This is a genomic window from Clavibacter zhangzhiyongii, from assembly GCF_014775655.1.
GTDB classification, from domain to species: Bacteria; Actinomycetota; Actinomycetes; order Actinomycetales; family Microbacteriaceae; genus Clavibacter; species Clavibacter zhangzhiyongii.
Window position 1 is genome coordinate 57,672 of record NZ_CP061274.1, and the last position, 54,217, is coordinate 111,888.

General features: G+C 75.2%; 57 protein-coding genes (2 of these 57 only partly in view). 27 read left to right on the forward strand and 30 right to left on the reverse strand.

Annotated features, from left to right (window positions below):
• Positions 1-1,544, reverse strand: the start of a protein-coding gene (locus H9X71_RS00265; protein WP_244961671.1) for a thioester reductase domain-containing protein. It extends 1,867 nt beyond the left edge of the window; only the first 1,544 of its 3,411 coding nucleotides appear in the window; the start codon lies at positions 1,542-1,544; its stop codon lies beyond the left edge, outside the window.
• A 17-nt stretch (positions 1,545-1,561) separates the two neighbouring features.
• Positions 1,562-2,245, reverse strand: coding sequence for a 4'-phosphopantetheinyl transferase family protein (locus tag H9X71_RS00270; protein WP_244961672.1), 684 nt, complete (start codon positions 2,243-2,245; stop codon positions 1,562-1,564).
• Positions 2,246-2,502: 257 nt separating this feature from the next.
• Between H9X71_RS00270 and budC the strand changes: the two genes are divergently transcribed.
• Positions 2,503-3,270, forward strand: coding sequence for a meso-2,3-butanediol dehydrogenase (gene budC, locus H9X71_RS00275; RefSeq protein ID WP_191147790.1), 768 nt, complete (start codon positions 2,503-2,505; stop codon positions 3,268-3,270).
• Between the two features lie 42 nt (positions 3,271-3,312).
• Here budC and H9X71_RS00280 read toward each other — a convergent pair whose 3' ends face one another.
• A complete protein-coding gene (locus H9X71_RS00280) occupies positions 3,313-4,119 on the reverse strand; it encodes a hypothetical protein (protein ID WP_191147791.1) in 807 nt (268 codons plus the stop codon).
• Positions 4,116-4,619, reverse strand: a complete 504-nt coding sequence (locus H9X71_RS00285; RefSeq protein WP_244961673.1) for a sigma-70 family RNA polymerase sigma factor — start codon at positions 4,617-4,619, stop codon at positions 4,116-4,118. Before H9X71_RS00285 ends, H9X71_RS00280 begins: the two co-directional genes overlap by 4 nt.
• Positions 4,620-4,908: 289 nt before the next feature.
• Here H9X71_RS00285 and H9X71_RS00290 point away from each other — a divergent pair, with 289 nt between their 5' ends.
• Both H9X71_RS00290 and H9X71_RS00295 read left to right on the forward strand, forming a co-directional pair.
• Positions 4,909-5,619: a CHRD domain-containing protein gene (locus tag H9X71_RS00290; protein ID WP_191147793.1), complete on the forward strand. Its 711-nt coding sequence runs from the start codon at positions 4,909-4,911 to the stop codon at positions 5,617-5,619.
• Positions 5,620-5,624: 5 nt separating this feature from the next.
• Positions 5,625-6,275: a class F sortase gene (locus H9X71_RS00295; RefSeq protein WP_191147794.1), complete on the forward strand. Its 651-nt coding sequence runs from the start codon at positions 5,625-5,627 to the stop codon at positions 6,273-6,275.
• A 17-nt stretch (positions 6,276-6,292) separates the two neighbouring features.
• Here H9X71_RS00295 and H9X71_RS00300 read toward each other — a convergent pair whose 3' ends face one another.
• From H9X71_RS00300 to H9X71_RS00310, 3 genes are all read right to left on the reverse strand, one after another.
• Complete coding sequence (locus tag H9X71_RS00300) at positions 6,293-6,550, reverse strand: hypothetical protein (protein ID WP_191147795.1); 258 nt, start codon at positions 6,548-6,550, stop codon at positions 6,293-6,295.
• Between the two features lie 2 nt (positions 6,551-6,552).
• Entirely contained in the window at positions 6,553-6,816 is a 264-nt protein-coding gene (locus H9X71_RS00305; RefSeq protein ID WP_191147796.1) for a hypothetical protein, read from the reverse strand.
• 116 nt (positions 6,817-6,932) lie between these two features.
• Positions 6,933-8,210 (reverse strand): hypothetical protein, encoded by a 1,278-nt coding sequence (locus H9X71_RS00310; protein ID WP_191147797.1) that lies wholly within the window; start codon positions 8,208-8,210, stop codon positions 6,933-6,935.
• 144 nt (positions 8,211-8,354) lie between these two features.
• Between H9X71_RS00310 and pcp the strand changes: the two genes are divergently transcribed.
• A complete protein-coding gene (gene pcp, locus H9X71_RS00315) occupies positions 8,355-8,996 on the forward strand; it encodes a pyroglutamyl-peptidase I (RefSeq protein WP_191147798.1) in 642 nt (213 codons plus the stop codon).
• A 12-nt stretch (positions 8,997-9,008) separates the two neighbouring features.
• Here pcp and H9X71_RS00320 read toward each other — a convergent pair whose 3' ends face one another.
• Entirely contained in the window at positions 9,009-10,394 is a 1,386-nt protein-coding gene (locus H9X71_RS00320) for an MFS transporter (RefSeq protein WP_191147799.1), read from the reverse strand.
• Between the two features lie 71 nt (positions 10,395-10,465).
• Between H9X71_RS00320 and H9X71_RS00325 the strand changes: the two genes are divergently transcribed.
• Positions 10,466-11,206, forward strand: a complete 741-nt coding sequence (locus tag H9X71_RS00325; RefSeq protein WP_191147800.1) for a phosphotransferase — start codon at positions 10,466-10,468, stop codon at positions 11,204-11,206.
• Positions 11,207-11,216: 10 nt separating this feature from the next.
• On the opposite strand, the gene H9X71_RS00330 is transcribed toward H9X71_RS00325, so the two are convergent.
• Together H9X71_RS00330 and H9X71_RS00335 are read right to left on the reverse strand one after the other, a co-directional pair.
• Positions 11,217-11,636, reverse strand: a complete 420-nt coding sequence (locus tag H9X71_RS00330; RefSeq protein ID WP_244961674.1) for an NUDIX hydrolase — start codon at positions 11,634-11,636, stop codon at positions 11,217-11,219.
• Entirely contained in the window at positions 11,633-12,136 is a 504-nt protein-coding gene (locus tag H9X71_RS00335; protein WP_191147801.1) for a MarR family winged helix-turn-helix transcriptional regulator, read from the reverse strand. The genes H9X71_RS00330 and H9X71_RS00335 overlap by 4 nt, the downstream gene beginning before the upstream one ends.
• 227 nt (positions 12,137-12,363) lie before the next feature.
• Between H9X71_RS00335 and H9X71_RS00340 the strand changes: the two genes are divergently transcribed.
• From H9X71_RS00340 to H9X71_RS00350, 3 genes are all read left to right on the forward strand, one after another.
• A complete protein-coding gene (locus H9X71_RS00340; protein ID WP_191147802.1) occupies positions 12,364-13,026 on the forward strand; it encodes a hypothetical protein in 663 nt (220 codons plus the stop codon).
• Between the two features lie 88 nt (positions 13,027-13,114).
• Positions 13,115-14,203 carry a S26 family signal peptidase gene (locus H9X71_RS00345; protein ID WP_191147803.1) on the forward strand — a complete coding sequence of 363 codons (1,089 nt, stop codon included), beginning with the start codon at positions 13,115-13,117 and terminating at the stop codon, positions 14,201-14,203.
• On the forward strand, positions 14,200-15,096 hold the full coding sequence (locus tag H9X71_RS00350) for a LamG domain-containing protein (RefSeq protein WP_191147804.1): 897 nt from the start codon (positions 14,200-14,202) through the stop codon (positions 15,094-15,096). Before H9X71_RS00345 ends, H9X71_RS00350 begins: the two co-directional genes overlap by 4 nt.
• A 67-nt stretch (positions 15,097-15,163) precedes the next feature.
• Here H9X71_RS00350 and H9X71_RS00355 read toward each other — a convergent pair whose 3' ends face one another.
• The 7 genes from H9X71_RS00355 to H9X71_RS00385 all read right to left on the reverse strand — a co-directional run bounded on the left by H9X71_RS00355 (position 15,164) and on the right by H9X71_RS00385 (position 23,779).
• Complete coding sequence (locus H9X71_RS00355) at positions 15,164-16,141, reverse strand: nuclear transport factor 2 family protein (protein WP_191147805.1); 978 nt, start codon at positions 16,139-16,141, stop codon at positions 15,164-15,166.
• A gap of 412 nt (positions 16,142-16,553) precedes the next feature.
• Positions 16,554-17,246: a hypothetical protein gene (locus H9X71_RS00360; RefSeq protein WP_191147243.1), complete on the reverse strand. Its 693-nt coding sequence runs from the start codon at positions 17,244-17,246 to the stop codon at positions 16,554-16,556.
• A 159-nt stretch (positions 17,247-17,405) separates the two neighbouring features.
• Complete coding sequence (locus tag H9X71_RS00365) at positions 17,406-18,074, reverse strand: TasA family protein (protein WP_191147806.1); 669 nt, start codon at positions 18,072-18,074, stop codon at positions 17,406-17,408.
• Positions 18,074-18,694: a signal peptidase I gene (locus tag H9X71_RS00370; protein ID WP_191147807.1), complete on the reverse strand. Its 621-nt coding sequence runs from the start codon at positions 18,692-18,694 to the stop codon at positions 18,074-18,076. The genes H9X71_RS00365 and H9X71_RS00370 overlap by 1 nt, the downstream gene beginning before the upstream one ends.
• Positions 18,691-19,476 (reverse strand): sortase, encoded by a 786-nt coding sequence (locus H9X71_RS00375; protein ID WP_191147808.1) that lies wholly within the window; start codon positions 19,474-19,476, stop codon positions 18,691-18,693. The genes H9X71_RS00370 and H9X71_RS00375 overlap by 4 nt, the downstream gene beginning before the upstream one ends.
• 119 nt (positions 19,477-19,595) lie before the next feature.
• The gene (locus tag H9X71_RS00380; protein WP_191147809.1) at positions 19,596-20,297 is read right to left on the reverse strand and encodes a TasA family protein; all 702 of its coding nucleotides are present in this window, start codon (positions 20,295-20,297) and stop codon (positions 19,596-19,598) included.
• Between the two features lie 152 nt (positions 20,298-20,449).
• Positions 20,450-23,779 (reverse strand): DUF7507 domain-containing protein, encoded by a 3,330-nt coding sequence (locus H9X71_RS00385; RefSeq protein WP_244961675.1) that lies wholly within the window; start codon positions 23,777-23,779, stop codon positions 20,450-20,452.
• Between the two features lie 460 nt (positions 23,780-24,239).
• On the opposite strand from H9X71_RS00385, the gene dnaK reads away from it, so the two are divergent.
• The 6 genes from dnaK to H9X71_RS00415 all read left to right on the forward strand — a co-directional run bounded on the left by dnaK (position 24,240) and on the right by H9X71_RS00415 (position 30,102).
• Positions 24,240-26,111: a molecular chaperone DnaK gene (gene dnaK / locus H9X71_RS00390; RefSeq protein ID WP_191147811.1), complete on the forward strand. Its 1,872-nt coding sequence runs from the start codon at positions 24,240-24,242 to the stop codon at positions 26,109-26,111.
• Positions 26,108-26,761, forward strand: coding sequence for a nucleotide exchange factor GrpE (locus H9X71_RS00395; RefSeq protein ID WP_191147812.1), 654 nt, complete (start codon positions 26,108-26,110; stop codon positions 26,759-26,761). The genes dnaK and H9X71_RS00395 overlap by 4 nt, the downstream gene beginning before the upstream one ends.
• A gap of 117 nt (positions 26,762-26,878) precedes the next feature.
• Positions 26,879-27,889, forward strand: a complete 1,011-nt coding sequence (locus H9X71_RS00400) for a DnaJ C-terminal domain-containing protein (protein ID WP_191147813.1) — start codon at positions 26,879-26,881, stop codon at positions 27,887-27,889.
• Between the two features lie 19 nt (positions 27,890-27,908).
• Positions 27,909-28,394: a heat shock protein transcriptional repressor HspR gene (locus tag H9X71_RS00405; protein WP_244961957.1), complete on the forward strand. Its 486-nt coding sequence runs from the start codon at positions 27,909-27,911 to the stop codon at positions 28,392-28,394.
• Positions 28,391-29,611, forward strand: a complete 1,221-nt coding sequence (locus tag H9X71_RS00410) for a class I SAM-dependent methyltransferase (protein ID WP_191147814.1) — start codon at positions 28,391-28,393, stop codon at positions 29,609-29,611. Before H9X71_RS00405 ends, H9X71_RS00410 begins: the two co-directional genes overlap by 4 nt.
• A gap of 50 nt (positions 29,612-29,661) precedes the next feature.
• A complete protein-coding gene (locus H9X71_RS00415) occupies positions 29,662-30,102 on the forward strand; it encodes a YdeI/OmpD-associated family protein (RefSeq protein ID WP_191147815.1) in 441 nt (146 codons plus the stop codon).
• Positions 30,103-30,127: 25 nt separating this feature from the next.
• On the opposite strand, the gene H9X71_RS00420 is transcribed toward H9X71_RS00415, so the two are convergent.
• The 6 genes from H9X71_RS00420 to H9X71_RS00445 form a co-directional block, all read right to left on the reverse strand.
• Positions 30,128-30,379: a helix-turn-helix domain-containing protein gene (locus H9X71_RS00420; RefSeq protein WP_191147816.1), complete on the reverse strand. Its 252-nt coding sequence runs from the start codon at positions 30,377-30,379 to the stop codon at positions 30,128-30,130.
• Entirely contained in the window at positions 30,379-31,017 is a 639-nt protein-coding gene (locus H9X71_RS00425) for a hypothetical protein (RefSeq protein WP_191147817.1), read from the reverse strand. Before H9X71_RS00425 ends, H9X71_RS00420 begins: the two co-directional genes overlap by 1 nt.
• A 78-nt stretch (positions 31,018-31,095) precedes the next feature.
• Positions 31,096-31,515: a BLUF domain-containing protein gene (locus tag H9X71_RS00430; protein WP_191147818.1), complete on the reverse strand. Its 420-nt coding sequence runs from the start codon at positions 31,513-31,515 to the stop codon at positions 31,096-31,098.
• 438 nt (positions 31,516-31,953) lie between these two features.
• A complete protein-coding gene (locus H9X71_RS00435; protein WP_191147819.1) occupies positions 31,954-33,474 on the reverse strand; it encodes a SulP family inorganic anion transporter in 1,521 nt (506 codons plus the stop codon).
• 197 nt (positions 33,475-33,671) lie between these two features.
• On the reverse strand, positions 33,672-34,406 hold the full coding sequence (locus H9X71_RS00440; RefSeq protein ID WP_191147820.1) for a 2'-5' RNA ligase family protein: 735 nt from the start codon (positions 34,404-34,406) through the stop codon (positions 33,672-33,674).
• A gap of 181 nt (positions 34,407-34,587) precedes the next feature.
• Positions 34,588-35,988: a LacI family DNA-binding transcriptional regulator gene (locus H9X71_RS00445; protein WP_244961676.1), complete on the reverse strand. Its 1,401-nt coding sequence runs from the start codon at positions 35,986-35,988 to the stop codon at positions 34,588-34,590.
• Positions 35,989-36,243: 255 nt separating this feature from the next.
• Here H9X71_RS00445 and H9X71_RS00450 point away from each other — a divergent pair, with 255 nt between their 5' ends.
• From H9X71_RS00450 to H9X71_RS00485, 8 genes are all read left to right on the forward strand, one after another.
• The gene (locus H9X71_RS00450; protein WP_191147821.1) at positions 36,244-37,254 is read left to right on the forward strand and encodes a glycosyl hydrolase family 18 protein; all 1,011 of its coding nucleotides are present in this window, start codon (positions 36,244-36,246) and stop codon (positions 37,252-37,254) included.
• Entirely contained in the window at positions 37,251-38,303 is a 1,053-nt protein-coding gene (locus H9X71_RS00455) for an amidohydrolase family protein (RefSeq protein WP_191147822.1), read from the forward strand. The genes H9X71_RS00450 and H9X71_RS00455 overlap by 4 nt, the downstream gene beginning before the upstream one ends.
• Positions 38,304-38,551: 248 nt before the next feature.
• Positions 38,552-39,292, forward strand: coding sequence for an SGNH/GDSL hydrolase family protein (locus H9X71_RS00460; protein WP_191147823.1), 741 nt, complete (start codon positions 38,552-38,554; stop codon positions 39,290-39,292).
• 69 nt (positions 39,293-39,361) lie between these two features.
• Entirely contained in the window at positions 39,362-40,270 is a 909-nt protein-coding gene (locus H9X71_RS00465) for an ABC transporter ATP-binding protein (protein WP_191147824.1), read from the forward strand.
• Positions 40,267-41,256: an ABC transporter substrate-binding protein gene (locus H9X71_RS00470; RefSeq protein WP_280527978.1), complete on the forward strand. Its 990-nt coding sequence runs from the start codon at positions 40,267-40,269 to the stop codon at positions 41,254-41,256. Before H9X71_RS00465 ends, H9X71_RS00470 begins: the two co-directional genes overlap by 4 nt.
• A 22-nt stretch (positions 41,257-41,278) precedes the next feature.
• Positions 41,279-43,435 carry an iron ABC transporter permease gene (locus H9X71_RS00475; RefSeq protein ID WP_191147826.1) on the forward strand — a complete coding sequence of 719 codons (2,157 nt, stop codon included), beginning with the start codon at positions 41,279-41,281 and terminating at the stop codon, positions 43,433-43,435.
• 28 nt (positions 43,436-43,463) lie between these two features.
• Complete coding sequence (locus tag H9X71_RS00480) at positions 43,464-44,108, forward strand: uracil-DNA glycosylase (RefSeq protein WP_191147827.1); 645 nt, start codon at positions 43,464-43,466, stop codon at positions 44,106-44,108.
• Between the two features lie 40 nt (positions 44,109-44,148).
• Positions 44,149-44,532, forward strand: a complete 384-nt coding sequence (locus H9X71_RS00485; protein ID WP_191147828.1) for a cupin domain-containing protein — start codon at positions 44,149-44,151, stop codon at positions 44,530-44,532.
• 37 nt (positions 44,533-44,569) lie between these two features.
• Here the strand turns inward: H9X71_RS00485 and H9X71_RS00490 are convergent, their stop codons facing one another.
• Complete coding sequence (locus H9X71_RS00490; RefSeq protein WP_191147829.1) at positions 44,570-45,082, reverse strand: GNAT family N-acetyltransferase; 513 nt, start codon at positions 45,080-45,082, stop codon at positions 44,570-44,572.
• A gap of 43 nt (positions 45,083-45,125) precedes the next feature.
• Positions 45,126-46,208, reverse strand: a complete 1,083-nt coding sequence (locus H9X71_RS00495) for a phosphotransferase (RefSeq protein ID WP_191147830.1) — start codon at positions 46,206-46,208, stop codon at positions 45,126-45,128.
• 78 nt (positions 46,209-46,286) lie between these two features.
• Here H9X71_RS00495 and H9X71_RS00500 point away from each other — a divergent pair, with 78 nt between their 5' ends.
• On the forward strand, positions 46,287-46,742 hold the full coding sequence (locus H9X71_RS00500) for a hypothetical protein (protein ID WP_191147831.1): 456 nt from the start codon (positions 46,287-46,289) through the stop codon (positions 46,740-46,742).
• Positions 46,743-46,809: 67 nt separating this feature from the next.
• On the forward strand, positions 46,810-47,103 hold the full coding sequence (locus H9X71_RS00505) for a hypothetical protein (RefSeq protein ID WP_191147832.1): 294 nt from the start codon (positions 46,810-46,812) through the stop codon (positions 47,101-47,103).
• A 4-nt stretch (positions 47,104-47,107) separates the two neighbouring features.
• Here H9X71_RS00505 and H9X71_RS00510 read toward each other — a convergent pair whose 3' ends face one another.
• A complete protein-coding gene (locus H9X71_RS00510; RefSeq protein ID WP_191147833.1) occupies positions 47,108-47,449 on the reverse strand; it encodes a YciI family protein in 342 nt (113 codons plus the stop codon).
• A 192-nt stretch (positions 47,450-47,641) separates the two neighbouring features.
• Between H9X71_RS00510 and H9X71_RS00515 the strand changes: the two genes are divergently transcribed.
• A complete protein-coding gene (locus tag H9X71_RS00515; RefSeq protein WP_191147834.1) occupies positions 47,642-49,021 on the forward strand; it encodes an NAD-dependent succinate-semialdehyde dehydrogenase in 1,380 nt (459 codons plus the stop codon).
• Between the two features lie 86 nt (positions 49,022-49,107).
• Complete coding sequence (locus H9X71_RS00520) at positions 49,108-49,461, forward strand: hypothetical protein (protein ID WP_191147835.1); 354 nt, start codon at positions 49,108-49,110, stop codon at positions 49,459-49,461.
• 41 nt (positions 49,462-49,502) lie between these two features.
• Here H9X71_RS00520 and H9X71_RS00525 read toward each other — a convergent pair whose 3' ends face one another.
• The 3 genes from H9X71_RS00525 to H9X71_RS00535 all read right to left on the reverse strand — a co-directional run bounded on the left by H9X71_RS00525 (position 49,503) and on the right by H9X71_RS00535 (position 52,011).
• Complete coding sequence (locus H9X71_RS00525; RefSeq protein ID WP_191147836.1) at positions 49,503-50,843, reverse strand: glycosyltransferase; 1,341 nt, start codon at positions 50,841-50,843, stop codon at positions 49,503-49,505.
• Positions 50,844-50,910: 67 nt separating this feature from the next.
• The gene (locus tag H9X71_RS00530) at positions 50,911-51,084 is read right to left on the reverse strand and encodes a hypothetical protein (RefSeq protein WP_191147837.1); all 174 of its coding nucleotides are present in this window, start codon (positions 51,082-51,084) and stop codon (positions 50,911-50,913) included.
• A gap of 234 nt (positions 51,085-51,318) precedes the next feature.
• A complete protein-coding gene (locus H9X71_RS00535; RefSeq protein ID WP_244961677.1) occupies positions 51,319-52,011 on the reverse strand; it encodes a TetR/AcrR family transcriptional regulator in 693 nt (230 codons plus the stop codon).
• A 167-nt stretch (positions 52,012-52,178) separates the two neighbouring features.
• Between H9X71_RS00535 and H9X71_RS00540 the strand changes: the two genes are divergently transcribed.
• Positions 52,179-53,717 carry an MDR family MFS transporter gene (locus H9X71_RS00540; protein WP_191147838.1) on the forward strand — a complete coding sequence of 513 codons (1,539 nt, stop codon included), beginning with the start codon at positions 52,179-52,181 and terminating at the stop codon, positions 53,715-53,717.
• 25 nt (positions 53,718-53,742) lie between these two features.
• On the opposite strand, the gene H9X71_RS00545 is transcribed toward H9X71_RS00540, so the two are convergent.
• Positions 53,743-54,217, reverse strand: partial view of a TetR/AcrR family transcriptional regulator gene (locus tag H9X71_RS00545; RefSeq protein WP_244961678.1) — the 3' portion only. Its footprint extends 275 nt past the window's final position; the window shows 475 of its 750 coding nt (coding positions 276-750); its start codon lies off the right edge, out of view — the gene reads right to left on this strand; its stop codon occupies positions 53,743-53,745.

Below are 54,217 nucleotides of genomic sequence, written 5' to 3' on the forward strand. Positions count from 1 at the left end.
AGGACGTCGCGCTCGGACGCCCCGGCCTCGGTCGGCACGACGACCGCCACGAGGAACGCGTGCCGGCTGTCGCCGTGCAGCGCGATCTGGTGCACCTCGGGCGTCCCGCCGTACGTCGCCTCGAGGGACGCCACCGCGACGAACTCGCCCTGCGACAGCTTGAGCACGTTGTTGCGGCGGTCGAGGTACTCGTACGTGCCGGGTCCCGTCCGCGCCATGACGTCGCCGGTCCGGTAGAAGCCGTCCTCGTCGAACACGGCGGCGGTGACGTCCGGCCGGCGGAAGTACCCGGCGATCACGGCGGCGCTCTTGACGAGCAGCTCGCCGCGCGGGTGCGGGAGGTCGGTGGTGCGGTACCCGAGCTCCGGGACGTCGACGAGCTTGTGCTCGGTGACGGGAGGCTGCTGGACGACCCCGTCCCGGAGGATCCCGCCGGCCTCGGTCGACCCGTACATGTCGTGCAGCGTGATCCCGAGGCACTCCTCGACGTACGCGCGGAGCTCGGGGGTCAGCGGGGCGCTGGTGCAGATCGCCTGGCTGATCCGGCCGCCGAACGCGCGGACGCGGAGGTCGGCCCGCACCGCGGCGCGGACCGCGTCCGGGTCCGCGCCGCCGGCGGCGAGCCGCCGCTGCTCCTCGCGGTCGCCCTCCTGCCGGACCATCTCGGCGACGCGGGGCACGAAGACGAACTCGGTCGGGGCGAAGGCGCGGAGGTCGTCGAAGAGCGTCGACAGGTCGGTCGAGGTCGCGAGCGCGACCGTGCCGCCGCGGCCGAGCGTGGCGAGGAGGGCGGCGCGGCCGGTGAGGTGGCTCAGGGGGAGGTACGCGTATCCGACGATGGCGTCGGCCGCGCCGGCGCCCGTGGCGGCGTCGGGCCCGACGGCGTGCCACAGCCGCTCGACCATCGAGCGCGTGTACATCGCGCCCTTCGGCGTGCCGGTGCTGCCCGACGTGTAGAGCAGGAGCGCGAGCGGATCCTCGCCCGGTGCGGGGTGCCACGGGCCGACGCGCGGCAGGCCGGCGCCGCGGGCGACCAGCCCGTCGAGCGTGAGGTCGGTGTCAGCGTCGGTGCTGGTGCTGGTGCTGGTGCCGGTGTCGAGCAGCATCGTGCGGATGCCGTCGCCCGACGCCTCCGCGACCGCCCGGGCCGTCGCCGACTGCTCGGCGGTGGCCGCGATCCAGACCGGCGCCGTCTCCTCCACGATCGCGTCCAGGGCCGCGACGGGCGCGCTCGCCTGCAGGGGCACGCTCACCGCGCCGAGGATCCACGTGGCGAGGTCGAGGGTGACGGCGTCCGCGGTCGCGGACCCGAGCACCGCGATCCGGTCGCCGGCGGACACGGTCCCGCCGAGCGCCGCGGCCAGCGCGCTGGCCCGCTCCCACAGCTCCCGGAAGCTCGTGTCGGTGATCTCCGCCCCGGAGCGCTGCCGCAGCGCCGTCCGCTCCGCGTGCCGCTCGAAGATCGCCCCGATCGACGCGTCGTCGTGCTCGGTCCCCGTCTGCTCGATCCCCACCTGCTCGGTCCCCGTCTGCTCTATCCCCATGCTGTCCGTCCTCTCCTCTATCCGTCCCGGCGCGCGCCTGCGCTCCGGCTTCCGTGCGCGTCGAGCGCGATGCCCGCCAGCGCCATCCCCCCGGCCACCGCCCACCTCCCGGTCGCGGCGAAGGACGGCCCCCGGCGCGCGCGGACGGCGAAGGAGCCGTCCGGGCGGAGCGCCACGTGCGCGCCGTCGATGCCGTGCCACCCGCCGTGCGCCGAGGTCCGGGCCTTCGCGACGGCCTCGGCCGCGGCGAGGAGCACGCTGTCCGGGCTCCCGACCCCGGCTGCCCGGAGCGCGTCGAGGCCCGCGGCGACGGGCGCGCTGCCGAGATCCGCGACGCGCGCCAGCACGCCTCCGGGGAGGGTCCGTGCGGGCGTGGCGTCGATGCCGATCCCGGCGTGCTCGTCGCGTCGTCCCACGGCGCACGCGCGGAGCCCGACGCAGTGCGTGAGGCTGCCGACGACCCCGGGCGGCCACACCGGCGCACCGCTCCGCGCGGCGGGGATCGACGCGGGCCGGATGCCCAGGGCGTGGAGCGCCCGCCGCGCGAGCACGCGGCCGGTCGTGAACTCGGCGCGGCGGGCGGGGAGCGCCGTCATGACGGCGTCGCGCTCGTCCTCGACGAGGGTCCCGTCCACGTCGTCGTCCGCGGTCGCCACGACCACGGATCCCGGCAGGAGGGCCTCCCACGGGACCAGTGTCATTAGTTGCATTGACACAACTAAACGACCGCTTCCTCCGAGGTTCCCGGGTCCCGGACCGAGCGCTACACTCCGCCGCCGGACCGGCGAGGGGACCTGGCGGCCGCCCGCCCGCCCGGAGCCGCCCGGCGCCTCCGAGTCGCCTCCACGGACCTTGACGGTGACGCCCGTCAGGAGTCGGCTGGATGCTCCCGACGGCGGTGCGCGCGCCTCGCGGCGACGCTGCCCGTCGTCCCCGCGAACCCCTCAGGAGGATCACCATGGCTGGACGCTTCGACGGCAAGGTCGTCATCATCACGGGCGCTGGATCCGGCATCGGCGAGGCCACCGCCCGCCGCTTCGTCGCCGAGGGCGCGAAGGTCGTGATCACCGACAGCGTGGAGGACAAGATCCGCGCGGTCGCCGACTCGCTCCCCGCGGGCACCGCCACCGCGCTCGTCGCGGACGCCGCCGTCTCGGCCGACGCCGACCGCACGGTCGCCACCGCCCTCGAGGCGCACGGCCGGCTCGACGTGCTGGTCAACAACGCCGGCACCTTCCAGGCCGGTCCGATCACGGGCATCACCGACGAGGAGTGGCACCGCGTGATCGACACCGACCTCTCGGGCGTCTTCTACGGCACCCGTGCCGCGCTGCCGCACCTCGTCGCGACGCGCGGATCCATCGTCAACGTCTCGTCGGTGTCGGGCATGGCGGCCGACCACCACATGAGCGCCTACAACGCGGCCAAGGGCGGCGTGAGCAACTTCACGCGGGCGTCCGCGCTCGACCACGGCGTCGACGGCGTGCGCGTGAACGCGGTCGCGCCCGGCCTGATCTGGACGGAGCTGGTCGCCGGCAAGGAGGACGACGAGGAGCTGAAGGCGGAGTTCGCGAAGCGCATCTCGCTCGGCCGCGGCGGCGAGGCCCACGAGGTGGCGGCCGCCATCGCGTTCCTCGCGAGCGATGACGCGTCCTTCATCACGGGCGCGATCCTGCCCGTCGACGGCGGCACCACGGCGAGCAACGGGCAGCCCTCGCAGGCGTAGCGCGTCGCGCGTCGCGCCAGTCGTCCGGGCGCGCGGGTCGGGTCAGGCCGTGACGGGCGGCAGCTCGGCCACCGCGACCCGCTCGCCCGCGGCGTCGCGGATCTCGACGGAGGCCGCGTCCCGGCGCATCACGTCGGCGTTGAGGCGGCAGTCGATGCGCACGGCGGAGCCGAGCATCGTGCCCGACGCGTGCTCGTCGCCGTCGGCGTCGATCACGACCACCGAGAACGAGTCGCCCACGGGCAGGCCGTCGACCGACAGCAGGGTCTCGGTGCCCCAGGTGTGCGCGACGACGTCGCCCTCCACGTCGACGCCCGCGGGGGCGCCCGCGAACGACACGTCCTCGAGCGCGCCGAGGGTGCCGGCCGGGCCGGTCGCGACGTCGGCGCGCGGGGTCGCGAGGATCGCGCCGCCGGCCGCGCCGAGCGCGAGGCACGCGGCGGCGCCGGCGAGGAGCAGCGCGGTGCGGCGGGGGCGGGATCCGCGGCGCGCGCGGTGCCCGTCGAGGTCGGCGGGCCGTGCCGTGATCTCCGGCAGCCCGGCGTCCGCCGTCGCCGCAGCAGGGGCCGTCGCCGCGCCCTCCCCGCGCCCGTCCGCGATCAGCCCGATCCGCCGCGCCAGCTCCGCGCTCGGCTCCGCCTCCTGCCACGCGCCCACCCCGCGGATCGCGGACGGCAGCCCGCCGAGCAGCGCGATCTCGTCGTCGATCGTCGGGTCGGCCGCGCGCATCGCCTCCAGCTCCGCGGCCTCGGCGGGGGAGAGGTCGTCGGCGAGGGCGGCGGCGATGAGCTCGCCGCGGCGGTCGTCGGGTCCTGCGGCGTCGGATCCGGGTGTGCGGTCGTCGGTCATGCGGGATCCACTTCGTCGAGATGCGTGCGGAGGGCGCGGAGCGCGTGGAAGACGCGCGTGCGCAGGGTGGCGACGGGGACGCCCGTGGCCGTGGAGAGCTCCTGGTAGCTGAGCCCGGTGAGGTGGACGGCGACGACGGCCTCGCGGTGCGCGTCGCTGAGGCGCGCGAGGCCCTCGACGATGCCGAGCCGGTCGAGCGGATCCGCCTCCCGCGCCGCCTGCTCGGGCGCCTCCTCCTCGGCGACGATCCGCGGGGTGCGGGCCCGGGCGCGGTGCACGTCGAGGATCACCCGCCGCTCGATCGCGAACAGCCAGGTGCGCGCGCTGCCGCGCTCGCCGTCGAAGGAGTCGCGGGCGCGCCAGGCGCGGAGGAACGTCTCCTGCACGCAGTCCTCGGCGAGCTGGCGGTCCTGCAGGGCGTTGACCGCGAAGCCGAGCAGCGCGCTCCCGTGCTCCGCGAACGCCCGGCGCACGTCGAGGCCGGGCGGGGATGCGCTCATCGTGCTCCGCTCGGGTGCAGGTGCCGGACGCGTCAGGACGAGCGCCATCGTGATCCCCAGCCTAGGCGGCGGGTGCGCGCCCTCACCGGGGGATACGTCGGCGGAGGCGCCGGCGTTCATCGCGGGGCCGGGAGGGACCCCCGCCCGCACGGGATCGTCCGCACGAGATCGCCCGCACGAGATCGCCCGGATCGATCCCGGCACCCGATGAACGCCCGCCGCCCGCCGTGCGTATGCCCTGTCAGAAGCGGTGCCCGCTCGGGCGCCCCACCACGAGAGGCTGCACGCGATGACGCACACGAGACTCGTCCGGAACACGACCATCGGGGGCGCCGCCGCGGTCGCCCTCACCCTCCTCGCCGCGACGCCCGCGTCCGCCGAGACGACCGTCCCCGAGCCCGACCGCTTCACGAGCGCGTTCACCGTGATGGCGACGCCCGACCAGGTCCTCAACGCCGACGGCGTCGCGACCCCCGGCGAGCCCGGCGCGACCGGCCGGTTCGACCTGCGCCTCGACTCGACGTCGAACACGATCTGCTACGACATCACCCTCACGGGCGTCACCGGCGAGTACAAGAGCCCGGCGAAGACGGCCACGCACATCCACCAGGCCGCCGCGGGCAAGGCCGGCCCGCCCCGGATCGCCTTCCCGAACCCCGCGGACGCCGGCACCGGCACCCGCACCAGCTCCGGCTGCATGCAGGGGCCCTTCACCACGGGCATCGCCCCGGACGGCAAGGACACCGGCGAGGGCTTCACGGTCGCGCAGATCGAGGCCGACCCGTCCGCGTTCGCGGCCGACAGCCACACCGCGTCGTTCGCGGCGGGCGCCGTGCGCGGCCAGCTGACCCAGGTGCCGGTCGGCGGCGTCGACACGGGCGCCGGCGGATCCGCCGCCTCCCCCTCGGCCGCCCTCCCGCTCGTCGCGGGCGGCGGTGCCGTCGCGCTCGCCGCGGCCGGCGTCGTGCTGATGCGCCGCCACCGCGCCCAGGAGTCCTGATCCCCGTGCACCGCGGTCCGGCGGATGCGTCGCCCGCGCGGCGCGCCCGTCGGGCCACGGTGCTCGCGGCCGCGCTGATCCCGCTCGCCGTGCTGGCGGGATGCGCGCCCGCGGATCCGGCACCCGCTCCGGCGGCCCCTCCCGCGTCCGCGCCCCCGAACGCCGCGCCGAGCGCCCAGCCCACGACCGACCCCCAGGTCGTGCAGGGCCTCGGCGCGGTCCCGACCCGCGTCGCCATCCCCGCCATCGAGCTCGACGAGCCGCTCATCGACCTCGGCATCGCGCCCGACGGCCGGATGGAGGTGCCCGTCGACTTCGACGACGTCGGCTGGTTCACGGGCGGCGGTCGCCCCGGCGGACGCGGACCCACCGTGATCGCCGCGCACGTCGACTCGCGCGTGGGGCCCGCGGCGTTCGCCCGGCTCGCCGAGCTCGGCGTCGGCGACGAGGTGTCCGTGCAGGACGTCGACGGCGGCGCGACGCGCTACGCCGTGACCGAGGTCGCGGACTTCGCCAAGGCCGACTTCCCGACCGCGCGCGTCTTCGGCGCCCAGCCCACGGATCAGCTGCGCCTCATCACCTGCGGCGGGATCTTCGACCGCAGCGTCGGCCACTACGAGGACAACCGCGTCGTGTTCGCGGAGCCGGTCGGCTGATCCGGGACGCGATGCCGTCAGGCGGCCGGATCCTCCGACCCCGGACCCCCGACGTCCGGCAGCCCCGCGCGCAACCGAGCCGTGCGGTCGCGCACCAGCTCGAGCCGGGCCTCGTCGAGCGCCGCGGATGCGACCCGTGCTCGGTGGCCGGCGCGCAGGGATCGGCTGAGCGCCACCAGCGCGATCACGATCGCGACGAGGACGACGACCGTGACGATCGACCAGACCACGTCGTAGCCGGTCGGCAGCACGATGCTGTCGTACGTGTCGTCCACGCTCAGGCGACCGGTCCGACGGGCCCCGCGCCGGGCGCGTACGGCCCGCCCGGCTGATCCCCGTCGTCGGCCTGCAGCCGAGCCGTCTGCTCGCGGATCAGCTCGAGCCGCGCCTCCTGCAGCGTCGTCGTGACGAGCAGCGTCCGCCGGGCCGCGAGCGCGAGCCGGATGAGCACGACGGCCAGCACGACGGAGAGCACGACGACCGCGAGCGTGACGAACAGGTACCACGTGAGGCCGAAGCCGATGCCGGGGGAGGAGATCATGCCCCGAAGCTATCGGCCGCGGGCGCACCAGGGCGAGGCCCCGTCGCACGTGGTGCGGACGCCGACGGGCCCGGCCCCGTGGAGGAGCCGGGCCCGTCGGGCGGTGGATGCGCGGGTCAGCGCACCTTCACGCCCGCGCTCGCCACGGCGGCGCGGTCGTAGAGGTAGATGACCCCGCTCACGACCACGTGGACGGTGTGCCCGCGGTCGGCCTCCGTCAGCGTGTACGTCTTCGCGGTCGCGCCGGGGATGACCTTCCCGTCGCGCTTCCACTGGTAGCCGAGCTCCAGCGTCGACGGCTTCCAGACGCCGGGCTGCGCGGTGAGCGTGCGGCCGACGACCGGGTTGCCGGTGACGCGGGGCGTGCCCGCGGTGACGACGGGCTCCGCGACCTTCTTGGTCGGACCCGAGGTGCGGGTCTGCGCGATGTAGCCGTCACGCGATCCGCGCACAGAGACCGTGATGCGGTGCCCGATGTCGGCGCCGCGCACCTCGTAGGTCGGCGTCTGGACGCCGGTCCGCACGCCGTCGCGGTACCACTGGTACTCGAGCGTCACGGGTGCGGGCTGCCATGCGCCCGTGCGCACCGAGAGCGTCTGGCCGAAGTCGGCGGAGCCGACGATCGACGGCAGGGGCGCGGCGGTCAGGCGCTTCGCACCCGGGGCGTCGGCCGTGACACCGTCGACGTGGACGGTCAGGTAGGTGTCGGCGATGAAGCCGTAGGTGAGGTCGAAGCCGACGCGCTTGCCGTAGCCGGGGCTGACCGTGACCGATCCCACGCCGCCGACCTCCACGAACGCGCCGTCGTCGAGCTGGTAGAAGATGCGGCTCTCCTCGGGGGTGACCCCGTTGAGGGCCTCGCGGACGTCCCAGCGGAAGGTGACGGACGGCCCGTCCACGACGACCTCGGGCGTGGTCTCGAGCGTCCCGCCGACGAAGCGGGCCTCCTGGGGCGCGGATGCGGCGCCGGTGACCGGGACGCCGTCCACCGTCCCGACCACGCGCACGCTGAGCAGGTGCGTCCCGGAGGCCCCGGGGAGGTAGACCTCGTCGTCGTCGAACCCGGACACGCTGGTGTATCCGGCGGAGCGCCAGGTCCCCGTGCCGTCGACCTGGTACTCGTAGCGGAGGTCGCGGTCGGCGCCGTCGGGGAGGCCCGACAGGTCGGCGGTGACGAAGCCGTGGAACACCGGCGTGGAGCCGAACTCGAACGAGCTCGGCCTCACCTGGGGGGCCGGGATGGGGATCGCGGCGGCGGCCGCGTCAGCGGCGGGAGCGGGCGTCGGCGCGGTCGCGGCCTGCGCGGGCGCGACGCCCGCGAACGCGGTGCCGGCGGCGACCACGACGGCCAGTGCGGTGAGCGGGAGTCGTCGTCCCCCGGTGATGCGGATCATGTGGTTCCTTCCCTGTGGGGCGTCCTCGTCCCCGCGTCGATGCTCCTCCGTGCCCCCGCTCGCCGCATCCCCCCGTAGGGGTCCGCCTCGAGAGGGGGCGTAGCGTGGCATCCGCCCCCACCCCCGCACGTCAGGAGCCCCCGCATGCCCACCGTCCTCCTCACCGGATTCGAGCCCTTCGACGGCGACACCAGCAACCCCTCGTGGACGGCCGTGCAGGAGGTGCGCGACCGCTGGGACGGCGACGCGGAGATCCAGGTGCGCCAGCTGCCCGTCGACTTCGCGAAGGTCGACGACGCGCTGCGGGCGGCGCTCGCCGAGGTGCAGCCGGACGTCGTGATCTCCGTGGGCCTCGCCGGCGGCATCGAGACGCTCGAGGTGGAGCGCGTCGCGATCAACGTCGACGACGCCCGCATCCCGGACAACACCGGCTTCCAGCCCATCGACGAGCCGGTGGTCGACGGCGGCCCGGCGGCCTACTTCAGCACCCTGCCGATCAAGGCGGCAGTCCAGGCCGTGCGCACGAAGGGGATCCCCGCGATCGTCTCGCAGACCGCGGGCACCTACACCTGCAACCACGTCTTCTACCTGCTGATGCACGAGCTGCGCGAGCGCCCGGGCACCCGCGGCGGCTTCGTCCACATCCCGTACTCGACGGAGGAGGCGATCGGCACCGACCGCCCCTACATGCGCATGGACCAGCTCGCGACGGCCCTCACTGCCGTGGTGCGCGCGACGCTCGCCAACGCGACCGACGTGAAGGTGGGCGGCGGGTCGCTCGACTGATCCGCGGCGGGGTCAGACCCGCGCGTCCGCCCCGCGCACCCGCAGCATGAGCAGCAGCCCCGCGAGCAGCACGATCACGATGCCGATGATCCCGAAGCGCGTGTCGCCCGTGATCGCCACGGCGATGCCGAAGAGGCCGGGCGCGAGGAACGAGACCGCGCGGCCGGTGGTCGTGTAGAGGCCGAACATCTCGCCCTCGCGGCCGGCGGGGGAGATGCGCGCGAGGAACGTGCGGCTCGACGACTGCACGGGCCCCACGAAGAGGCAGAGGAAGAGGCCGGTCGCCCAGAAGCCGGCCTTGGCGTCGCCGACGGCGAGCACGGCGGATCCGCCGACGATGAGGCACGCGAGCGACACCAGGATGACGGGCTTCGCGCCGAACCGGTCGTCGAACCAGCCGGCCGCGAAGGTCCCGATGCCGGCCACCACGTTGGCCGCGACGCCGAACAGCAGCACCTCCGTGGTCGTGAAGCCGAAGACCTGGGCCGCGATGATCGCCCCGAACGTGAAGACCGCCGCGAGCCCGTCGCGGAACACCGCGCTCGCGAGCAGGAACACGAGCACGCGCGGCGACTCCCGGTACAGCTCGGCGATCCGGCGGAACAGCGTGCGGTACGACGCGACGATGCCCTGGCGCGCGCGCCCCGGCGTCGCGGGGATCTCGGGCACGCCCACGAGCACGGGGATCGAGAACACGGCGCACCAGATCGCGGCCACGAGGATCGCGATGCGCACGTCGAGCGCGCCGCCCTCGGCGCCCGAGGGCAGGCCGAGGAGACCCGATGCGCCGGGCGTCCCGAAGTCGAAGAGGAAGAGCGCGAGCAGCAGCGCGAGCAGCACGATGCCGCCGACGTAGCCCATGCCCCAGCCGAGCCCGGAGACGCGGCCGACCGTGCGCGGCGTGCTCACCTGCACGAGCATCGCGTTGTAGTTCACGCTCGCGAACTCGAAGAACACGTTGCCGGTGGCGAGCAGCACGGCGCCGAGCCACAGGTAGGAGGGCACGGGCTCCACGAGCACCATGCCGAGCATCGCGAGCACGACGACGCCCGTGTTGATCCCGAGCCACAGCCGCCGGCGCCCGGAGCCGTCGGAGCGCTGCCCCAGCACGGGGGCGAGCACGGCGATGAGGAGGCCCGCGACGGTGAGCGCGAGCGAGATCACGCCGGACGTGTCGGCCTTCGCCGCGACGAGCGCCGGGTTCCGGTCGTCGTCGCCCGCGGCCGCGACGATCGCGGGATCCACGAACAGGCTGCTGGCGAGGTAGGTGCTGAACACGAAGGTGGTGACGACCGCGTTGAAGGCGGCGGATCCCCAGTCCCAGAGCGCCCACGCGGCGACGCGTCGGCGGGGCGGGGCGGCGGGCTCGTCGGTGCGTCCGGGCGCGGTGGTGCTCATGCTCGCAACCTAGCGGGTGGGTGTGTCGCGCCGGGGTCGTGCGGCCGCCCGCCCCGCCCTACGCTGGCCCGATGGACGGACCCCTCGCAGGCGGCAACATGAACCGCGTCGAGCGCGAGGGCGACACCGTCCTCCGCGACGCCGGCCCCTGGACCCCGACCGTGCACCGCTACCTCCGTCACCTGGCGCTCGCGGGCGTCGAGGGGATCCCGGAGCCGCTCGGCATCGAGGGCGACCGCGAGCGCCTCTCCTTCCTCCCCGGCGACGTGCCCGTGTACCCGCTGCCCGACTGGATCTGGGCCGACGACGTGCTCGTCCAGGCGGGCCGCCGCCTCCGCGAGCTGCACGACGCGAGCGTGGGCTTCGCGCTCGACGGCGCGATCTGGCAGTCGAACACGAAGGTGCCGAGCGAGGTGATCTGCCACAACGACTTCGCGCCGCACAACCTGGTCTTCGCGGGCGGCCGCCTCACGGGCGTGATCGACGTGGACATGTGCTCGCCCGGCCCGCGCATCTGGGATCTCGCGTACCTGGCCACCCGCGCGGTGCCGCTCACGGGATCCACGCCGGAGGGCGCGCCCCGGATGGACGACGCGCGTCGTCGCGTGCGGCTGCTCCTCGACGCGTACGGGTCCGACGCGACGTGGGCCGACGTGATCCGCGTCGCCATGCTGCGCCTCCACGACCTCGCCGCCATGTCGGACGAGAAGGCCGACGAGCTCGGCAAGCCGCACCTCCGCGACGAGGCCGTGCTCTACGAGGCGGACGCGGCCGTCCTCCGACGGATCCTCGAGGCCGAGCGCGCCCGCTGAGTCCCGCGCCTCATCCGCGCGGCAGCCGCCCCGCGACCTCCCGCAGCACGTCCGCGTCCTCGTACGCCAGCTCCATCGCGACGGCCTCGTCGAGCGCGAACCACGCGACGCGCTGCCCCTCGGTGAGGCGGATCTCCTCCGCCGGCACGTCGAGCCGCGCCGCGAAGGTGTGCTCGATCCCGTAGGAGCGCGTGCGCGTGAGGAGGTGCGTCACCTCCTCGGCCGGGATCCGCGCGCCCAGCTCCTCCTCCACCTCGCGCACGACGCACGCGAGCGGCGTCTCGCCCGGCTCGAGCATCCCGCCGGGGACGGCCCACATCCCGGGGAAGGGGATGGTGGGGATGTCGTCGCGCAGCTGCAGCAGGATCCGCCCGGCCCGGTCGACGAGCACCACCTGGCATCCCTCGGCGGGGTCGGGCCCGTCGCTCACGACCCCGCCGCCGCGTCCGGCCCGTCGATGGTGTGCGCCGTCATGGCGACGGCGGCGCGCGCGATGTCCTCCGCCGTCTCCTCCGTGCCGAGCGCGGGCGACGCGTGCAGCGCCACCGCCGCGGCGGCCCGGTAGTCGTCGGTCATCCGCGCGAGCGTCCTCCGTCCCGCGTCCGTGAGCTCGAGGAAGACGCTCCGGCGGTCCCGCGGGTTGGGCACGCGGCCGAGGTGGCCGGCGCCGACCAGCCGGTCGATCACGGCGGTCACCGCGCCCGTGCCCATGGAGATCTCGGAGGCCAGCATCTTGGGCGTCATCCGGCCGAGGTCGCCGACGACGCTGATCACCGTGAGGTCGGTCACGTTCACGCCGATGTCCTGCGCGATGCGGGTGCGGAGGTGCCGCTGGGCCGTCTCGACCATGTGCAGCGCGTTCGCGAGGGCCTCCACGGCCGTGGCGTCGTCGTCGCGGCGGCGGCGGGGAGCGGTTCTCTCCGGGGTCATCGGGCGTCCCTGCGTCGGGGGCTCCGGGCGGGGTCCCGGATGCGGTCCAGCGACTGTAACGCGACACCGGCCGTCCCGTCCCCTGCGGCGGACGCATGCCCCCCGGAGTGGGGACTTCGCACGATCCTGGAGTAGCTATACATTCGAGTTACTTGCAAAGCGAGTCACCAACTTCTCGTCGGGGGCTCACCCAGCCCCTTCCCCCTCTACGCACCCGGAGTCAGATCATGTCGAACCACATCGCCCCCGCCGCCAAGACCAAGCGCGTCCGCTTCGCCCCCCTCGCCATCGCGACCGGCGTCGCCGCCGCCGTCCTCCTCTCCGTCTCGATGTCCGGCACGCTGTCGGGCTTCGTGGCCTCGATCACCAACGACACCAACACCGCGGCCTCCGGCTCGCTCGTCATGCAGGAGTCGCAGGCCGGCGCCAACGGCGCCCCCACCGTCACCTGCCTCAGCACGAGCGCCGCGACCGGCGTCGACTCCAACGCCGCGACCTGCTCCACCATCAACAAGTTCGGCGGCTCGACCACGATGATCCCCGGCCAGACGGTCACGAGCGTCGTCAACATCAAGAACGTCGGCACCTCCAAGGCCTCGACCTTCACGCTGACCCCCGGCGCGGCCTGCACGCAGACCAAGAGCGGCACCGTCAACGGCACCGCCACGGACTTCTGCTCCAAGCTCAGCGTCGTCATCACCTCCGGCGGCGTCAACGTCTTCACCGGCACCGCCGCGACCCTCGCCGGCTCCTCCGCCAAGACGCTGACCGCCCTCGCCGCGAACGCGAGCAGCGACTTCACCTTCGCCGTCACGCTCGACTCCTCCGCCGGCAACACGTACCAGGGCCTCGCCGCCTCGCTGCCCCTCACCTGGACCTTCGCGGCCTAGCACCCGCTCGACCCGGCGGGGCCGCCTCGGCGGCCCCGCCCACCCGCACGACCATCCCCTCTGAAGCCCCTGACCCGGGAGGTGCCCCATGACCGACATCCAGGACCGCTCCACCGGCCCCGCGACCGACTCCGGCCGCACGGACGCCTCCGGCCGCACGGACGCCTCCGCGATCGACGCCCTCGAGCTCGACCTCCTCGAGCTGGACCTCCTCGAGCTCGACGTCGTCGAGCTGGAGCCCGTCGACCGGGATGCCGTCGCCCTGGACGTCGTCACGGAGGAGGCGGACCACGACCCCGCCTCCTCCGCCCTCCCCGCGCGCGGCGCCGCCCGTCGCGCCGCGCGCACCTCCCGCTCCTTCCGCCGCCGCACCGTCGTGATGTGGACGGCCACCGTCCTCCTCACGCTCCTCGTCGCGGCGACGCTCCTCTTCCAGGCCTCCGGCGGCCGCTGGTTCGTCGTCCAGACCCCCTCGATGGGCACCACGGCCCCCGTCGGCACGCTGCTGCTCACCACCCCCGTGCTCGTCGAGGACGTCCAGCCCGGCGACGTCGTGAGCTTCCACCCCTCCACGACCCCCGACGAGACCTACACGCACCGCGTCATCGCGGTCGACGCCGACGGCCTCACCACGCAGGGCGACATCAACGGCGCGGTGGATCCGTGGAAGACCGACCAGCACCACCTCATCGGCCAGGCCACCACGATCCTCCCCGGCTTCGGCTGGCTCGCGAAGGGCCTGCCGCTGATGCTCGCGGGCCTCGTCATCGTGACGATCCTCACCCGCCTCATCGCCTCGCCCACGCACCGCGCCTCGATGCGCATGCTCGGCGGATCCCTCGTCGCGGCCCTCACCGTCTTCGTCCTGAAGCCCTTCGTCGGCCTCGTCGTCCTCGACGCCGTCACCGCCGGCACCGACGTGCGCGCCACCATCGTCAACACCGGCCTCCTGCCCATCCGGGTCGCGGCCGAGGGCGGCACCGCCACCTCCGTCGTCTCCGGCGCGGTCAGCACGATCACGGCCCCTGCGGGCGAGGCCGGCCAGTTCCACGACATCTCCTCCACCCTCGACCTGCCGCTCTGGGGCTGGGTCGTCTTCTACGGCCTCTGCGCCGTCCCCCTCCTCTACACGCTCGTCGTCGGCCTCCCCGCCGAGAAGGAGGGGCGCCGCGCATGAGCGTCGTCGCCCGCCTCCTCCGCCGCACCGCCGCATCCGACGCGCCCGCCGGCCCCCGCCGCGCCTCGCGCCTCGCCGGCATCGCCGCGGCCGTCTCCGCCGCCGCCCTCGGCGCCGTGCTGCTCCTCGCGCCCGGCACGAACGGCGCGTACACCGCCTCCATCAGGAACACGAACAACACGGCCGCGTCGTCCGCCGCCTTCTTCACCTGCTCGAGCGCCTTCGCGGCCGACCGGGCCGACGCGCTGTTCGCCTACCCGCTCAACGAGGCGACGGGATCCACGACCGCCGTCGACGCGGCGACCGGCGCCTACCCCGGCACCTACCGCGGTGCCATGGCGAGCGACACGACCAGCACGCGGGCCTGCCCCCGCGACACCGGCGGCGCGTACGTGCTCGACGGCTCCGACTTCGTCACCAACGCCCTGCAGGCCCGCGGCCCGGCCGTGTTCAGCACCGAGGTGTGGTTCAAGACGACCGTCAAGGGCGGCAAGCTCATCGGCTTCGGCAACTCGCAGTCCGGCTCGTCGTCGGCCTACGACCGCCACACCTACATCTCCACGACGGGCCAGCTGGCGTTCGGCACCTACAACGGCGGGTACCAGACGATCGTGAGCCCCGCCAGCGTCGCCGACGGCGCCTGGCACCACGTCGTGGCCACGATGTCGTCCGCGGGCATGGTGCTCTACCTCGACGGCGCGCGCGTCGCCGGCAACGCCGCCTTCACGGCGCCCGAGAGCAACAGCGGCTACTGGCGGATCGGCTACGACAACACGTCGGGCTGGCCGAACGCGGGATCCGCCTACTTCGTCGGCAGCATGCGCTTCGCCGCGGTCTACAAGACGGCGCTCACGCCGGCGCAGGTGCAGGCCCACTACACCGCCGGCCGCTGACGCGACGACGGACGGTCGTCGGACCGTCCCGTCGTGGTGCGTCGTCTGTCGTCTGTCGTGCGTCGGATCAGCTCGCGGGCACCACGTCCCAGTGCTCGCGGATGAGGCCGCCGTCGACGCGGAAGATGTCCGCGGCGAGGAACGGGTCGTCCGCCTTCGCGCCCACGGGCTGCGAGAAGGTCCAGACGAGGTCGCCGTCCGCGATCGAGATGACGGACTGCTGCGCCGGGAACTGCGCGCCGCCCGAGAAGAACGCCTTCAGCGCCGCCGTGCCGTTCGCCGCGACGGCGTTGTGCTGGAGGTAGGCCGGGTCGAACGAGCGGTCGAGCACGCTCGCGTCGTGATCCCGGAACAGGGTGTCGTAGGCGCCCACGGCCAGCTGCCGGTCCGCCTCCTCCTGCTGCTCGGTGGGCGGGGCCTGGTCGTCGGATCCCCGGTAGAGGTCGCTGAACATCGTGTTGGTGTTGCCGCTCGCGGGGGTGCCCTGCGCGATGGGCTGGTCGAAGGACCAGGTCTCGGTGACCTTGCCGTCGGCGAGGCGGAAGAGGTCGACCGCGGCCTCGCCGGTGCGCTCGTCGTCCGGGTTCGAGGCGACCTGCCAGTGCACGGCGACGAGGTCGCCGTCGGCCGCAATGTGCTTGATGACGGCCTGGGCGCCGGGGACGCGCTGGTGCGCGGCGTCGAACCCGGCGAGGACGCCGCCGGGGCCGGCCTTCGCGCCCGTGCCGTGCGCCGTGGCGTCGGGGGCGACGGCCGCGAGGGCGGCGGCCTGCGCGGCGTCGGATCCGGGGTCGGGGAACGCCGTCTCGAAGAGCGTCGAGATGACCTCGGCGTTCGCGTCCTCCGTGGCGGAGTCGGCGCGGTCGGCCGTGGTGCCGCCGTCGCCCGCGGAGGCGGATGCCGCGACGGCGGAGGTCGCGTCGGGGGCGGACCCGGGCGAGGCGGACGCCAGCCCGGGGGCCTGGCAGCCGGCGAGGACCACCACTCCGGCGAGGGCGGCCGTGCCGCGGAGGAGCAGGGATGCGGGGGTTCGTTGAACGTTCATGCACGTACCCTGCGACCCGCGGCTGGGAGGGTCCGATGTGCATGGATGCCGCGTCCATCGGGGCTTCCTGGTACGGCGTGGCCGCCGGGGATCGCACCGGTCCCGCGCGCCCGCCCGAACGCACGTCGGCTCCGAAGGCCACGCACCGGGACCCGAGTCGCCCGGCAGGGGCCCTCTCGCTGCGCATGCGAGGGGGCTTCCCTGCGTCAGGGGCGCGCGTCGTCGGCGGCCGCGTGCGAGGGGCTTGCCTGCGTCGGGGCGCGCGCGTCGTCGGCGCCGCATGCGAGGGGGCTTCCCTGCGTGCGGGGGGGGGCGCCGTCGGTCTGCGACGACGCCGGACGCACGACGAACGGCCCGGCGTCGAGGGCCGGGCCGTGCGTCGTGCTGTCCGGGGCGTGCCCGGGTCGGGGTGCTACTTGGTGTTGACGGTGATCTTGGCGATGCCGACGACGAGCTCGTCGGTGACGGCGTCGGTGCCGAAGGTGCTGTTCAGCAGGGCGGCGGCGTCGGGGCTGACCTTGACCGTGGTGCCCTCGAGGACGGCGTTGTCGCCCTCCATGGCGAGGGGCTTCAGGGTCGTGCCGTCGAGGTTGAAGATGTAGACGTCGTTCATGATCTCGCCCTCGCCGACCTGGACCGAGCCCGTGAGGCGGCTGGTGCCGGGGTCGATGACGAAGTCGGTGAGCTTCACGACGGTGTCGCCGGCGGTGAGGCTGATGCCGGAGCCGTCGTGGTCGATCTCGCCCTGGACGTAGGGGCGGTAGTCCATCTCGGGGTCGAAGTACTTCACGTTGCCGCCGGTGATGGGGAACGCGAGGGTGCCGGTGGCGCCGTCGAGGGTCGCGCCGCCGATGACGCCGGGGGTCAGGCCCAGGGTCGTGAGGGCGCCGGTGAAGCCGGAGTCGAGGGTGACCTTGGTGTCGACGCCGGTGAGGGTCGGGATCGTCGCGAGCGGCGTGGGGTTCGCCTCGGTCGTGGCCGACGCGGACGGCGCGGCGGACGAGGAGGACGACGGGCTCTCGGCGGGGGTCGAGCAGGCCGCGAGGCCGACGACGAGGAAGCCCGCGGTGGCGAGGCCGAAGACGGACTTGGTGAGGTTGCGCATGGTGTTTCCTTATGGTCAGGGCGGCCGACGTGGTCGCCGGTTGGAGTCGCAAGGTCCTTCGGCGCCCCTCGCCGGACGGTTGGGTCCCGTGATGCTTTCGTGACCTGCGCGGCCCGTCGACCGGCGTCACGGCCCCGTCACGGGCGACCGCGGGAGGGTTCAGCGCTGCGTGCCCGGGCGCTGCTCGCCGTCGACCCGGAGCGTCACGGATCCGCCGACGCCCTGCGCGGCCGGCGGCGCGGAGGTCGCGAGCCGGACCGTGAGGCGCAGGTGGTCGCGGCCGCCGACCGCGCGCGCGGGCGAGTCCGCCAGCGCGACGCGGCCCTGCGCCGGGCGGTCGGCGGCCACGGCGGTGATCGTGCCCGCGCAGGTGGCGGTGCCCGGGGCGCCGGTCCAGGCGACGGAGCAGCGGTCGAGCGCGACCTGCAGGCCGTCGGAGGTGCTCGCGACCGGGGTGCCGCCGAGGGTCAGCATCAGCTGCGGGGCGGCGACCGTGCCCGTGTTGGCGAGGTCGACCAGCCGCACCTGCGCGTCGCCGGGGCGGAGGCCCGTCACCGGCACGGCGAGCTGATCCGCGCCGCCGCCGCCCCAGTCGAGCTCGACGGCGCCGGCGCCCACGGTCGTGGAGGTGGTCGCGCGGTCGGCGAGCACGGCGTAGGCGGTGCCGGAACCCGCGATCGCGAGGGCGACGGCGATCGCGGGGACGAGCAGCGGGCGGAGGCGGCGGGCGGAGCCGGCCGGGCGCGCGGCGGCGCGGCGGCCGTGGGGGAGGGGGGTCGCGGGATCCGCGGCGGGCGCGGGTGCGGCGCGGTGCCGGGCGCCGGCCATCAGGCGGATCCGCCCGTCGTGCGGGCGGCCGCGGATGCGGCCTCGACGGGTGCTGCTTCGACCCCGGCGTCCGCGGGCGCCGCGGGGCGCCGCCAGATCGCGGCCAGCGCCCACGCGGTGGCGCCCGCGCCCACGACGGCGAAGGCGATCATCCGCACGAGCGGGTCGCCGAGCCACACGAAGGGCCAGCCGAGGAACGGGACCACCGAGGTGCGCTCCCAGACGGCGTCGTCGCCGATGGTGACGATCCACGGATCGCCCGAGGGGTTGTTGTCGCCCTTCGTCTCGATGGCCAGCCGGTCGGCCGACCAGCCCTCGAGCCGCTCGGCGTCCTCGGGCCCGAAGACGCGGGTGACCCGGTGGATGACGCGCACCCGCGGGCCGACCGGGGCCGTGAACACGACGACGTCGCCGACCGCGACGTCCGCGCGCGGGACCGGGGCGGTGACCGCCATCGAGCCCACCGGCATGCCGGGCGCCATCGAGTCCGAGAGCACGGGGACGAAGCGGGTGATCCCGAGCGCGGAGAGGCCGATGACCGCGATGACGGCCAGGGCGACCGCGGCGGTGGCGAGGCCGCCGAGCACGCCGAGCGCGCGGCGGGCCGGGGAGCGGGTCACGAGGCGGTCCCGGGGTCGCGGCGGCGCCGGCGCGAGGCGAGGAGGAGGATCCCGCCGCCGAGGAGCGCGAGCAGGGCGCCGACGACGGCCGAGGCGACGTCGCGGCCGGTGACGGGGAGCAGGTCGTGCGGCGCGTCGGCGGACGGCGCGGACGCGGCGGGCGCGAGGGGGCCGCCGCCGGGCGCGTCGACGCCGGGGACCGGCACGGCGCCCGCGTCGTCGGCCAGCGCGAAGGAGATGCGGAGGCGGCCGTCGGTGGACTCCATCCGGTTGTCCGCCTCGGCGGGGAAGCGGACGCGCACGGCGACGCCGACGGTCTCGCCCGGCTCGAGCGGGGTGCTCGTGACGATGCCGTCGAGGGTGGCGGCGGGACCGGATCCGAGCGGCTCGACGGCGCCGCGGCAGCGCATGGGTGCGGAGAGGGAGGTGAAGCCGCCCTCGCAGAGCCGGACGGCGAGCTGGAGGCCGCCGCCGGGATCGCCGGTGAGGGCCATCGACGTGGCCGCGTCGATGCGGACGGCGAGCGGCGAGCCGTCGCCGGAGACGTTGGTGACCTGGGCGGCCCAGTCGACCGTGTCGCCGGGCGCGAGGTCGTCGAGGGGGATCTCGGGGCCGGTCAGCTCCTGCACCTCGAGGGCGGGCGCGGCAGCGGCGGGCGCGGCGACGGAGGCGCGGGCGACGGCCTCGGCGGGGGCGACGGCGGCGACGGCCGGCGTCGCGGCGACCAGCGCCAGGCACAGCGCGGCGGCGGCGATGGTGCCGGGGCCGCGGTGGGGGCGCATGTTGGGATCCTCGGGGTGGGGCGTGCGGGACGGACGGGGCGGGTCGTGCGAGGTCGAGCGGGTCGTGCGGGTGGGACCCGCCCGGGCCCCGGCGCGTGCCGGGGCCCGGACGGACGGGATCAGCGCTGCAGGCCGTCGCGCTGGATCGCGGCTGCCGTGAACGTCAGCTGGGCCGAGGCGTTCTCGTAGTCGTTGTCCGCGGTGTCCGGCAGCTGCAGGACCATCAGGGTGTCGAGCTCGAGGGCCGCGCCGTCGCTCGGGAAGGTGCCGTCGGCCGTCGGCGTGACGCCGAAGTCGGCGGGCGCGAGGGTGGTGGAGTTGCCCGCGCCGGTGATGGACGCGAGCGTGCCGGTGCCCGTCTCCTCCACGGTGCCCGAGCACGTGTAGGCGCCGACCGGGTCGGTGGCCGAGGTCCAGTCGCCGCCGACGCAGGTCTGCAGCGAGTAGGTGAGGCCGTCGACCCCGGTGACGAGGGACTCGCCGCCGCCCGGGAGCGCCGCGTCGTCCGTCCCGAGCGTCTCCGCCGTGACCGCGTAGGACAGCTCCACGGCTGCCACGAGGTCCCCGTCGTTGGTCGCGTCCGGCAGCGCCAGGAGGATCTCCCGCTGCACGGTGTCCCCGGGCGCGATGTCGGCGACCGTGTACGAGCCGGTGGCGACGATGTCGAGCTGGCCCGCGTCGGCCTGCAGGGTGGCCGTGTCGGAGTCGGTGAAGATGGCGAACGCCCCGCCGGTGACGATCGCGCCGACGGCGACGACCGCGCCGGTGGCGACGATCTTGTTCCACGGGCGGCGGCGCGCGGGGGCTGTGGTGGTGCTCATGGTGGTTCCTCTCGATGGGTGTCGCGGTGCGCGGTGTGCGCGGGTCGTGCTGCTGGTGCTGGTGCTGGTGCTGGTGCGGTGATGGGCTGCCCCGGCGGGGCGTGTCGCCGCATCCGGGGGCGGATGCGGCACGGGGGGTCGAGGGGCGGGCATCAGCAGCCCGCCGCGGAGACGGCCGCCGGCTGGGCGACCGCGGAGGAGGGGGCGCTCGGGATGCCGACCCAGCGCTGCAGGTCGGGACGCACGCGCCACTGGTAGGAGCGGGACTCGCCGAGCCGGTCGTCCGAGAACGTCGTCGCGGCACCGGCGAGGCGGGCGACCGTGATCCAGGCGCCCGGGGCGGTGCCCGCGACGCGGCGCTCGACGAGGAGGTCGGTCGCGCCGGGGATCGCGGCCCACGCGACGGCGGTGACGGGCCGGCCGGCGACGCAGCTCGCGGCCGCCGAGGTCACGGTGGTCGTCGAGGTCCAGCTGCCGGTGGAGGCGCCGAGCGTCGCGTCATCCCGGTGCGTGAACCCGCGGGGCACGAGCGGCGCGGGATCCAGGAACACCGTGATCGTGGATGACGCGACGATCCCGGTGGCGGGCGCCGCCGGCCGGTCGGTGATCGAGTACGCGACCGCGAAGGACCCCGCGGCCCCCGACGTCGGCGCCCGGTACGTGCACAGGTCGGCCGCGCAGGAGAAGGACCCGGGGATCCCGCCGGGCGGCACGGCGCCGGTGACCGCGAGCGCGTCGCCGTCCGCGTCGGTGTCGTTCGCGCGCGGGTCGAGGGTGACCGCGGGGCCGCCGATCGTCGCCACGAGGCGGTCGGCGCGCGCCACGGGGGCGCCGTTCAACGGCGTGACCGTGATGGTGACGCGCACGTTCCACGTGCCCGCCGCGCCCTGCAGCGCGTAGTCGAAGACGTCGACGCCCGTGAACCCGACGGCGGACCGGTAGGTGCAGCGCCCGCGCTCCGTGCCGCTCGCGACGCACGTGGCGCTGCCGGCGGTCGGCGACGCGGGCACGGGACCCGCGGCGCCGCCGACGAGGATCGGGGTCGCCGAGAGCTGCGCGCGGCTGAGGGTCGCGCCCGTGGCCGCGCGGCCGTCGTTCGCGAGGACGTCGATCACGACGGGGACGCCCTGCGGAGTGGTCGCGGAGTCGGGCAGCGGATCCGGCACGGCCTGCACGGTCGCCGTCGCGGTGGCCTGCACCGGCCCGGTCGGCGCGGTCGCCGTGGCCGTCGCGGTGTTGACGATGGATCCCGCCTGCACGTCGGCCGCCGTGGCCGTGTACGTGGCGGTCGCCGTGACGACCTGGCCGGGCGCGAGGGTCCCCGCGGTGCCGGGCCAGGTGTACGCCAGGGCGGAGACGCCGGTGCGCGGATCCGCGATGGCGACGTTCGTCAGCGTGGTGGAACCGGTGTTCCGCAGCCGGAACGCGTAGGTCACCACGCCGCCTGCGGCCGGCACGTTCTGCGTCGACGCCGTCTTCTGGAGGTCCATGGTCGCGGTGCGGGTGAGCGGCACCGTGGCGCTGGCCGTCGACTGCACCGCGACGCCGCCCGCGCTGGCGCCGCGCGCGGTGGCCGTGTTCGCGACCTGCCCGGCGTCGACGTCGGCCTGCCGCACGGTGTAGCCCGCGGTCGCCGTGACGGACTGGCCGACGGCGAGGGTCCCCGCGGTGCCGGGCCAGGCGTACGTCACGCTCGAGAGCCCGGGCAGCGGATCCGTGAGCGCCACCCCGGTGAGCGGCACGGAGCCGCTGTTGCGGAGGACGAAGGAGTACGCGACGGTCGCGCCCGGCCCGCTGCCCGTGAGCGTCGCGGTCTTGGTGAGCGCGATCGCCGCGGCGCCGGCGACGGGCGTGCTGGTGCTCGAGGTCGCCGTCGGCGCGGCCTGCCCGGCGAAGGTGCGCCCGGAGACGGTGGCGGTGTTGACGATCGGCGTCGCGGCGTCCACGTCGGCCTGGGTCACGACGTACGCGGTCGACGTGAAGGCCTGCGTGGCGCCCGGCGCGAGGGTGACGCTGGCCGGGCTGATGCCCGTGACGCGCGGATCGGCCACCGCCACCTGGTACAGCGACACGTTCCCGGAGTTCCGCGCCTGGAACGCGTACGCGATCCGCTCGCCGACGTCCGCCCGCCCGTTGCCGTTCGCGTCGGCGAGCGTGCCCGTCTTGGTGAGCGTCAGCCCCGGGGCGGGCGCGACGATCGGCACGGTCACGGAGCTCGTGTTGCTCGTGACGCCGAAGAGCAGCGTGTTGACGCCGCGCGCGCTCGCGGTGTTGACGAGGGTGCCGGACATCGCCTCCGCCGGCGTCACGACGTGACCGCCCACGCAGGTCGTCGAGGCCCCGATGAGGAGCAGGCCCAGCCCCAGCAGCATCCCGGGGCACGTGACGGACGGCACCAGGGGATCGGTCACCGTCAGGTTCGAGAGGACGACCCCGCCCGTGTTGCTGAGCACGAACTGGTACGGGACCGTCTGCCCCTCGGCGTACGCCGCCGGCTGCGGGTTCGTGCGGTCCACCTGCTTCACGAGGTTGAGCGGGCTGAGGTCATCGATGCTCGAGACGCTCACCTCGCGGATCAGGTGCGTGTCGGTGAACGAGCCCGTGGAGGCGAGGTAGCCGAGCTTGTAGGAGGAGGGGGCGGCCGTGGTCATCGTGTACTGCAGCACCCGCGTGAGCGAGGCGGCCGACGCCCCCGCGGTGGCGCCCGCGTAGACCGTGACGACCGGGAAGCGCGCGGGCGAGACGGTGATCCGGATCCTGCGCCCGAGGTCGGCGGTGGGCGTGCTCAGCGTCGTGGTCGCGCGGAGCGACGTCGACGGCCGTGCGCCGGCGAGGTAGCAGTACCCGCTCGTGCCCGTGCCGGGGCCGCGCAGCGCGATGGTGTCGGGGCTGGCGAGGACGCCGGCGGTGACGCAGCCGGTGCCGCGGCCCTCGGTGCCGCTGGAGAAGTTGCCGTACGCGTCGAGGCCGACGCCGAGGTAGCCGCCGGCCACGCCCGGGACGTTCGTGGTCTGGGCGTAGCCGAGGGATCCGCCGGCGGCGCCCGCCGAGGTGAGCGGCACGGATCCGTCCGTGAGGAAGAAGCCGATGCCGTCCGCGCCACCCGAGGAGGTGCCGTACTGGTACTGGTCGAACGTGATGTCGAGGCCGCCGCTCGCGGGGATGGCCGAGTCGTAGACCACGCCGCCCACGGCGCTCGGGCGGTTGTCGGTGAGCTGCAGGGCGCCCGGGTTCGCGCTGGCGGGAGGCGCCTGGGTGCGGCTGCCGCACACGCCCAGCGTCGAGCTGCCGCTGGCCGGGGCGGAGGTCGCGCGGGTCAGGCAGGCGCTGCCGAGCGGCTTCCACGCGGGATCGGTGACGCTCGCGCCGGCGAACGACTCGCGGATCAGCTGCGACGCGGCCGTGGCGGTCTGCGCCGGCAGGCTCACGAGGAGGGCGGCGCCCACGGCGGCCGCCACGAGCGCGGCGACGCGGCGGAGCACCGGGCGCGATCGCGGTCCGCGGACGGTGCGGGACGGCTCGGCGGCATGGCGCGCACGCGCTCGATCCACCTCGACCACCCCCTGGACGTCGCCCTCCCGGAGGAGCGGCGCGAGGCCCCCCGGCCTCGCCTCGGCAACGGTAGATCGGCCGATCACCAGGGGAAAAGGGACCCAGTGGCGATCTAGGTGAACCAGTAGCCCCCGTTCCGGGACCCAGGCCCCCCGACCGAGGCGCACCCAGCGGCGCATCCCGGTGGATCCTGTGAGTTGAGCCGACATCGCTCAACTCCTGCTCCCGCGACTTGACGCTCCGCGGCGCGCGAGTAGAGTTGAGTCATCGCGGCTCAAGTAGCACGCCGCTGACGAAGCGGCACCGCGAGCGAGACTCCGCGGGACACCCGCGTCACCCACGAAGCGACCCCGTGATCCGGGGCCTGCGGCAACAGAAGGAGAACACCCCATGGCTCGTGCAGTAGGAATCGACCTGGGTACCACCAACTCGGTGGTCTCGGTCCTGGAGGGCGGGGAGCCCACCGTCATCGCCAACGCCGAGGGCGCGCGCACCACGCCGTCCGTCGTCGCGTTCACCAAGGACGGCGAGGTGCTGGTCGGCGAGACCGCCAAGCGCCAGAACGTCACCAACGTCGACCGCACCATCTCGTCGGTCAAGCGCCACATGGGCACCGACTGGACCGTCGGCATCGACGCCAAGAAGTACACGTCGCAGGAGCTGTCGGCCCGCATCCTCGGCAAGCTCAAGCGCGACGCCGAGCAGTACCTGGGCGACACGGTGACCGACGCGGTCATCACCGTCCCCGCGTACTTCAACGACGCCGAGCGCCAGGCCACGAAGGAGGCCGGCGAGATCGCGGGCCTCAACGTGCTGCGCATCATCAACGAGCCCACCGCGGCGGCGCTCGCCTACGGCCTCGACCGGGGCAAGGAGGACGAGCTCATCCTCGTCTTCGACCTCGGCGGCGGCACGTTCGACGTCTCCCTCCTCGAGGTGGGCAAGGACGACGACTTCAGCACCATCCAGGTCCGCTCCACCGCGGGCGACAACCGCCTCGGCGGCGACGACTGGGACCAGCGCATCGTCGACCACCTCGTCAAGCGCTTCAAGGAGTCGACGGGCGTCGACGTCTCGAACGACAAGATCGCCAAGCAGCGCCTCAAGGAGGCCGCGGAGCAGGCGAAGAAGGAGCTCAGCTCCTCCACCAGCACGAGCATCCAGCTGCCCTACCTCTCCCTCACGGAGAACGGCCCGGCCAACCTCGACGAGACGCTGACCCGCGCCAAGTTCGAGGAGCTCACGAACGACCTGCTCGAGCGCACCCGCAAGCCCTTCGAGGACGTCATCCGCGAGGCCGGCGTCTCGGTCGGCGACGTGGCCCACGTGGTCCTCGTCGGCGGATCCACCCGCATGCCCGCCGTCGTCGAGCTCGTCAAGAAGCTCACGGGCGGCAAGGAGCCCAACAAGGGCGTCAACCCGGACGAGGTCGTCGCCGTCGGCGCCGCGCTCCAGGCCGGCGTGCTGAAGGGCGAGCGCAAGGACGTCCTGCTCATCGACGTCACCCCCCTGAGCCTCGGCATCGAGACCAAGGGCGGCATCATGACCAAGCTCATCGAGCGCAACACGGCCATCCCGACCAAGCGCAGCGAGACCTTCACCACGGCCGACGACAACCAGCCGTCCGTGGCGATCCAGGTCTTCCAGGGCGAGCGCGAGTTCACCCGCGACAACAAGAACCTCGGCACCTTCGAGCTCACCGGCATCGCGCCGGCGCCCCGCGGGATCCCGCAGGTCGAGGTCACCTTCGACATCGACGCCAACGGCATCGTGCACGTGTCCGCCAAGGACAAGGGCACCGGCAAGGAGCAGTCGATGACCATCACGGGCGGATCCTCGCTCGGCAAGGAGGACATCGAGCGCATGGTCCGCGAGGCCGAGGAGCACGCGGCGGAGGACAAGACGCGCCGCGAGCAGGCCGAGGTCCGCAACAACGCGGAGCAGCTCGCCTACTCGATCGACAAGCTCATCAAGGAGAACGACGACAAGCTCCCCGAGGACGTCAAGTCCGAGGTCCAGGGCGACGTCGACGGCCTGAAGAGCGCCCTCGCCGGAGACGACGAGACCGCCGTGAAGACCGCGTTCGACAAGCTCTCCGCCAGCCAGACCAAGCTCGGCGAGGCCATCTACGCGCAGGGCCAGCAGGAGCAGGCCGCCGGTGAGGCGTCCGAGGGCGCGCCCGAGGCGAAGAAGGACGACGAGGACATCGTCGACGCCGAGGTCGTGGACGAGGACGAGCAGGACAAGAAGACCGACCGATGACCGAGGACACCGCGAACGGCGAGGGCCGCGTGCCCGAGGACGAGGGAGCCGAGCAGTCGGCCTCCTCGGCCCCGGCCGGGCCTGACGCCACGGCGGACGCCGCGGCCGACGCGGCCTCGGTCCCGGGCGAGGACGGCGCGTTCGTCGAGGCCGAGGGCCCCGACGTCGAGACGACCGACCCCATGGACGAGGAGCTGCAGGACCTCATCGAGAAGACCCGGAACGAGCCCGTCGAGGGCGACTCCGAGCACCTCGCGGACCTGAAGCGCGTCACCGCCGAGTACGCCAACTACCGCAAGCGCACCGAGGCCAACCGCGAGATCGAGCGCCAGCGCGCGGTCGGCGACGTGGTCAAGGGCATCCTCCCGGTGCTCGACGACCTCGATCGCGCCGAGAAGCACGGCGACCTCGCGGAGGGCGGACCGCTCACCGCGATCGTCGCCAAGCTGCGGACCAACGTGGAGCGCATCGGGCTGGTCAAGGTGGGCGCCGTCGGCGACGCCTTCGACCCGCAGGTGCACGAGGCGATCTTCCAGAAGCCGAACCCCGAGGTCCAGGTGGACACCGTCGCGGACGTCGTCGAGAGTGGCTACTACATCGGCGAGACGCTGCTGCGGGCCGCGAAGGTCGTCGTCGACAAGCCGGAGTAGCGCCATCATCCGCAGCATCGATCCGGCTGCACCCACCCCGGTCCGGGCGTCCGCACGCGCGGGCGCCCGGACCGGGTCGTGCGGCCCCCACCACGAGAAGAAGAAGGGAGGCGTCTGATGGCCAGCCAGGACTGGTTCGACAAGGACTTCTACAAGGTCCTCGGAGTGTCCAAGGACGTCTCGGAGGCCGACCTCAAGAAGGCCTACCGCAAGCTCGCGCGGCAGTACCACCCGGACAGCAACCCGGATCCGTCGGCCGAGGCGCGCTTCAAGGAGATCAGCGAGGCCAACGCCGTGCTGTCCGACAAGGAGCAGCGCCGCGAGTACGACCAGGTGCGCGCGATGGGATCCGGCGCCCGCTTCAGCGCGCCCGGCGCCGGCGCCCAGGGCGGCGGCTTCGAGGACGTCTTCGGCGGCATGTTCGGCCAGCAGGCCGGCGGCCGCGGGCGGCGCGCCGGGTTCGGATCCGGCCAGCCGCAGTACAGCCAGGGCGGGTTCGAGGACATCCTCGGCGGCATGTTCGGCAACGGCGGCTTCGGCCAGTCGACCGGCGGCTACCGCGGGTACGGGGCGCCCACCAAGGGCCGCGACGTGACGGCGTCGACCACGATCGACTTCCTCACCGCGGTGCAGGGCGACGTCGTGCGCCTGCAGGACTCCGACGGCCGCCCCCTCACGGTGCGCGTGCCGGCCGGCGTCTCCGACGGGCAGAAGATCCGCCTCGCCGGCAAGGGCGAGCCCTCGGGGGACGGCGGCGCGTCGGGGGACATCATCCTCACCGTGCACGTGCGTCCGCACCCCGTGTTCGAGCGCGACGGGCTGAACCTCCGGGTCAACGTGCCCGTGACGTTCCCCGAGGCCGCGCTCGGCGCGACCATCGAGGTGCCGACGCTCGGCGGCGATCCGGTGCGGCTGAAGGTCGCGCCCGGCACGTCGAGCGGCAAGGTGCTCCGCGTCAAGGGCCGCGGCGTCACGACCCCGAAGGGCACGGGCGACCTGCTCGCGCGCATCGAGGTCGCGGTGCCGTCGCGCCTCACGGACGCGCAGCGCGTGGCGCTCGACGCCTTCGCCAGCTCGGGCCCCGCCGAGGACCCGCGCGCGGAGCTCATCGAGCGAGCCCGGGGCTGACGTGGATCCCCGCGACGCGATGGACGAGGACGCCCCCGTCTTCGTGATCTCCGTGGCGGCGGAGCTCTCGGGCATGCACCCGCAGACGCTCCGGCAGTACGACCGCCTCGGGCTCGTGTCGCCCACCCGCACGGCCGGGCGCTCCCGCCGCTACTCGATGCGCGACATCGTGCAGCTGCGGGAGGTCGCCCGGCTGGGCGCGGAGGGCGTGAGCCTGGAGGGGATCGCGCGGATCCTCGAGCTCGAGAACCAGGTGTCGGAGCTCCGCGGCCGCGTCCGCCAGCTCGAGTCGGCCCTCGCCGACGAGCTGCTCTCCCGGCCCGGCCGCCGCGTCTTCGCGGCCCGCGGCGACGGCGACGTGGTGTCGCTGCGCGCGGGCGTGCGGCCCTCGCGGCAGACCGAGGTCGTGCTCTACCGCGCGGCGCTCACGCGGCACGCGCCGGATCCGGGCGAGGACGCCGACGCGCATGCGGGCACCGATCCCGACGGGCGCGGCCCGCGGTGAGCGACCCCGCCGCATCCGCCGCATCCGCCGCCGACGACCTCCTCGACCTGGGCGCGCTCCGGCGCCGGCCCGACGTCGAGGCCGACAACCTGTTCGCGGCCGACGCCGCCGACCGCCTGCTCCTCGACGAGCTCGTCGCGCTGCTCGCGACCGCCGCCGACGCCGGACGCCCCGTGCAGGCCGCGGAGCTCGTCGTGGTCGGCGACGCCTACGGCGCCCTCGCGCTGGGAGCCGCCGCCGCGCTCCGCCGAGCCGGGGCCGGGGCCGCGGATCCGATCCGCCTCCGCGTGCACCAGGACGCGCTGACCTCCGAGACCGCCCTCGACCTCAACGCGGTGCTCATCGGCGAGACCGCCGGGATCGCGCACCACGGGCTCGACGACGCGCTCGCCGCGGGCGCTCGCGTGGTGCTCGCCCGCCTGCCGCGCAGCCTCGACGCGCTCGACGAGTGGGCCGGCGTGGTCGCGCGCGCCGCGGCCGACGACGTGACCGTGCTCGCCGGCGGCCGCGTCAAGCACATGACGCCCGCGATGACGGACGTGCTCCGCCGCCGCTTCGGCGACGTGCACGCGACCCTCGCGCGGCAGAAGTCGCGCGTGCTCGTGGCGCGCCGGCCCCTGCGCGACGCCGCGGTCGACGCGTACCCCCGCCGCGAGTCGCACCCCGACCTCGGCCTCGAGGTGCGCGCGCACGGCGCCGCCTTCGCGGGATCCAAGGTCGACATCGGTACGCGCTTCCTGCTCTCCTTCCTGCCCGACCTGCCGGCCGACGCCCGCGTCGCGGTCGACCTCGGCTGCGGCACGGGCGTCATCGCGTCGGCCGTCGCGCTCGCCCGGCCGGACCTCCGCGTCATCGCGACCGACCAGTCCTGGGCGGCCGTCGACTCGGCGCGCGCGACCGTCGCGGCCAACGGGCTCGGGGAGCGGGTGACCGTGGTGCGCGACGACGCCGGGTCCACCGTGCCCGACGGATCCGCCGACCTCGTGCTCCTCAACCCGCCGTTCCACACGGGCGCGACCGTGCACGCAGGCCTCGCGCCGCGCCTGTTCGCCGCCGCGGCGCGCATGCTCCGCCCGGGCGGCGAGCTCTGGACCGTCTACAACAGCCCGCTCGGCTACCGCCCGCAGCTGACCCGGATCGTGGGCCCGACGCGCGAGGCGGGACGGAACGCGAAGTTCACGGTCGCCGTCTCGACGCGGGCGGATCCCCGGGCCTAGCCTCGGGCCACCGCCGGCGACCCGCGCCGCCCGCTCACCGAGGAGCCGCCATGCCGACCTTCCGCACCCGCGTCCTGCAGGCCCGCGTCAACGCCACCGGGCTGCCGGTGCCCGCCGAGGCGCTCGACGAGCTGGGCGCCGGGAAGCGGCCGGCCGTGGTCGTCACGGTCGCGGGGTACTCGTACCGCACGACCGTCGGCACCATGGGCGGGCAGCACCTGCTCCCCTTGAGCGCCGCGCATCGCGCCGCCTCCGGGATCGCCGCCGACGACGAGGTCGAGGTCACGATCGAGCTCGACGCCGCTCCGCGCGAGGCCGTGGTGCCGGAGGAGGTCGCCCAGGCGTTCGCCGCGGAGCCCGCCCTGGCCGAGGCGTTCGCCGCCCTGTCGTCGAGCCGGCAGCGCGCGCTCGTGGATCCGATCGGCGAGGCGAGGACGGACGGGACGCGCGCCCGCCGGGTGGAGAAGGTGCTGGCGGCGCTGCGCGGGTGAGGCGCCGCGGGATCCCGACGGGCCGTCAGGACGCCGCGCCTCCGGACGCCGGCGGATCCAGCACCAGCAGCTCGCCGATCTCGCACTCGAGGGCGCGGCAGACCGCGACGAGCGTGGAGTAGCGGATCGCCCGGGCGCGGTCGTTCTTCAGCACCGACAGGTTCACCTGGCTGACGCCCACGATCGCGCTCAGCCGCGTGAGCGTCATGCCGCGGGCGGCGAGCAGCTCGTCGAGCCGGCAGTGGACCCCGGTGGGGCCGTCGTCGTCGCCCGCCATCAGACGAGGCCGCGGGTGTCGCGCTGCAGGCGCTCGCCGTGCTCGACCACGAGGCCCACGATCATCAGGGCGAAGCCGAGCGCGATGGTCGACGCGTCGACCTCCGCCGCCACGGGCCAGAACCCGTCGAGCCCCGCGGTGGGGTCGTTGAGCGCCTCGCCGACCATCCACGCCACGCCCGTGCGGACGCCGAGCGACAGCAGCGCGGCGATCATCACGATGCCGCCCGCGACCGTCACCACGAGGCTGAGGCGGCGGGCGAGCGGATCCGGCCGGAGCAGCCGCCGCGCGAGGAGCGCGACCGTGCCCGCCAGCGCGATGCCGACCGCGGCGTCGAGCGCGATGCGGACCACGTGCATGGCGACGATGCCGCCCGGCAGGTCGCCGACCGCGACGTCGGCCGTGCGGTAGGCGCCCGAGCGGAGGTCGGCGGGACCGGCGTCGGCGCCGGCGGGCAGGGACCCGCGCATCTCCAGCGACGTGCGCACGACGCCCGTGCGGACGGTCTCGACGGCGCTGAGGGCGGCCGCGGCGGCGACCAGGAGCGCGACGACCACGGCGAGGACGAGGGCCGCGCGGAGGATCCCGCGGGTGATGCGCGCGGAGCCGCCGGTGCCGACGAGGGGGGAGGTGGTCATGGGAGTCCTATCGACAGTCGTTGCAACGAATGTCGATAGGGTCGCACGCGGCCGGGGCCCGTGTCGAGGCCCCGCGGATCACGCCGGATGCGTGCGGAACCACTCCAGGAGCCAGCGGGCGCGCGACGGCGCGTCCGGGCGGGCCGCCGCGGAGGCCGGGCGGTCGAGGAAGTCGTCGTAGCCGTCGAGCTCGCGGACGGTCGCGTCGTCGACCGTGCGGAAGCCCATCGACCAGGCGGGGAACTGCCGCGCGGGGATCCGCTCGTCGAGGAGCTGCCGCACCTCCGTGTGCCGGTCGTCGGCGGCGATGACGGCGAAGACGGCCTCCACGGCCTCGTCCGGTCCCTCGAGGACCTGCATGAAGCGGCCGTCGCGATGGAGCAGGAGGCCGGTCAGGCCGGTCCGCTCGTTGTTGCGGACGCACTGGCGGAGGAGCTCCGCGAGATCCTCGTCGGTGAGGCGCCGCGTGGCGGTGCTCGTGTAGACGGTCGTGCGCATGTGTCCCCCTCGTCCCCGTCCGACCATCCTGCCGGGTCGCGGAGCCGTGCGGGGCACTACGCGGCGATCCCGGACGGCAAGAGCCCGGCGCGTCCGCGGGTACGGGTCGTGCCGGGCTCCTGCTGCTGCCGCGTCCGTTCGGGTCGGTGCGCGGAGGGATCTGATGAGCGGCCCGCTGGGCGGGGGGACGCGGCGGGGCGCTCCTCGGGTATCCATTCGCACAGCGGCATCGGGGGGAACCCGCTGTGTGATCACGACTCTACGCGGCCGGTCCTCATTTTGGGGGACACGGATGCGCGAAGCGCGGGTGATCCGAGGGTGAGGCGCGGGTGAGCGGCCCGCCGTCATGCGGATCCGGGGCCGTCGGCCGGGCTCCGATCGCCGGGCCGGGGATGTCCGCTGGGCGCACGACGGGGCGCGGCGCACCGCCCGGCGGCGTCAGTGCGCGCCGCCGAGGCGCCCCGCGAGGCGGCCGTGGATGGCGCTGCTCGCCGCGTTCATCCCGCGGATCTCGACGGTCGTGCCGTGCGCCCGGTACCGCGTCTCGACGGCGTCGAGCGCGGCGACCGTGGAGGCGTCCCAGACGTGCGAGCGGGACAGGTCGATGACGACGCGGGGCGGGTCGTCATCGTAGGCGAAGCGCGTGGTGAGGTCGTCGCTCGAGGCGAAGAACAGCTCGCCGTCGACCGCGTAGAGCGCGCGCTCGCCGTCGGCGTCCGCCTCGAGGGTGCGGGTGACGCTCGTGAAGCCCGAGACGCGGCGGGCGAAGACGACCATCGCGGCGATCACGCCCACGACGACCCCGACGGCCAGGTCGTCGGTGGCCACCACGACCGCCACGGTGGCGACCATGACGACGGTCTCGCCGACCGGCATGCGGCGGAGGGTGGCCGGCCGGACGCTGTGCCAGTCGAAGGTGCCGACGGCGACCATCACCATCACGGCGACGAGCGCGGCCATGGGGACCACCGAGACGACGTCGCCGAGGCCCACCACGAGCACGAGCAGGAAGACGCCCGCGAGGAAGGTGGAGATGCGGGTGCGGGCGCCGGACGCCTTCACGTTGATCATCGTCTGGCCGATCATCGCGCAGCCGCCCATGCCGCCCGCGAACCCGGAGGCGACGTTGGCGATGCCCTGGCCGAGCGCCTCGCGCGTCTTCGGGGAGCGGGTGCCGGTGACCTCGTCGACGAGCTTGGCGGTCATGAGCGACTCGAGGAGGCCGACGACCGCCATGGCGAGCGCGTAGGGCGCGATGATCCCGAGGGTCTCCAGCGTGAGCGGCACCTGCGGCACGAAGAGGGTCGGCAGGCTGTCGGGCAGCGTGCCCTCGTCGCCCACGGTAGGCACGGCGACGGCCGCGAGCACGGTGACGAGCGTGAGCACGACGATCGCGACGAGCGGCGCCGGGATCACGCGGGTGAGGCGGGGCAGCAGCGCCATGATCCCGATGCCGGCCGCGACGATCGGCCAGACCATCCACGGCGCCCCGACGAGGTGCGGGAGCTGCGCGGCGAGGATGAGGATCGCGAGCGCGTTCACGAAGCCGACCATCACGGAGCGCGGGATGAAGCGCATGAGCCTGGCCGCGCCGGCCGCGCCGAGGGCGAGCTGCATGAGGCCGCCGAGGATCACGGTGGCGATGAGGAAGTCGAGGCCGTGGTCGCGCATCACCGGGGCGATGACGAGCGCGATGGCGCCGGTCGCGCCCGTGATCATGGCCGTGCGGCCGCCGACGATCGAGATGACGACGGCCATCACGAAGGCGGAGAAGAGGCCGACCTGCGGATCCACGCCCGCGATGATCGAGAACGAGATGGCCTCGGGGATGAGCGCGAGCGCGACGACGAGGCCGGCGAGCGTCTCGCGGATGAGCAGGCGCGGGTCCTTCAGCGCCTGGAGGACGGTGGGGCTGGTGCGCACGGGCGCGGGCGCCGGTGCGGGGGCGGTCCGGGTCATGGATCTCCTCGGGAGGGGCGGGCGGTGCCCGCGGTGGCTGGACGGCGCGACGGCGCGCCGGATGCGCGCGGCGCGGGGCCGACGCGGGAAGGGTGGGGGAGCCGAGCGGCTCGGATGACCCTCACGTTGCGTGAGGGTGTCTGCGCCCGACTCTACCGTTACGTGAGGGTCTGTGTCCAGCCGGGTGGTGCGCGGGGTCAGGCCGCGGTGCCGCCCAGGGTCCAGGTGCGCACGTGCTCCCAGGTGAGGGTGGTCCACCAGCGGCCCGACCAGTCCGGCGACGCCGTGCGGTACATCACGACGGTGTCGCCGACGAAGCCCGCGGGGACGGGCTGGTCGAGCCCGCGGATGAAGGCGCCGACCTCGTCGTGCAGGTCGGGGCGCGTGCAGAGGTCGTGCGAGGCGAGCGAGAGGTGCGCGCGGAAGCGCTCCGGGTCGAACACGTGCTGCTCGGGCGAGCGCATCGGCCGGCGGAAGGGCGCGACGACGCGGTCGATGTCGGCCGCGAGCGCGAGGAGGTCGGGGTTCGGGGATCCGTCGGGGAGGCCGTGGACGTCGTACACGAAGCCGAAGCCCTGCTCGCGGACGCCGGCGTTGTGCACCGGGAACGCGGGGCGGTCGGCGAGGAGCTCGGTGACGGCGGCGACCACGAGGCCCTCGGAGCGGCCGAGGGGCTGGCTGCCGACGAGGGTCGCGTGCGGCGGGAACGCGCCGGCGGAGACGAAGCCGTACTGCGCGCGGAGCTGGTCGGTGACGACGGTCACGGCCCGGCAGGTGCGCGGGTCGGGGCGGAGGAAGATCCCGTAGCGGAAGGGGTCGCTGTCGTCGCGGGGGAACGCGGACGGATGCGGCCGGTCGTCCGTCCGGGCCGCCGACGCGGGCGCGGTGTCGGGGTCGGCGAGCGCGTCGGCGGTGGGGTCGTCGTGATCCATGGGTCCTCCTGCGGGGCGGCGGCTAGGGAACGTTCCCTAGAGGGCGAGGACCCACCGTGCCACAGCGCGGCCGGACGCGCACGGCCGCCGGGTGAACGGCGGGTGGAGGGACGGTGCGGCGGCGCGGCGGGCCCGGTCGTCGCGGCGGATCGGGCGGATCGGCGGACGGCAGCGGCCCGGATCAGGCGCGGAGGGCGACGGCCGTGCGGCCCGGGAGCAGGTCGCCGTCGACCGCGGTGTGGCGCGTGCCGGTGACGGTGCCGTCGATGCGGTCGACCACGGCGTCGACCGCGAGCGCGCCGATGACGGGGAGCGGCTGCCGCCACGACGTGAAGCCGAGCAGCTCGCTCGTGAAGGGCGGCAGGCCGTCGTAGCCGGTGATCGAGATGCCGTCGGGGGCGGTGATCCCGCGGCGGCCGAGGCCGTCGAGGATCGCGAGCGCCCAGACGTCGCTCGGCGCCATGACCGCGGTCACGCCGCCCGCGTCGACGATCGCCCGGGCGACGCCGTCGGCCCCGTCGATGTGGCCGGCCGCGTGGTCCTCGCCGCGGACGTGCACGACGTCGAGCCCGAGCTCGCGCAGGCGGTCGAGCATCGCGAAGGTGCGGGCGGAGATCGTCAGGGAGAGCGCGGGCGCCAGCGTGACGACGGCGATGCGGCGGTGCCCGAGCGAGGCCACGTGGTCGGCGAGGCCCCGGCCGCCCGTGGACTCGTCGCAGTAGACGCTGCTGAGGGAGGCGTCCACCTCGGGGCGGCCCGCCACGACCGTGGGGATCCGCCGGGCCGACGGCAGGATGTCCTCGACCGGCAGCGCGCCGCTGCACACGATGAGCCCCTCGACCTGCAGCGAGACGAGCGTCTCGAGGGCCCGGCGCTCCTCGGCGATGTCGAAGGACCCGAAGCCCGTCGTCGTGACGACGCGGTACCCGCGCTCGGACGCCCGCTGCTGCAGGGCCGTGAGCAGGTGCCCGTAGAAGGGGGTGGAGGCGTCGCGCACGAGGACGCCGAGCGTGTGCGTGCGGTGCGCCGACATGCCGCGAGCGTGGGCGTTGGCGACGTAGCCGAGGTCGGCGGCGGCGTCCCGGACCGTCCGCTGGGTGGCGGCCGCGACGCCCGGGGCGCCGGAGAGTGCGCGCGAGACGACGGACTTGGAGACGCCGGCGCGTGCGGCGACGTCGTGGATGGTGGGGGCGGCGCCCGGGCGGCTCACGCGCGGATCCGTGCGGACGCGGGCGACGGCGCGGGGAGCGGGGCGGCGGGGAGCACGTGTCCACGGTAGCGACGCGCGGGGCCGACCGACGGCCGGCGGGCTATTTGAGGGCGCGGGGCGGGGCGCCGGGCGGATCCGCGGGCGGCGGGCGGGCCGGAGCGGGAGTCCGGTCGCGCTGGCGCCGAGGCGGTCGAGGATCGCGCGGCAGGAGGAGCGGAGCAGCGCGGCGGTGCGCGGGCGGGATGCGGCGGCGGCCTCGCGGCGGGCGGCGCGCAGCGGGTCGTCGTCGGCGGGATCGCCCGGCCAGGCGTCGTGCAGCGCGCGCAGGCGCTCCCGCAGGAGGTCGTCGTCGCGGTCGGGGCTGCTCAGCACGCGGCGGATCCGGGTCGGGAGCGGGCGTTCGGGCGGCCCGAGGACGCGTGGCGCGCGCCGGGCGCATGGACGTGCGGGCGCGGGTGCGGAGCGTGCGGCATGGGACCTCGGGGCGGCGCGGACGGGAGGGGCACGAGGCTACGGGCGGCGCGGATCCGTCGTCGCGCGTCCTGCACACCCGGGCGCGCTGCGCGCTCCTGCACTGAGCCGCGGCCGGATGCGCGATCCGCCCGCGCCGCCGCCTACGCTCGCGGGATGAGCCCCTCCCGCCGCGCCCGCCGTCCCGTCGCCGTCGCGGCGGGGGCCGCGGTCGCGTTCGCCCTCGTCGGCGCGTCCCTGCCCGCCCACGCGGCGGCGCCGTTCGAGGTCGTCGGGTACGCGGAGGGCGGATCCACGCCGGTGTCCCGCCTCGACGCGAGCGCCGCCGCCCTCACCTCCGTCGTGGTCGACGGCGTCAACGTCAACGCCGACGGCCGGGGCGTGGGCGCCCCGTCGGCCGAGGCGCTCGCGGTGCTCCGGCAGGCGCACGCGCGCGGCGAGCGGGTCGAGCTGCTGGTCGGGAACTACGACGAGGCCCTCGGCGACTTCTCGCCCGGCATCTCGGACGCGCTGCTCGGATCCGCCGCGAACGTCGACCGGGTCGTGCGCCAGCTCGCCGCCGAGGTCGCGAGGAGCGGCTGGGACGGGGTCACGGTCGACCTCGAGAGCCTGTCGGGCGCGCACCCGGCCGGCCTCACCCGGTTCGTGTCGGGGCTGAAGGCGGCGCTCGGATCCGCGCGCAGCGTCTCCGTCTGCCTCATGGCGACCACGGGCGACTACCGCCCGCTCGGCTACGACCTGGCCGCGCTCGGCCGCGCCGCCGACCACGTGGTGCTCATGGCGTACGACCAGCACGGGCCCACGTGGTCCGGCGCCGGGCCCGTCGGCGGCATGCCGTGGGTGAGGGCCGCGCTCGCGCCGGTGCGGAAGGCGGTGCCGACGGCGCGGATCCAGCTCGGGATCGCCGGGTACGGCTACACCTGGCCGCGCACGGGCGAGGGACGGCAGCTCTCCGACCAGGCGGCGCGCGACCTCGTGGCGGCGCAGAGGGCGACGCCCGTGTGGAGCGTCCCGCAGCAGGAGTGGCGCGCCACGCTGCGCGACGGCACGGTCGTCTGGTGGTCGGACGCGCGGTCGTACGACGCGCGCGTCTCGCTCGCGAGGCAGCTGGGGCTCGGGGGCGTGGCCGTGTGGTCGCTCGGGCTGTCGGATCCGCTGACGCGATGACGGGCGGGGCGGGCGCGGGCGGCGGCGCGGGCGTGGGTCGCCTGCCGGCCGACGGCGTCTGGATCGTGCGCGAGCTGCGGCTCGAGCGCACGGAGCGGGAGGTCGCGGTGCGGATCGGCGGCGGGGGCGTCGCGCTCGCCGACCCGGCCGATCCCGTGCGCGGGCGGCTCGACCTGAGCATCAGCCACGGCGTGGTCGACCGGCACGTGCACCTCGGGCTCGTCGACCCCGCCGGGTTCGCCGGATCGCCCGTCACGGCGGTCGTCGACCTCGGGTGGGATCCGGCGGAGATCGCCCGCATCGCCGCCCGCCCTCCCGCGGGCGTGACCGTCCGCTACGCGGGTCCGTTCCACACCGCCGTGGGAGGTTACCCCTCGGATCGCGCGTGGGCGCCCGCCGCCGCGGTCCGCGAGGTCGCGCGCGCGGCGGACGCGGCGGGGGCCGTCGCGGAGGCGCGCGCGGGCGGATCCGGCGCGGTCAAGATCGTGCTGCACGACGGCGGGCCGCTCCTCGCGGACGACGTGCTGGCCGCGCTGGTCGAGGCCGCGCACGCCGCGGGCATGCGGGCGGCCGTGCACGCGGAGGGCGCCGGCCAGGCCGGGCGGGCGATCCGCGCGGGCGCCGACGTGCTCGTGCACGTCCCGTGGACCGAGCGGCTCGACGACGCCACGCTGCGGGAGTCCGCGGCGCGCGACGTGCTCTGGATCTCGACCCTGGCCATCCACGACGGCGCCGACCTCGCGACGGCCCTCGACAACGCGCGCCGGTACGCCGCGCTCGGCGGGCGGATCGCCTACGGCACCGACCTCGGCAACGGCGACCTCCCCGTGGGCCTGAACGCCCGCGAGGTGGAGCTGCTCGGCGAGGTCGGCCTCCGCGGCGCCGCGCTCCTGGCCGCGGTGCTCGGCAGCGCGCCCGGCCGCATCGAGCACGCCCTCGCGAGCGCCGAGCCGCTGCCGTCCGTCGCCGACGCGACCGCGGACGACCTCGTCGCGTGGCTCCGCGACGCGCACCGGCTCAGTCCGCGCGACCTGCCGCCGACGGCCTGACGCCGGCCCGCCCGCCGGCCCGCCCGCCGGGCGTCTCGTGAACGCTCGCCGGGCATCCGCCCGCGATCGGGCCGCGTCGCCGGATGCGCGCCTACGGTGGGGCGACCCCTGAACGCCGGGCCAGCGCGGCACCCGCCGCCCGCACGACGGAGAGCACGCTCTCCGGCACACCCGCCCCTCCGCGCGGACCACCGCCGTCGGCGGCCGGACGCCGGCAGGGCGGATCCGCCCGCTCCCCCAGGATCCCCATGCGCCGACTGCTCCCCCGTCTCCTGCCCGTGCTCGCCCTCCCCGGCATCGCCGCCCGCGGGGCGGAGTTCCTCTTCCGCCGCTCGGACGCGTCCGGCGACATCCACCCCGACGACGCGCGCCAGGGCACGGTCGAGGGCCCGGATCCCGACCGCATCGCCGTCGTGGGCGAGACCGGCATGATCAGCCTCGGCGTGCGCACGCACCAGATCGCCCTGCCCGCGTTCCTCGCCCGCCACCACGCGGCGCGCACGGGACGCGGCGTCGTCTGGTCGATCGCGCCCCTGCCGGGCTCGCGGCTCCGCGAAGCGTCCGCCGTCATCGCCGGCGCCGAGTGCGACCTCGTCCGCGTGGACGCCGTGGTGCTTCTGGTCGGCATCACCGACGTGCTGCGCGTCACCTCCGTGCGCGCGTGGGGCCGGCAGATGCGGAGCGCGATCGACGCCCTGCGCGAGCACCTGCCGCGGGACGCGTGGATCCTCGTCGCCGACATCCCGCCCCTCGACAACGCCGGGAGCCTGTCGCGGCCGGCGCGGCTCGCCGCCGGGATCCACGCGGAGGCGCTCAACCGGCGCACCCGCGAAGTCATCGACGGCCTGGGGTTCACCCGCGCGATCACCTTCCCCGAGGAGCTCACGCGCTCGCTGTGGCGGCCCGAGGGGGAGGAGAGCCGCTACCAGGGCACCTACCGGACGTGGGGCGCGCACCTCGCCGACGCGCTCGTCGAGGCGCGCGGCTGATCCCCTCCGGAGGGCCGTGCGGGGCCGCGGCTTGTCCCCGCGGCTGAGGTTAGGCTAACCTCACCAATCGTGACCTCCCCCGCCTCGACCGCCCCGGTCCCGCGCGCCGCCGAGCCGGCCCGGCCGCATCCGACGGCGGCGGGTCCCGCCGGATCCGCCCTCGCGGCCCGCGACGTCACGGTCGCGTACGGCGACACGGAGGTCGTGCACGGCGCCGGCCTCGAGATCCGCCCGGGCTGCGTCACCGTGCTCGTCGGCCCGAACGGCAGCGGCAAGTCGACCCTCCTGCGCACCATGGCCCGGCTGCAGGCGGCCCGCTCCGGATCCCTCGCGCTCGTCGAGGAGGGGGCGGGTGCCGAGACCGACGCCCTCGACCTCTCCCTCCGCCGCTTCGCCCGCCGCGTCGCGCTCCTCACCCAGGGTCGGCCGACGCCCGGCGGCCTCAGCGTCCGCGACGTCGTCGAGTTCGGCCGCTACCCGCACCGCGGCCGCTTCGGCGGGGCGGATCCCGAGGGCCGCGCCGCCGTCGACCGCGCGCTCGACCTCACGGGCCTCGTCGCCCTCGCCGACCGCGGCGTCGACCAGCTCTCCGGCGGCCAGCTCCAGCGCGTCTGGCTCGCGAGCTGCCTCGCCCAGGAGACCGGCGTGCTCCTGCTCGACGAGCCCACCACCTACCTCGACCTGCGCTACCAGGTCGAGCTCCTCGACCTCGTGCGCGACCTCGCCGACGACGGACGCATCGCCGTCGGCGTGGTGCTGCACGACCTCGATCAGGCCGCGGCGCTCGCGGACACCGTCGCGCTGCTGCACGACGGCCGGATCGTGAAGACCGGCACCCCCGCCGAGGTGCTCACCCCCGACCTCCTCACGGAGGTCTACGGCATCCCCGTCGAGGTCCACGCGGACCCGACGACGGGCAGCCTGCGCACCCGCGCGGTCGCCCGCCACCACCACAGGAACGAGAGGCTCCACCCGTGATCACGAGACGACGAACCCTGGCGATGACCGCCCTCGCCGCCGCGGCAGCGCTCACGCTGACCGCATGCGGCACCACCGAGGAGGCATCCACGGGCGCCGGATCCACCCCGAGCGGCGAGGGGATCACCCTCACCGACGGCACGGGCGCGGAGGTCACGCTCGACGGGCCCGCGACCAAGGTCGTCGGCACCGAGTGGAACGTCGTGGAGAACCTCGTGTCGCTGGGCGTGGATCCCGTCGGCGTCGCGGACGTCGCGGGCTACGGCGCCTGGTCGTCGGCCGTCCCGCTCGTGAACGAGCCCGCCGACATCGGCACGCGCGGCGAGCCGAGCGTGGAGACCATCGCGTCGCTCGCGCCCGACCTCATCGTCGCGACCACCGACCTGCCCGCGGACGCCGTCGAGCAGCTGAAGGCCATCGCACCCGTGCTGCAGGTGAAGTCGGCGGACGGCACCAAGCAGATCCAGCAGAGCGAGGACAACCTCGAGCTCATCGCGAAGGCGACGGGCACCGAGGACAAGGCGACCCAGGTCATCGACGCCTACGACCAGGCCGTCACCGACGCCAAGGCGAAGCTCGACGCGGCCGGCCTGGCGGGGGCGGAGTTCCTGTTCGCGGACGCCTACGTCGACGCCGGCGCCGTCACCGTCCGCCCGTTCGGGAAGGGCTCGCTCATCGGCGACGTGACCGCCGAGCTCGGCCTCGAGAACGCGTGGACGGGCGAGGTCGACCCCGCCTACGGCCTCGGGTCCACCGACGTCGAGGGCCTCACGACCGTCGGCGACGTGCAGTTCGTCTACAACGCGAACGCCACCCAGGGCGACGACCCCTTCGCGACCCAGCTCGCGGGCAACGCGGTCTGGCAGTCCCTCCCGTTCGTGAAGGCGGGCGAGGTGCACCGCATGCCCGAGGGCGTGTGGGTCTTCGGCGGCCCGGCGTCCATGACGGCGTACGCGGAGGACCTCGCCGACCTGCTCGTCGGCTGATCCCGCCCGTCCTCCCGATCCGATGACCGCTCCCGCCCGCACCGCGCCCCCGCCGGCCGACGCGCCCGTCGCGTCCGCCGAGCGGGTGGCCGTCCCGGCCCCCGTCCCGTCGCTCGCCGCCGTCGCGCGCGCCGACGGGGCGGGCCGGATCCCGGTGCGAGCGATCGCGGTCGTCGGCCTCCTCGCGCTCGTCGTGGCGGTGCTCGCGGTGATCGACGTCACCCAGGGCACCGCCGCGGTCGGGCCGCGCGAGGTGTGGGACGCCCTCCTCGGCCGCGCGACGCCGGGCGACGCGTCCGTCGTGGTCGCGTCGCGGCTGCCGCGCATGGCCGCGGGGATCCTCGTCGGCCTCGCCCTCGGCGCCGCCGGCGCCGCGCTCCAGACCGTGAGCCGCAACGTGCTCGCCTCGCCCGACACCCTCGCCGTGAACGCGGGCGCCTACGCCGCCCTCGCGGTCGCGGCGGTCACCGGGCTGACCCTGCCGGTGCTCGCGGGCGCGGGCGTCGCGTTCGTCGGCGGGCTCGTCGCGGCGGCGATCGTGCTCGCGGTCTCGGGCCTCGGATCCGGCACCGTGCGCCTCGTGCTGGCGGGCAGCGCGCTCGCGCTCGGCCTCGGATCCGTCACCAGCGCGCTCCTCCTCCTCTTCCCGCAGCGCACCGGCGGCCTCTACCGCTGGGGCCAGGGCGGCATCGGGCAGAACGGCTTCGAGGCGGTCGCCCAGATGGCGCCCGTCGTGGTCGTCGCGCTCGTGATCCTGCTGCTGCTCACCCGCCGGCTCGACGCGCTCGGGCTAGGCGACGACGCCGCCCGCAGCCTCGGCGTCGACGTGCGCGCGACCCGCGTGCTCGCCGTGCTCGCCTCCGTCCTCCTCGCCGCCGCGGCCGTCACGGTCGCCGGCCCGATCGGCTTCGTCGGCCTGTACGCGCCCGCGTTCGTGCGGCCGCTCCGCCGGCTCGTGCCGGGCGTCCGCCGCTCGTGGGTCTTCATCCCCGTCGCGGGCCTGATGGGCGCGGCCGTCGTGCTGCTCGCCGACGTGCTGCTGCGCGCGGTCCTCGGCGCCGAGGCGTCCGTGGCGGTGCCGACCGGGCTCGTCACCTCCCTCATCGGTGCCATCGTGCTCGTGGTGCTCGCCGTCCGCGCCCGCGACAGCGCGACGCCCGCGCCCACCGAGCGGCACGGCGTGGTCACCCGCCGCCGCGTCGCGCTCGTGGTCGGCGCGCTGGTCGCGGTGCTCGTCGGCCTGCTCGTCGCGTCCGTCCTCCTCGGCGACGCGAAGCTGCTCCTCGGCGACGTCGTGAACGGGATCCGCGGCACCGCCGGCCCCGTCGTCAGCTACGTGCTCGACACCCGCGTGCCCCGCGTGCTCGCCGCCGTGCTCGCGGGCGCGGCGCTCGCGCTCGCCGGCGTGCTCGTGCAGGCCGTGACGCGGAACCCGCTCGCCGATCCCGCGATCCTCGGCGTCTCCGGCGGCGCGGGCCTCGGCGCCGTGCTGTTCGTGACCACCGCGCCTCTCGCGTCCGGCTGGGGCATCGCGGGCGCGGCCGGCGTGGGCGCGTTCGCCGCGGCGGGCGTCGTGTTCGGCCTGGCCGCGCGCGGCGGCTTCCCGCAGAACAGGCTCGTGCTCATCGGCGTCGGCGTCTCGGCGGGCACGGCCGCGGCGATCAGCATGATCATCGTGCTCACCGACCCCTTCAACGGGGCGAAGGCGCTGACCTGGCTCTCCGGATCCACGTACGGCCGCGGCCTCGACGACGCCCTGCCGGTGCTCGTCGCCCTCGCGCTCGCCGTGGCGCTCGCGGCCCCGCGGCACCGGATGCTCGACCTCGTCGCCCTCGACGACGACACCCCGCGCCTCCTCGGCGTCGGCCTCGGCCGCTCGCGCCTCCTCGCCCTCTCGATCGCGGTCGTGCTCACGGCCACGGCGGTCGCGGCGGTCGGCGTGATCGGCTTCGTCGGCCTGGTCGCGCCGCACGCAGCCCGCGCGCTCGTCGGCTCGCGGCACGCGCGCGTGCTGCCGGTCGCGATCCTGCTCGGCGCCGCCCTCGTGACCCTCGCCGACCTGCTCGGCCGCACCGTGATCGCCCCCGCCCAGCTCGGCGCCGGCCTCGTGACCGCCCTCGTCGGCACGCCGTACTTCGTGTGGCTGCTGTGGCGCGGGCGGGCGGCGCGGGGGCGGTAGGGGCGGCGGCGCCGCGTAGGTTCGGGGCATGACCCGACGCATGGCCGACGACGACTTCCGCACCTCGCAGGAGGACACGGCCGAGACCGCGCCGCACATGGCGCCGATCAACGCGTTCGTCGCCGCGATCTCGGAGCCGGACCCGGAGGGGTTCGTCCCCCGCATCGCCCCGCACCACGGCGGCACCGACGCGCGCGTCCTCAGCGTCCTGCGGGATCCCGGGCCGGCGACGCAGGTGGGCGTCGGATCCGGCTTCCTCAGCATCGAGAACGACGACCCGACCGCGGAGCGTCAGGCCGCGCTGTTCTCCGAGCACGGGATCCGCGACCGCGACGTGATGCCGTGGAACGCGTACCCCTGGTACATCAACGCGGCGCCGGATGCGGCGCAGGGGCGCGTGGGAGCCCGGGCGCTCGTGGAGCTCGTGGCGCTCCTGCCGGACCTCGAGGTCGTGCTGCTGCAGGGCCGCGACGCCGAGCGGATCTGGCGCTACGCGGTCGAGCTGGACGGGACGCTCGCCGAGGGGATCCGCTTCCCCGTCGTCGCGACCATCCACCCCGGTCGCCAGGCGCTCTTCCACCCCGACCCGGAGGTGCGGGCCGAGCGGCAGGAGCGTCAGGCGACCGCGTTCGCCGAGGTCGGGTCGATCCTCGCGAGGGGACGCGCATCGTGAGCGCGTCCCCGGGCGGATCCCGCGCGAGGAGGATGGACCCATGACCGCCCTCCCCGCGACCGACATCGCCGCCGAGCTCCGCCAGGTGACCGCCCACTGGACCCCGCGAGTCGTCGGGCGGGTGAACGACCAGTACGTGAAGGTCGCGAAGCTCCTCGGCGAGCTCACCTGGCACGCGCACGACGCGGAGGACGAGATGTTCCTCGTGATCTCGGGCCGGCTCCGGATCCAGCTGCCCGACGACGAGGAGGTCGTGCTCGGGCCCGGGCAGTTCCACGTGGTGCCGCGGGGCGTGCAGCACAACCCCGTGGCGGACGAGGAGGTGGAGATCGTCCTCATCGAGACCGTCACCACCGCCCACACCGGCGACGTGATCGTGCCGGGCACCGTCCCGGTCGAGCGGCAGGTGGGCGGCTTCCGCTGACGCGCTGATGCGCTGACGAGCCCACGCGCCCGGCGCTTCAGACCAGCGCGCGCCCCATCTGGATCCGCCGCCCGAGCCGATCGAGCCCGAGCCGCGCCTCCGTCTCCGCGAGGCGGAGGTGGAAGTGCGTCACCGGCGGCTCCTCGACGAACCCGGCGCGGGAGTACGCGGGCGCGTTCCACGGGACGTCGGCGAAGGTGCGCAGCGTGATGCGCGTGTGCCCGCGCCGTCCAGCCTCCTCGGCGGTGGCCTCGACGAGCGCGCCGCCGTGCCCGCGGCGCCCGTGCTCGGGCGGCACCGCCACCTGCTCGAGGTGCGCGAGGCCGTCGACCTCGAGCACGTGCGCGAAGCCGACGAGGGTGCCGTCGCCCACCTCCGCGTCCTCCGCGACCAGCAGGAACCCCGGCTCGGCCGCGCGCTCCGCCCCGGTCGGCGCCGGCCACCACTCGGCGGGCCGGAGCAGCTCGACGAGGATCCGGTCGGCCCGGTCCTCGATGCCCTGCAGCGCGTCGAGGTCGCGGGCGGCGGCGAGGCGGATGCGGGTGGGCATGTCGGGAGCGTACGCGGCAGGCGCGTCCCGATCGGTCCCGGACTCAGTCGAGCGCGTGATCCGCCGCCGCGAGCAGCACGTCGAGCAGCGCCGTCAGCTCCGCCTGCGCGTGCTCCGCCGGCTCGTCCGGGAGGCTGCCGCGGCGCATCGCCGACCCGGCGTCGAGCGCGACCACGAGGTCGGCCGCGAGCTTCCAACGCAGGGCGATCGCGGCGTCGAGGCCACGGCGCACGAGATCCAGCGGCACGGGACCGCCGACCGCGCGGATCCCCTCGGCGTACCGGACCACGGCGTCGTCGAGCACGGCGGACACGTCGACGACCGAGGCGTCGCCGCGCCGGACGGAGGAGAACAGCAGCGACGCGAGATCCGCGCCCACTGGCCCCGGCCCCACCGACTCCCAGTCGATGAGCACGATCCCGTCGTCGTCCGCGAACACGTTGGCGCCCGTCGCGTCGTGGTGGCAGAGCGTGCTCGGCAGGCCCCCGAGCGCGGCGCGCACGTGGTCCTGGTGCGCGAGGAGCCGGGCGGCGGCCGGGATCCGCTCGCCGAGCAGCGCGGTCGCGCGCGGCCCGGGCGCGGCGAGCGCGCGCGCACCGGCCGCCGCGGCCGCGGGCTGCGCGTGCCGGTCGATCCACCCGGCGAAGAGCCACGGATCCTCAGGCGGCCGACCCAGCCAGCGTCCGGCGAGCGAACCCAGCGCCTCCGCGGCGTCGAGCAGCGTGGCCGGACCCAGCGGCCGGGGCGCCGCGTGCCGCACCTCCTCGAGCCGCAGGGTCACGCCGCCGTCCGCGTCGTGCGCCGTCCCGTGCGCGCGCGGCGCCCGGATCCCCGGGGGCAGCGCGTCGAGCAGTCCCGACCGGTAGGCCGCCAGCTCCCGGGCGCCGTTCGCGACGAGGTACGGCACGGCCAGCGCGGGCCCCTCCGTACGCTTCTCGACGAGCGACCACGGCAGCCGCGCGCCGCCCGCGAGCACGGCCTGCCCGCGGATCCGCGTCACGGCCCGGTGCGCGAGGAACGCGTCGTACTCGAGCGGCTCGCGGCGCACGTCCACCAGCTCGACGACCGGTCGCCCGAGGAGGTCGCCGACGGCGTCCCGCAGCCCCGCGTCCCGTCCGTCGTCCATCCCCCGACGCTAGCGAGCCCGCGACTGGCACGGCTGCCCCGCGGGCGGGATGATCGGGGAGACGACGGGGGAGCGCCGATGCAGCAGGGGACGACGCGGAGCAGGACGCTCCGCGCGGCGACGGTCGTCGCGGTCGCCGTCGCGGTCGCCGCGTCGATCACCGGCTGCGCGCCGGCGGACGACGGCTTCCTGACCCTGGGACCGACGGAGATCGACGACCCGGAGTGCCCGTGGATCCGCGACATCCCCGTCGAGGAGCTCGACGACCCCGTGCGGGAGCCCTGCGTGCCGGTCGGATCGACCCTCGTGTTCCCGGACGGGGAGCGCGCGGACGTCTTCGCCGGCAGCGGCGGCGCGTCGTCGGCCACGGATCCCGACGTGTGGCTCGTCTACTCCACGGTCGGCGACTACGGCGTCATCGCGGCGCGATACGGCCCGGGCTGCGCCGACGTCACGACCTGGGGTCCCCGCGGAGCGCTGGAGAAGGTGCGCGCCGCCTTCGGCCAGCAGTGGCCGTGCGACCCCGAGGGTTGATCCGCGCCCCCGCCTGCCATGCTCGACGCGGGCCGCGGCGCGTGGACCGGAGCAGCCGGAGGCCCGCATGCACTACCGGCTGATGAACGAGTACGACGTCGACCGCCCGCTCTGGGGCGACGAGGGCCTCTGCCCCGATGGCACGCCGGAGCTCCCGCCGCCGGTCGAGGCGGCGGTCCGCGAGTGGGCGGCCGTGTTCCAGGCCGGCTTCCGGTGGGACCGCGGCTGGCGGGATCGCGCGGTCGCCCGCGAGCACGCGGCCGAGGGGCAGCGGCTGATCGCGATCCTCGCGGGCCTGCTCGGGCCGGACGACACGGTGGAGCTCCTGTACTGGGAGACCGACCGGCGCCCCACCCGCTGACCCCTCAGCTCTCCGGGTCGTCCCCGAACGCGCGCACCTCCTGCGCGCACCGGCACGCCGCCGCGATCCGCGCCGCCCAGCCGTACGCGGCCTCCCGGGTCGGCAGGTCGAGGATCGAGTAGCCGCCCTCGAGCCGCCGCGTCTGCGGGTACGTGCCGGGCGTCACGGATCCGTCGGCCGCCACCCGCACGGGCGGGACGGACTCGTCGATCCCGCCGCCGAACACCCACACGCCCGCGGCCTTCGCCTCCCGCACGACGGCGTGCGACTCGTCCACCACCGTCTGCCACTCGCCGTCGGGCACGTCCATCTCCCCGCTCGGGAACGAGATCAACCACTTCGTCATCGTCGGCCTCCTCGCCGTCATCCCATCCCCCGACGCTACCCACCTGTGAGGCGTTGGACGACCCAGCGGTCTCGCGGGGCGGATGCGGCGGATGGCCCGCATCCGCCTCGCAGGCCGGGGCGACCTCGCGCCGCCCGCTCGATATCGTGGGCCCCACCCGCGTCACCCGCGCGGCGTTCGAGGAGGAGCACCATGAGCAGCTACGCCGTCACCGATCCGACCACCGGCGAGACCGTCGCCGAGCATCCCGAGATCACCGACGAGGAGCTGCAGGACGCGATCGCAGCCGCCGAGGGCGCGTACCGCGGCTGGTCGCGCCGCACCGCGATCGCCGAGCGCGCCGCCCTCATCGCCCGCGTCGCGGAGCTGCACGTGGAGCGCCGCGACGAGCTGGCGCGGATCATCGTGCGCGAGATGGGCAAGCCCCTCGACCAGGCGCTCGGCGAGGTCGACTTCGCGGCGGACATCCTCGGCTACTACGCCCGGGGCGCCGAGGAGTTCCTCGCCGACGAGCCGATCGCGCTCGCCGACGGCACCGGCTCCGCGTTCGTGCGCCGCTCGGGCCTCGGCGTGCTGCTCGGGATCATGCCGTGGAACTTCCCGTACTACCAGGTGGCCCGCTTCGCCGGCCCCGCGATCGTGACCGGGAACACGATCCTGCTCAAGCACGCGCCGCAGTGCCCGGAGTCGGCCGAGGCGATCCAGCGCATGTACCGCGACGCGGCGGCGGAGCTCGGCGCCGACCTGGGCGTCTACGCGAGCGTGCTCGCGACGAACGCGCAGGTCGAGACGGTCATCGCCGACCCGCGCGTGCAGGGCGTCTCCGTCACGGGATCCGAACGTGCGGGCGCCGCCGTCGCCGAGATCGCGGGCCGGCACCTCAAGAAGGTCGTGCTGGAGCTCGGCGGATCCGACCCGTTCATCCTGCTGTCGACCGACGACCTCGACGCCGTCGTCGCCGATGCGGTCAACGCGCGCCTCGACAACAACGGCCAGTCCTGCAACGGCGCCAAGCGCTTCCTCGTGGTCGACCACCTCTACGACGACTTCGCCGCCCGCTTCACGGCGGCGCTCACGGCGGCCCAGCCCGCGGATCCGATGGCCGACGGGACCCTGCTCGGCCCGCTCTCCTCGCGCGCCGCGACCGAGCGCCTCACGGAGCAGCTGTCCCGCGCCGTGGCGCAGGGCGCGACCTTCCTCGCGAGCGGGGAGCCGGTCGGCAACATGTTCCCGCCCGCGGTCCTCGCCGACGTGACGCCCGAGATGGACGCCTACCGCGAGGAGTTCTTCGGCCCCGTCGCCGCGCTCTACCGCGTGGCGGATGAGGAGGAGGCCGTGCGGATCGCCAACGACACCCCGTTCGGCCTCGGCTCGTACGTCTACACGACGGATCCGGAGCAGGCGCTGCGGGTGGCGGACGGCATCGACGCGGGCATGGTGTGGGTGAACCTCGTGCTCGGCGACGCGGCCGAGCTGCCCTTCGGCGGCGTGAAGCGCTCGGGCTCGGGCCGCGAGCTCGGCCGCCATGCGGTCGACGAGTTCGCGAACAGGAAGCTGATCCGCATCGCGTGATCGGCGTCCGCGTCGGCCGGTGTCGAGCGGGCGCGACGGGGGCGCGCGGCCGGCAGCGGGTCCCGGGACCCGAATACCCTGCACCCATGACGGATCCGCACGACGTCGCACTCCGACCGCGCTCCCGCGCTTGGCTGCTCGGCTGGCTGAGCCTCATCGGGCCGGCGGGGGTCGTCGCGTCGATCGTGCTCGTGCAGCTGCTCCGCGAGGTGCAGTTCTACGTCGGGGTGATCCTGTTCGCCGTCGTGTCGGTCGTCACGTTCGCGTTCGGGATCGCGGCCGTCCGGCGGGGGATCCGCGACGCGCGCCGACACCCGGCGGAGCGTCCGCGCCTCATCGGGGGCGGGATCGCGGTGGCCTCGGTCGGGCTGCTCGCCTCCGGTGCCGTGGTGCTGGTGATCGGCGGGATCCTGTTCGCGCTCTCGCAGTACCGCCCGTAGGGGACGGGGACGGCGGCGCAGGCGACGCGGGCGACGCGAGCTCAGGCGCCGGACGCGGCCGACGGACCCCGGCGCGCCGCCACCGCGGCCTCCAGCCCCGCGGCGATGACCTCGACCGGATCCGGCAGGGCCGCGATCGCCGCGGCGAGCTCGCGGCTCCGCATCCAGTAGGACGGCGTGGTGAGCACCTCGCGCACGGCGCGGCGCACGGCGTCCGGCCGCGGGGATCCCGTGCGCAGGTCGCGGCCGCAGCCGGCCCAGGAGACGCGCGCCGCCACCTCGGGCTTGTCCTCCGTGGATCCCGCGACCACGAGCGGCAGGCCGTGCGCGATGACCCGCTGCACGCCGCCGAACCCGCCGTTCGTGACGACCGCGTCGGTCAGCGGCAGCAGCAGGTCGTAGGGGAGGAACTCCGCCACGCGCGCGTTGGCCGGCAGCGGGCCGCCGAGCGCGCGCTCCACCTCCGCGACGGGACGGCCGCCCGTGCTGGCCACGACGAGGACGTCCTCGTCGGCCAGCGCGCGCAGGGTCGGGGCGATGAGGCGGCCGAGGTCGGCGTTGTCGATGGTGCCCTGCGTGACGTGCACGACGGGACGGCCGTCGACGAGGTCGGGCCACCACTCCGGCAGCGCGATCTCGTCGGCGAGGCCCGGTGCCTCCCGCAGCGGCCCGACGAACCGCACCGTGCCCGGCAGCTCCCGGCGCGGGTACTCGAGCTCGGCGGGGCTCAGCTGGAAGAGCGCGTCGAAGCAGCGGTAGGCGTAGTCGAAGGGGTCCGCGCGGGAGGCGGGCGCGCCGATCCCCGCGAGCACGGCGTCCACCGCCTCGCGCAGCGGCCGCGTGAGCCCGGGTCGGACGGCGAGTGCGAGCGCCCGGTTCCGCAGCCGTCCGAGCGGGCCGCGGCCGGGCGGGAGGCCCGTCCCGAACGGGGCCGCATCGACGCTCGCGAGCACGACGGGCGTGGTGCCGATGCCCAGCACGGGCAGGCGCTCCGCCGGCGGGCGGGCGAGGTAGGGGACGAGCCCGGTGAACGACCCCTCCGCGAGCACGGCGTCGAACGGCTCGGCGTCGAGGAGCGCGAGCAGGGCGTGGTGCTGCCCGGGGATCACGCGCACGAACACGGCGATCATCCCCTCCCGGATCGCCGCCACGCCGCGCGCCGCGGAGGCGCTCGCGAGCAGCTCCTCGAGGTCGGCGTCGTCGAAGTCGGCGTCGGCGGGCAGCGGCGCGAAGCGGAGCCCGGCCCCCGTGACGAGGTCGCGGTACTTGTCCCCGGTGAGGACGGTGATCCCGTGACCGCGTGCGGCCAGCCCGCTGCCGACGGTGACGAGCGGCGCGAGGTGCCCGTAGATGGGCGGGGCGCAGAGCAGGTAGGAGGACACGATGCTGCTTCCGATGGGGCGCGCGGCGCGCAGGAGGGAGGGCGGAGGTGCGGTGACGTGCGGCGCGTCAGGGGTGCGCGGCGTCGGGCCACGGCGCCACCGGATCCGCGAGGAGCAGCCGCTGGAACCGGATCACGCCCACCGCGAGGACCCCGACGGCCCCCGCGGCGATGCACGCGGAGCCGAGGGCGACGACGCCGAGGGCGAGGGGCAGGCCGTGAGGTCGGGCGGCGCGACGCATGCTGGATCTCCCTCGTCGCACGCGGGAGCGCTGCGGTCCCGAGGAGGGTAGGCATCGGGGCTGGGATCGGCGCGCGACCGTCCACACCCCGCGCTGCGGGTGCGTCGCGACCGGCCTGGCGTGCCGTGGGCGAGGCCGCGGGCGCTCGTCGAGCGCGCGGAGTTCGCGTCGCGGCGCGCGTCCGGCTGAGGCCGGCGCGCGGGCGGGCGGGAGCGCCGGCTCGCCGGGCGCGGATCAGGCCCCGGCGGCTCCCGCGATCTCGCGCAGCCGGCGGCGCACCGCCGCGTAGGAGGCGACGAGGGTGGCGTCGAGGCCGGCCGTGCGCGCATCCGCCCACTCGTCGAAGGCCGCGCGCACCGCGACGCCCGCGAGCTCGGTGACGAGCCGCGCCTCCTGGGCCGTGATGCGGCCGCCGAACGCCGTCGTGATCCGCTCGGCCAGCTCCCACGACCGCGTCGCGTCGATCGACACCGCGGTGGACCGCAGCTGGGGCTCGTCGGCCATGAGCCGGCGCACGCGCAGCTGCTGGTGCGCGATGGCGGAGAGGTCGCCGTCGAGGGTCGCGAGCACCTGCTCGTAGACGGCCTCGAGCTGGGGGAGGGGCGCGGATCCGCGGTCGACCGCCGCGAGCCAGGCGTCGAGCGGCGCGTCGAAGACGGGGTGGAGCGTGAGGACCGACTCCTCCTTGCTCGGGAAGTAGCGGAAGCACGTGCGGTCGGAGACGCCCGCGGCCTGCGCGATGTCGTGGATCGTCGTGGCCGCCATGCCGCGCTGCTCGAAGAGGGCGAGCGCTGCCTCGCTGATCTCGGTGGTCGTCGCCATGCGGCGCCGCTCGCGGAGGCCCGCGCCCGCGCCCGCGCCCGCGCCCGCGCCCGCGCCCGCGCCCGCGGGTGCCGGGGCGTCGCCCGCGTCCGCGCTCGTCCGCACCGCGCCCATCCCGTCACCGCCGTCCACTCGCATGCGGCGTCCGGCCGCATCTGTCGTCGACGTCGATTCTGTCATAGACTGCCACCTGGTCCGAGTCTGACATCCGGACCTCCCCGGCCTCGCAGCGTCGCGCGCGCCCCGCCTTCCACTCCCGGAGAACGCATCACATGAGCACGCCGCCCACCGCCGACACCGCACGCGACGAGACCCTGCCCGCCGCCGCGCACGCGGCGGCCGACCGCGCCGCCGCCGACCGCGCCGTCGCCCCCGAGGACGAGCGCCTGCCGCACGGCGCCGGCCTCGTCATCGGCCTGCTCGTCGTCGCCGCCTTCGTCGTGATCCTCAACGAGACGATCATGAGCGTCGCCCTGCCGAGCCTCATGGCCGACCTCGAGATCACCACCGCCACCGCGCAGTGGCTCACCACCGGCTTCATGCTGACGATGGCCGTCGTGATCCCCGCGACCGGCTTCATCCTCCAGCGCTTCTCGACGCGCCAGGTCTTCGGCGCCGCCATGACGCTGTTCTCGATCGGCACGCTCGTCGCGGCCATCGCGCCCGGCTTCGGCGTGCTGCTCGTCGGCCGCGTGGTGCAGGCCAGCGGCACGGCCATCATGATGCCGCTGCTGTTCACGACCGTCCTCAACCTGGTGCCCGCCGCCCGTCGCGGCCGCCTCATGGGCGTCATCTCCATCGTCATCGCGGTCGCCCCGGCGATCGGCCCGACGGTGTCCGGCCTCATCCTCAGCTCGCTGTCGTGGCGCTTCATGTTCTGGATCGTGCTGCCCATCGCGCTCATCGCGCTCGGGCTCGGCCTCTGGAAGATCACGAACCTCACGACCCCGCGGAAGCTGCCCTTCGACATCCTCTCGGTCGTGCTCTCCACGCTCGCGTTCGGCGGCCTGATCTACGGCCTCAGCAGCCTGGGCGAGTCCGCCGAGGGCAACGCGCCCCTGCCGCTGTGGATCCCCATCGCGGTCGGCGTCATCGCGCTCGCCGCGTTCATCGCCCGCCAGATCGGCCTGCAGCGCGAGGACCGCGCCCTCATGGACCTGCGCACCTTCCGCAGCCGCCCGTTCGTGGTCGCGATCATCATGGTCGCCGTCAGCATGATGGCGCTCTTCGGCAGCCTCATCGTCCTGCCGCTCTACCTCCAGAACGTGCTGGAGCTCGGCACGCTCGAGACCGGTCTGCTCCTGCTCCCCGGCGGCGCGCTCATGGCCGTCATGTCGCCCTTCGTCGGCCGCCTCTTCGACCGCGTCGGCCCGCGTCCGCTCGTGATCCCCGGCGCGATCGTCGTCTCCATCGCCCTCTGGGGCATGACCGCGATGCTGCACGAGGGCACGTCCATCGGCTGGGTCATCGGCGTGCACCTGGTGCTGAACGCGGGCCTCGCGCTCATGTTCACGCCGCTGTTCACCTCAGCCCTCGGATCCCTGCCGCCCCGCCTCTACTCGCACGGCAGCGCGACGGTCTCGACCATGCAGCAGCTCGCGGGCGCCGCCGGCACGGCGCTGTTCGTCACGGTGCTCACCACCACCACGGTCGGCGGCCTGTCCGACGGCCTCTCCGAGGTCTCCGCGACCGCGGCCGGCGTGCAGGCGGCCTTCATGATCGGCGGCTTCATCTCGCTCGCCGCGATCGTGGCGTCGTTCTTCGTGCGCCGCCCGGCGGAGCCGCTGCCGGAGGGCGTGGCGGGGCACTAGGCCGCAACGACCGGCCCAGCTCCGTTCAGTCCCAGGACGCGGAGCCGGGCCGGACGGCCGCCCGGGTCCCCCCGCTCCACCGCGCGATCGACTGCTCCACGTACTCGCCGACGAGGGCGGGGAGGTCCAGCCGCGCGTTGTGGATCCACTGGATCTCGAGCCCGTCGAGGATCGCGAGGAAGCACGCGGCCTCGTAGTCGAGGGTCGCGTCGTCCATCGGCGGCACCTGGCCGAGGCTGACGGCCTCGGCGATGCGGCGGCGGATCTGCGCGATCGTGCGGGCGTACCTCCCGCGCATGTACTCGTGGGCGGGGTGCGTCGCGTCGCTGGTCTCGGTCGCGAAGGTCAGGTACAGCTCGAGGAAGCCGCGGTGCTCCACGTGGTACCGCATCAGGTCGACGAAGGCGCGGATCGCGGGGAGGCCGGGAGCCGCATCCGCCACGAACGGCTGCTGCCGGTCCCACTGCCGGAGCACCTCGGTGAGCAGCTCCTCCTTGCGG

What these genes read in the sequence shown, in the direction of transcription:
- H9X71_RS00270 (WP_244961672.1), bottom strand. Translation starts at nt 2,245, where the DNA reads ATGACACTGGTCCCGTGGGAGGCCCTCCTGCCGGGATCCGTGGTCGTG.
- budC (WP_191147790.1), top strand. Translation starts at nt 2,503, where the DNA reads ATGGCTGGACGCTTCGACGGCAAGGTCGTCATCATCACGGGCGCTGGA.
- H9X71_RS00280 (WP_191147791.1), bottom strand. Translation starts at nt 4,119, where the DNA reads ATGACCGACGACCGCACACCCGGATCCGACGCCGCAGGACCCGACGAC.
- H9X71_RS00285 (WP_244961673.1), bottom strand. Translation starts at nt 4,619, where the DNA reads ATGAGCGCATCCCCGCCCGGCCTCGACGTGCGCCGGGCGTTCGCGGAG.
- H9X71_RS00290 (WP_191147793.1), top strand. Translation starts at nt 4,909, where the DNA reads ATGACGCACACGAGACTCGTCCGGAACACGACCATCGGGGGCGCCGCC.
- H9X71_RS00305 (WP_191147796.1), bottom strand. Translation starts at nt 6,816, where the DNA reads ATGATCTCCTCCCCCGGCATCGGCTTCGGCCTCACGTGGTACCTGTTC.
- H9X71_RS00310 (WP_191147797.1), bottom strand. Translation starts at nt 8,210, where the DNA reads ATGATCCGCATCACCGGGGGACGACGACTCCCGCTCACCGCACTGGCC.
- pcp (WP_191147798.1), top strand. Translation starts at nt 8,355, where the DNA reads ATGCCCACCGTCCTCCTCACCGGATTCGAGCCCTTCGACGGCGACACC.
- H9X71_RS00320 (WP_191147799.1), bottom strand. Translation starts at nt 10,394, where the DNA reads ATGAGCACCACCGCGCCCGGACGCACCGACGAGCCCGCCGCCCCGCCC.
- H9X71_RS00325 (WP_191147800.1), top strand. Translation starts at nt 10,466, where the DNA reads ATGGACGGACCCCTCGCAGGCGGCAACATGAACCGCGTCGAGCGCGAG.
- H9X71_RS00335 (WP_191147801.1), bottom strand. Translation starts at nt 12,136, where the DNA reads ATGACCCCGGAGAGAACCGCTCCCCGCCGCCGCCGCGACGACGACGCC.
- H9X71_RS00340 (WP_191147802.1), top strand. Translation starts at nt 12,364, where the DNA reads ATGTCGAACCACATCGCCCCCGCCGCCAAGACCAAGCGCGTCCGCTTC.
- H9X71_RS00345 (WP_191147803.1), top strand. Translation starts at nt 13,115, where the DNA reads ATGACCGACATCCAGGACCGCTCCACCGGCCCCGCGACCGACTCCGGC.
- H9X71_RS00350 (WP_191147804.1), top strand. Translation starts at nt 14,200, where the DNA reads ATGAGCGTCGTCGCCCGCCTCCTCCGCCGCACCGCCGCATCCGACGCG.
- H9X71_RS00355 (WP_191147805.1), bottom strand. Translation starts at nt 16,141, where the DNA reads ATGAACGTTCAACGAACCCCCGCATCCCTGCTCCTCCGCGGCACGGCC.
- H9X71_RS00360 (WP_191147243.1), bottom strand. Translation starts at nt 17,246, where the DNA reads ATGCGCAACCTCACCAAGTCCGTCTTCGGCCTCGCCACCGCGGGCTTC.
- H9X71_RS00365 (WP_191147806.1), bottom strand. Translation starts at nt 18,074, where the DNA reads ATGGCCGGCGCCCGGCACCGCGCCGCACCCGCGCCCGCCGCGGATCCC.
- H9X71_RS00375 (WP_191147808.1), bottom strand. Translation starts at nt 19,476, where the DNA reads ATGCGCCCCCACCGCGGCCCCGGCACCATCGCCGCCGCCGCGCTGTGC.
- H9X71_RS00380 (WP_191147809.1), bottom strand. Translation starts at nt 20,297, where the DNA reads ATGAGCACCACCACAGCCCCCGCGCGCCGCCGCCCGTGGAACAAGATC.
- dnaK (WP_191147811.1), top strand. Translation starts at nt 24,240, where the DNA reads ATGGCTCGTGCAGTAGGAATCGACCTGGGTACCACCAACTCGGTGGTC.
- H9X71_RS00395 (WP_191147812.1), top strand. Translation starts at nt 26,108, where the DNA reads ATGACCGAGGACACCGCGAACGGCGAGGGCCGCGTGCCCGAGGACGAG.
- H9X71_RS00400 (WP_191147813.1), top strand. Translation starts at nt 26,879, where the DNA reads ATGGCCAGCCAGGACTGGTTCGACAAGGACTTCTACAAGGTCCTCGGA.
- H9X71_RS00405 (WP_244961957.1), top strand. Translation starts at nt 27,909, where the DNA reads ATGGACGAGGACGCCCCCGTCTTCGTGATCTCCGTGGCGGCGGAGCTC.
- H9X71_RS00415 (WP_191147815.1), top strand. Translation starts at nt 29,662, where the DNA reads ATGCCGACCTTCCGCACCCGCGTCCTGCAGGCCCGCGTCAACGCCACC.
- H9X71_RS00420 (WP_191147816.1), bottom strand. Translation starts at nt 30,379, where the DNA reads ATGGCGGGCGACGACGACGGCCCCACCGGGGTCCACTGCCGGCTCGAC.
- H9X71_RS00425 (WP_191147817.1), bottom strand. Translation starts at nt 31,017, where the DNA reads ATGACCACCTCCCCCCTCGTCGGCACCGGCGGCTCCGCGCGCATCACC.
- H9X71_RS00430 (WP_191147818.1), bottom strand. Translation starts at nt 31,515, where the DNA reads ATGCGCACGACCGTCTACACGAGCACCGCCACGCGGCGCCTCACCGAC.
- H9X71_RS00435 (WP_191147819.1), bottom strand. Translation starts at nt 33,474, where the DNA reads ATGACCCGGACCGCCCCCGCACCGGCGCCCGCGCCCGTGCGCACCAGC.
- H9X71_RS00440 (WP_191147820.1), bottom strand. Translation starts at nt 34,406, where the DNA reads ATGGATCACGACGACCCCACCGCCGACGCGCTCGCCGACCCCGACACC.
- H9X71_RS00450 (WP_191147821.1), top strand. Translation starts at nt 36,244, where the DNA reads ATGAGCCCCTCCCGCCGCGCCCGCCGTCCCGTCGCCGTCGCGGCGGGG.
- H9X71_RS00455 (WP_191147822.1), top strand. Translation starts at nt 37,251, where the DNA reads ATGACGGGCGGGGCGGGCGCGGGCGGCGGCGCGGGCGTGGGTCGCCTG.
- H9X71_RS00460 (WP_191147823.1), top strand. Translation starts at nt 38,552, where the DNA reads ATGCGCCGACTGCTCCCCCGTCTCCTGCCCGTGCTCGCCCTCCCCGGC.
- H9X71_RS00475 (WP_191147826.1), top strand. Translation starts at nt 41,279, where the DNA reads ATGACCGCTCCCGCCCGCACCGCGCCCCCGCCGGCCGACGCGCCCGTC.
- H9X71_RS00480 (WP_191147827.1), top strand. Translation starts at nt 43,464, where the DNA reads ATGACCCGACGCATGGCCGACGACGACTTCCGCACCTCGCAGGAGGAC.
- H9X71_RS00485 (WP_191147828.1), top strand. Translation starts at nt 44,149, where the DNA reads ATGACCGCCCTCCCCGCGACCGACATCGCCGCCGAGCTCCGCCAGGTG.
- H9X71_RS00490 (WP_191147829.1), bottom strand. Translation starts at nt 45,082, where the DNA reads ATGCCCACCCGCATCCGCCTCGCCGCCGCCCGCGACCTCGACGCGCTG.
- H9X71_RS00495 (WP_191147830.1), bottom strand. Translation starts at nt 46,208, where the DNA reads ATGGACGACGGACGGGACGCGGGGCTGCGGGACGCCGTCGGCGACCTC.
- H9X71_RS00500 (WP_191147831.1), top strand. Translation starts at nt 46,287, where the DNA reads ATGCAGCAGGGGACGACGCGGAGCAGGACGCTCCGCGCGGCGACGGTC.
- H9X71_RS00505 (WP_191147832.1), top strand. Translation starts at nt 46,810, where the DNA reads ATGCACTACCGGCTGATGAACGAGTACGACGTCGACCGCCCGCTCTGG.
- H9X71_RS00510 (WP_191147833.1), bottom strand. Translation starts at nt 47,449, where the DNA reads ATGACGAAGTGGTTGATCTCGTTCCCGAGCGGGGAGATGGACGTGCCC.
- H9X71_RS00515 (WP_191147834.1), top strand. Translation starts at nt 47,642, where the DNA reads ATGAGCAGCTACGCCGTCACCGATCCGACCACCGGCGAGACCGTCGCC.
- H9X71_RS00520 (WP_191147835.1), top strand. Translation starts at nt 49,108, where the DNA reads ATGACGGATCCGCACGACGTCGCACTCCGACCGCGCTCCCGCGCTTGG.
- H9X71_RS00530 (WP_191147837.1), bottom strand. Translation starts at nt 51,084, where the DNA reads ATGCGTCGCGCCGCCCGACCTCACGGCCTGCCCCTCGCCCTCGGCGTC.
- H9X71_RS00540 (WP_191147838.1), top strand. Translation starts at nt 52,179, where the DNA reads ATGAGCACGCCGCCCACCGCCGACACCGCACGCGACGAGACCCTGCCC.